The 57,671-nt window shown below is 33.5% G+C and carries 57 protein-coding genes and 4 pseudogenes (2 of these 61 cut by a window edge); 12 read left to right on the top strand and 49 right to left on the bottom strand.

What is annotated here, in order from left to right:
* Positions 1–155 carry the final stretch of a Crp/Fnr family transcriptional regulator gene (locus EL082_RS00540; protein ID WP_002466992.1) on the top strand. It extends 559 nt beyond the left edge of the window, so the window shows 155 of its 714 coding nt (coding positions 560–714); the start codon falls outside the window, past its left edge; it ends in the stop codon at positions 153–155.
* A gap of 288 nt (positions 156–443) precedes the next feature.
* On the opposite strand, the gene EL082_RS00535 is transcribed toward EL082_RS00540, so the two are convergent.
* Together EL082_RS00535 and EL082_RS00530 are read right to left on the bottom strand one after the other, a co-directional pair.
* A complete protein-coding gene (locus tag EL082_RS00535) occupies positions 444–2,258 on the bottom strand; it encodes a 3-hydroxyacyl-CoA dehydrogenase (protein ID WP_103286062.1) in 1,815 nt (604 codons plus the stop codon).
* A gap of 690 nt (positions 2,259–2,948) precedes the next feature.
* Complete coding sequence (locus EL082_RS00530; RefSeq protein WP_103286061.1) at positions 2,949–3,479, bottom strand: hypothetical protein; 531 nt, start codon at positions 3,477–3,479, stop codon at positions 2,949–2,951.
* Between the two features lie 287 nt (positions 3,480–3,766).
* On the opposite strand from EL082_RS00530, the gene EL082_RS12095 reads away from it, so the two are divergent.
* On the top strand, positions 3,767–3,895 hold the full coding sequence (locus EL082_RS12095) for a hypothetical protein (RefSeq protein ID WP_257470090.1): 129 nt from the start codon (positions 3,767–3,769) through the stop codon (positions 3,893–3,895).
* A 269-nt stretch (positions 3,896–4,164) separates the two neighbouring features.
* Positions 4,165–4,731 (top strand): LPXTG cell wall anchor domain-containing protein, encoded by a 567-nt coding sequence (locus EL082_RS00525; protein WP_049415469.1) that lies wholly within the window; start codon positions 4,165–4,167, stop codon positions 4,729–4,731.
* 54 nt (positions 4,732–4,785) lie between these two features.
* Here the strand turns inward: EL082_RS00525 and EL082_RS00520 are convergent, their stop codons facing one another.
* From EL082_RS00520 to EL082_RS00405, 25 genes and pseudogenes are all read right to left on the bottom strand, one after another.
* The gene (locus EL082_RS00520) at positions 4,786–5,433 is read right to left on the bottom strand and encodes a hypothetical protein (RefSeq protein WP_126474879.1); all 648 of its coding nucleotides are present in this window, start codon (positions 5,431–5,433) and stop codon (positions 4,786–4,788) included.
* 208 nt (positions 5,434–5,641) lie between these two features.
* Positions 5,642–5,857, bottom strand: coding sequence for a hypothetical protein (locus EL082_RS00515; RefSeq protein WP_103286059.1), 216 nt, complete (start codon positions 5,855–5,857; stop codon positions 5,642–5,644).
* 379 nt (positions 5,858–6,236) lie between these two features.
* Entirely contained in the window at positions 6,237–6,569 is a 333-nt protein-coding gene (locus EL082_RS00510) for an SdpI family protein (protein WP_015364602.1), read from the bottom strand.
* A 46-nt stretch (positions 6,570–6,615) separates the two neighbouring features.
* The gene (locus EL082_RS00505) at positions 6,616–7,224 is read right to left on the bottom strand and encodes a stage II sporulation protein M (protein WP_103286058.1); all 609 of its coding nucleotides are present in this window, start codon (positions 7,222–7,224) and stop codon (positions 6,616–6,618) included.
* Between the two features lie 834 nt (positions 7,225–8,058).
* Positions 8,059–8,895, bottom strand: a complete 837-nt coding sequence (gene yidC / locus EL082_RS00500) for a membrane protein insertase YidC (RefSeq protein WP_049415466.1) — start codon at positions 8,893–8,895, stop codon at positions 8,059–8,061.
* A 252-nt stretch (positions 8,896–9,147) separates the two neighbouring features.
* Positions 9,148–10,083, bottom strand: coding sequence for a mannose-6-phosphate isomerase, class I (manA, locus tag EL082_RS00495; RefSeq protein ID WP_103286057.1), 936 nt, complete (start codon positions 10,081–10,083; stop codon positions 9,148–9,150).
* Between the two features lie 14 nt (positions 10,084–10,097).
* Positions 10,098–12,053, bottom strand: coding sequence for a fructose-specific PTS transporter subunit EIIC (locus tag EL082_RS00490; protein WP_103286056.1), 1,956 nt, complete (start codon positions 12,051–12,053; stop codon positions 10,098–10,100).
* A 79-nt stretch (positions 12,054–12,132) separates the two neighbouring features.
* Positions 12,133–13,137: a BglG family transcription antiterminator gene (locus tag EL082_RS12150; RefSeq protein WP_257470091.1), complete on the bottom strand. Its 1,005-nt coding sequence runs from the start codon at positions 13,135–13,137 to the stop codon at positions 12,133–12,135.
* Positions 13,138–13,344: 207 nt separating this feature from the next.
* The gene (locus tag EL082_RS12145; protein ID WP_232012195.1) at positions 13,345–13,992 is read right to left on the bottom strand and encodes an HTH domain-containing protein; all 648 of its coding nucleotides are present in this window, start codon (positions 13,990–13,992) and stop codon (positions 13,345–13,347) included.
* 118 nt (positions 13,993–14,110) lie between these two features.
* Entirely contained in the window at positions 14,111–14,449 is a 339-nt protein-coding gene (locus tag EL082_RS00480) for a nucleotide pyrophosphohydrolase (RefSeq protein WP_049415534.1), read from the bottom strand.
* Positions 14,450–14,454: 5 nt separating this feature from the next.
* A complete protein-coding gene (locus EL082_RS00475; RefSeq protein WP_103286055.1) occupies positions 14,455–16,188 on the bottom strand; it encodes a DNA/RNA helicase domain-containing protein in 1,734 nt (577 codons plus the stop codon).
* Between the two features lie 204 nt (positions 16,189–16,392).
* Complete coding sequence (locus EL082_RS00470; RefSeq protein WP_103286054.1) at positions 16,393–17,331, bottom strand: VOC family protein; 939 nt, start codon at positions 17,329–17,331, stop codon at positions 16,393–16,395.
* A 370-nt stretch (positions 17,332–17,701) separates the two neighbouring features.
* Entirely contained in the window at positions 17,702–17,809 is a 108-nt protein-coding gene (locus tag EL082_RS00465) for a type I toxin-antitoxin system Fst family toxin (RefSeq protein ID WP_115265189.1), read from the bottom strand.
* 232 nt (positions 17,810–18,041) lie between these two features.
* On the bottom strand, positions 18,042–18,131 hold the full coding sequence (locus tag EL082_RS00460; protein WP_373364738.1) for a type I toxin-antitoxin system Fst family toxin: 90 nt from the start codon (positions 18,129–18,131) through the stop codon (positions 18,042–18,044).
* 52 nt (positions 18,132–18,183) lie between these two features.
* Positions 18,184–18,255 (bottom strand): annotated as a pseudogene (locus EL082_RS00455) (type I toxin-antitoxin system Fst family toxin); the annotation flags it as partial.
* Between the two features lie 136 nt (positions 18,256–18,391).
* The gene (gene cntE, locus EL082_RS00450) at positions 18,392–19,570 is read right to left on the bottom strand and encodes a staphylopine family metallophore export MFS transporter CntE (RefSeq protein WP_103286053.1); all 1,179 of its coding nucleotides are present in this window, start codon (positions 19,568–19,570) and stop codon (positions 18,392–18,394) included.
* An 11-nt stretch (positions 19,571–19,581) separates the two neighbouring features.
* Positions 19,582–20,331 (bottom strand): annotated as a pseudogene (locus EL082_RS00445) (ABC transporter ATP-binding protein).
* The gene (cntD, locus tag EL082_RS00440; RefSeq protein ID WP_103286052.1) at positions 20,324–21,139 is read right to left on the bottom strand and encodes a staphylopine uptake ABC transporter ATP-binding protein CntD; all 816 of its coding nucleotides are present in this window, start codon (positions 21,137–21,139) and stop codon (positions 20,324–20,326) included. Before cntD ends, EL082_RS00445 begins: the two are co-directional and overlap by 8 nt.
* Entirely contained in the window at positions 21,136–22,005 is an 870-nt protein-coding gene (gene cntC / locus EL082_RS00435; RefSeq protein WP_103286051.1) for a staphylopine uptake ABC transporter permease subunit CntC, read from the bottom strand. The genes cntD and cntC overlap by 4 nt, the downstream gene beginning before the upstream one ends.
* Positions 22,002–22,937, bottom strand: a complete 936-nt coding sequence (gene opp1B, locus EL082_RS00430) for a nickel/cobalt ABC transporter permease (RefSeq protein WP_103286050.1) — start codon at positions 22,935–22,937, stop codon at positions 22,002–22,004. The genes cntC and opp1B overlap by 4 nt, the downstream gene beginning before the upstream one ends.
* 12 nt (positions 22,938–22,949) lie before the next feature.
* Positions 22,950–24,548, bottom strand: a complete 1,599-nt coding sequence (cntA, locus tag EL082_RS00425) for a staphylopine-dependent metal ABC transporter substrate-binding lipoprotein CntA (RefSeq protein ID WP_103286049.1) — start codon at positions 24,546–24,548, stop codon at positions 22,950–22,952.
* A gap of 61 nt (positions 24,549–24,609) precedes the next feature.
* Positions 24,610–25,908: a staphylopine biosynthesis dehydrogenase gene (gene cntM, locus EL082_RS00420; protein ID WP_103286048.1), complete on the bottom strand. Its 1,299-nt coding sequence runs from the start codon at positions 25,906–25,908 to the stop codon at positions 24,610–24,612.
* Entirely contained in the window at positions 25,901–26,716 is an 816-nt protein-coding gene (cntL, locus tag EL082_RS00415) for a staphylopine biosynthesis enzyme CntL (protein ID WP_103286047.1), read from the bottom strand. Before cntL ends, cntM begins: the two co-directional genes overlap by 8 nt.
* Complete coding sequence (gene cntK / locus EL082_RS00410) at positions 26,716–27,555, bottom strand: histidine racemase CntK (RefSeq protein ID WP_103286046.1); 840 nt, start codon at positions 27,553–27,555, stop codon at positions 26,716–26,718. Before cntK ends, cntL begins: the two co-directional genes overlap by 1 nt.
* Positions 27,556–27,859: 304 nt before the next feature.
* Positions 27,860–28,420, bottom strand: coding sequence for a TetR/AcrR family transcriptional regulator (locus tag EL082_RS00405; protein ID WP_103286045.1), 561 nt, complete (start codon positions 28,418–28,420; stop codon positions 27,860–27,862).
* Positions 28,421–28,560: 140 nt separating this feature from the next.
* Between EL082_RS00405 and EL082_RS00400 the strand changes: the two genes are divergently transcribed.
* A complete protein-coding gene (locus EL082_RS00400; RefSeq protein ID WP_103286044.1) occupies positions 28,561–29,286 on the top strand; it encodes an ABC transporter ATP-binding protein in 726 nt (241 codons plus the stop codon).
* Complete coding sequence (locus EL082_RS00395; RefSeq protein ID WP_103286043.1) at positions 29,286–30,371, top strand: ABC transporter permease; 1,086 nt, start codon at positions 29,286–29,288, stop codon at positions 30,369–30,371. The genes EL082_RS00400 and EL082_RS00395 overlap by 1 nt, the downstream gene beginning before the upstream one ends.
* A 111-nt stretch (positions 30,372–30,482) precedes the next feature.
* Here EL082_RS00395 and EL082_RS00390 read toward each other — a convergent pair whose 3' ends face one another.
* Together EL082_RS00390 and EL082_RS00385 are read right to left on the bottom strand one after the other, a co-directional pair.
* The gene (locus tag EL082_RS00390) at positions 30,483–31,055 is read right to left on the bottom strand and encodes a TetR/AcrR family transcriptional regulator (protein ID WP_180991085.1); all 573 of its coding nucleotides are present in this window, start codon (positions 31,053–31,055) and stop codon (positions 30,483–30,485) included.
* Positions 31,056–31,085: 30 nt separating this feature from the next.
* Positions 31,086–31,871 (bottom strand): arylamine N-acetyltransferase, encoded by a 786-nt coding sequence (locus EL082_RS00385; protein ID WP_103286041.1) that lies wholly within the window; start codon positions 31,869–31,871, stop codon positions 31,086–31,088.
* A 136-nt stretch (positions 31,872–32,007) separates the two neighbouring features.
* Here EL082_RS00385 and EL082_RS00380 point away from each other — a divergent pair, with 136 nt between their 5' ends.
* The 3 genes from EL082_RS00380 to EL082_RS00370 all read left to right on the top strand — a co-directional run bounded on the left by EL082_RS00380 (position 32,008) and on the right by EL082_RS00370 (position 34,856).
* Complete coding sequence (locus tag EL082_RS00380; RefSeq protein WP_103286040.1) at positions 32,008–33,417, top strand: DHA2 family efflux MFS transporter permease subunit; 1,410 nt, start codon at positions 32,008–32,010, stop codon at positions 33,415–33,417.
* A 32-nt stretch (positions 33,418–33,449) separates the two neighbouring features.
* Positions 33,450–33,821 carry a DoxX family protein gene (locus tag EL082_RS00375; protein WP_103286039.1) on the top strand — a complete coding sequence of 124 codons (372 nt, stop codon included), beginning with the start codon at positions 33,450–33,452 and terminating at the stop codon, positions 33,819–33,821.
* Between the two features lie 66 nt (positions 33,822–33,887).
* Entirely contained in the window at positions 33,888–34,856 is a 969-nt protein-coding gene (locus tag EL082_RS00370; protein WP_049415412.1) for an amidohydrolase family protein, read from the top strand.
* A 181-nt stretch (positions 34,857–35,037) separates the two neighbouring features.
* Here EL082_RS00370 and rbsK read toward each other — a convergent pair whose 3' ends face one another.
* From rbsK to rbsR, 4 genes are all read right to left on the bottom strand, one after another.
* The gene (gene rbsK / locus EL082_RS00365; RefSeq protein WP_103286038.1) at positions 35,038–35,949 is read right to left on the bottom strand and encodes a ribokinase; all 912 of its coding nucleotides are present in this window, start codon (positions 35,947–35,949) and stop codon (positions 35,038–35,040) included.
* A 23-nt stretch (positions 35,950–35,972) separates the two neighbouring features.
* Entirely contained in the window at positions 35,973–36,377 is a 405-nt protein-coding gene (gene rbsD, locus EL082_RS00360) for a D-ribose pyranase (protein WP_103286037.1), read from the bottom strand.
* Positions 36,378–36,395: 18 nt separating this feature from the next.
* Positions 36,396–37,277: a ribose/proton symporter RbsU gene (rbsU, locus tag EL082_RS00355; protein WP_103286036.1), complete on the bottom strand. Its 882-nt coding sequence runs from the start codon at positions 37,275–37,277 to the stop codon at positions 36,396–36,398.
* Positions 37,278–37,456: 179 nt separating this feature from the next.
* Positions 37,457–38,449 (bottom strand): ribose utilization transcriptional repressor RbsR, encoded by a 993-nt coding sequence (gene rbsR / locus EL082_RS00350; protein ID WP_103286035.1) that lies wholly within the window; start codon positions 38,447–38,449, stop codon positions 37,457–37,459.
* Positions 38,450–38,769: 320 nt separating this feature from the next.
* On the opposite strand from rbsR, the pseudogene EL082_RS00345 reads away from it, so the two are divergent.
* Positions 38,770–39,925, top strand: a pseudogene (locus EL082_RS00345) (FAD-dependent oxidoreductase).
* Positions 39,926–39,972: 47 nt separating this feature from the next.
* Here the strand turns inward: EL082_RS00345 and EL082_RS00340 are convergent.
* From EL082_RS00340 to EL082_RS00320, 5 genes are all read right to left on the bottom strand, one after another.
* Complete coding sequence (locus tag EL082_RS00340; protein WP_103286074.1) at positions 39,973–40,908, bottom strand: amidohydrolase family protein; 936 nt, start codon at positions 40,906–40,908, stop codon at positions 39,973–39,975.
* Between the two features lie 16 nt (positions 40,909–40,924).
* Positions 40,925–41,548, bottom strand: coding sequence for a nuclear transport factor 2 family protein (locus EL082_RS00335; protein WP_103286034.1), 624 nt, complete (start codon positions 41,546–41,548; stop codon positions 40,925–40,927).
* Positions 41,549–41,765: 217 nt separating this feature from the next.
* Positions 41,766–42,029, bottom strand: a complete 264-nt coding sequence (locus EL082_RS11985) for a hypothetical protein (protein ID WP_232012192.1) — start codon at positions 42,027–42,029, stop codon at positions 41,766–41,768.
* Between the two features lie 69 nt (positions 42,030–42,098).
* Entirely contained in the window at positions 42,099–42,329 is a 231-nt protein-coding gene (locus EL082_RS11980; protein ID WP_232012191.1) for a TMEM175 family protein, read from the bottom strand.
* 689 nt (positions 42,330–43,018) lie between these two features.
* Positions 43,019–44,515, bottom strand: a complete 1,497-nt coding sequence (locus tag EL082_RS00320) for an efflux MFS transporter permease (RefSeq protein WP_049416208.1) — start codon at positions 44,513–44,515, stop codon at positions 43,019–43,021.
* A gap of 193 nt (positions 44,516–44,708) precedes the next feature.
* Here EL082_RS00320 and EL082_RS00315 point away from each other — a divergent pair, with 193 nt between their 5' ends.
* Positions 44,709–44,816, top strand: coding sequence for a saccharopine dehydrogenase (locus EL082_RS00315; RefSeq protein ID WP_015364573.1), 108 nt, complete (start codon positions 44,709–44,711; stop codon positions 44,814–44,816).
* A 74-nt stretch (positions 44,817–44,890) separates the two neighbouring features.
* Here EL082_RS00315 and EL082_RS00310 read toward each other — a convergent pair whose 3' ends face one another.
* The 7 genes and pseudogenes from EL082_RS00310 to EL082_RS00280 form a co-directional block, all read right to left on the bottom strand.
* A complete protein-coding gene (locus EL082_RS00310; protein ID WP_015364572.1) occupies positions 44,891–45,157 on the bottom strand; it encodes an FmdB family zinc ribbon protein in 267 nt (88 codons plus the stop codon).
* Positions 45,157–46,350 carry a formamidase gene (fmdA, locus tag EL082_RS00305; protein WP_103286138.1) on the bottom strand — a complete coding sequence of 398 codons (1,194 nt, stop codon included), beginning with the start codon at positions 46,348–46,350 and terminating at the stop codon, positions 45,157–45,159. Before fmdA ends, EL082_RS00310 begins: the two co-directional genes overlap by 1 nt.
* A 339-nt stretch (positions 46,351–46,689) precedes the next feature.
* Positions 46,690–48,060: pseudogene (locus tag EL082_RS00300) on the bottom strand (MFS transporter).
* Positions 48,061–48,206: 146 nt separating this feature from the next.
* Complete coding sequence (gene brnQ / locus EL082_RS00295) at positions 48,207–49,568, bottom strand: branched-chain amino acid transport system II carrier protein (RefSeq protein WP_103286140.1); 1,362 nt, start codon at positions 49,566–49,568, stop codon at positions 48,207–48,209.
* Between the two features lie 241 nt (positions 49,569–49,809).
* Complete coding sequence (locus tag EL082_RS00290; RefSeq protein WP_103286141.1) at positions 49,810–50,367, bottom strand: sugar O-acetyltransferase; 558 nt, start codon at positions 50,365–50,367, stop codon at positions 49,810–49,812.
* Positions 50,368–50,421: 54 nt separating this feature from the next.
* Entirely contained in the window at positions 50,422–51,027 is a 606-nt protein-coding gene (locus tag EL082_RS00285) for an FMN-binding negative transcriptional regulator (protein ID WP_103286142.1), read from the bottom strand.
* A 123-nt stretch (positions 51,028–51,150) separates the two neighbouring features.
* A complete protein-coding gene (locus EL082_RS00280; protein ID WP_002450216.1) occupies positions 51,151–51,372 on the bottom strand; it encodes a hypothetical protein in 222 nt (73 codons plus the stop codon).
* Between the two features lie 304 nt (positions 51,373–51,676).
* Between EL082_RS00280 and EL082_RS00275 the strand changes: the two genes are divergently transcribed.
* Positions 51,677–52,714: a PTS sugar transporter subunit IIC gene (locus EL082_RS00275; RefSeq protein ID WP_002450215.1), complete on the top strand. Its 1,038-nt coding sequence runs from the start codon at positions 51,677–51,679 to the stop codon at positions 52,712–52,714.
* A 126-nt stretch (positions 52,715–52,840) separates the two neighbouring features.
* Here EL082_RS00275 and EL082_RS00270 read toward each other — a convergent pair whose 3' ends face one another.
* A complete protein-coding gene (locus EL082_RS00270; RefSeq protein ID WP_232012190.1) occupies positions 52,841–53,734 on the bottom strand; it encodes a hypothetical protein in 894 nt (297 codons plus the stop codon).
* A gap of 326 nt (positions 53,735–54,060) precedes the next feature.
* Between EL082_RS00270 and isaB the strand changes: the two genes are divergently transcribed.
* The gene (isaB, locus tag EL082_RS00265; protein ID WP_015364569.1) at positions 54,061–54,570 is read left to right on the top strand and encodes an immunodominant staphylococcal antigen IsaB family protein; all 510 of its coding nucleotides are present in this window, start codon (positions 54,061–54,063) and stop codon (positions 54,568–54,570) included.
* Between the two features lie 127 nt (positions 54,571–54,697).
* On the opposite strand, the gene EL082_RS00260 is transcribed toward isaB, so the two are convergent.
* The 3 genes from EL082_RS00260 to EL082_RS00250 all read right to left on the bottom strand — a co-directional run.
* A complete protein-coding gene (locus EL082_RS00260; RefSeq protein ID WP_002466867.1) occupies positions 54,698–55,519 on the bottom strand; it encodes a phosphoenolpyruvate hydrolase family protein in 822 nt (273 codons plus the stop codon).
* Between the two features lie 13 nt (positions 55,520–55,532).
* Positions 55,533–56,738, bottom strand: coding sequence for a Tm-1-like ATP-binding domain-containing protein (locus tag EL082_RS00255; RefSeq protein ID WP_103286143.1), 1,206 nt, complete (start codon positions 56,736–56,738; stop codon positions 55,533–55,535).
* Between the two features lie 82 nt (positions 56,739–56,820).
* Positions 56,821–57,671 carry the 3' portion of a phosphoenolpyruvate hydrolase family protein gene (locus tag EL082_RS00250; protein ID WP_103286144.1) on the bottom strand. 331 nt of this gene lie beyond the right edge of the window, so only the last 851 of its 1,182 coding nucleotides appear in the window; the start codon falls outside the window, past its right edge — the gene reads right to left on this strand; its stop codon occupies positions 56,821–56,823.

Here is a 57,671-nt window from a genome sequence, read left to right as displayed (position 1 = left end):
ATGAAATCAAATCATTTTTAACAATTCAAATGATTAGTGATCTTGCAAGTATTTCACGTGAAACAACTGGCCATATTATTCAAGAATTGAAAGAGCAAAATATTTTGCTTAAACACCATAAAAACTGGATTATCAGTAAACAAATTTTAGCGTAATCATTTTATCCCATAAACCCATATTCACCTCATCCCATGGTTAATCAGCATATGAAGACCTCCTTTTATTAAACTAGCATGGTGATTAACCGACTAAAGCTCGACAAAGATCAATGTAGCGATCGCTGTCGAGCTTTTTTGATACGCTTAATCAATAGCAACCCCCCCTTTACTACGGCGGATAGTAAAGGGGTCTGGGGAAATTATTTATATGTCATCTATTGAATGATTTTAATTGTTAAAGGGAACTGTCACTAATGAATCTTTACATCTACTAATGCAGAATGCTTATTTTAAGAAATCTGGTTCTAAATATGGTGCACCGTTTGAATAGTCATAGAAACCTTTACCTACGCCACGGCCTAATTCACCTTTATCGATTTTACTTTGTAATAAATCAACAACTTTACCATCGATTTCATCGTTAGATTCTTGGTAAATAGCATTTAAAATGTGATACATCGTATTTAATCCAATGATATCTACAATAGCTAATGGACCATGAACCGCATGGAATCCAATCATCCATGTTTTATCAATTGTTTCAACATTTGCAATGTCTTTAACTAATAATTTAAGTCCAGCATGAAGTAATGGAATTAATAACGTATTTAAGATATATCCTGGTTGTTCTTTGTGAATTGGAATCACTACTAAGTGAATATCACGTGCAAATGCTAAGATTTTATTAAATGTGTCTTCTGTTGTTTTGCTTGCAACCATGACTTCACCAGTGTTTTTAAGCCATACACCATTTGAGAAGTGTAATGCCGCGAATTTTTCTGGACGACCAGTTAAGTCTTCAAAGTCACTTGGTCTTAATGTAGAAGAGTTTGTAACGATATACGCATCTTCATTTAAAACTTCGCTTAATTGTTTATAGAAATCCTTTTTAATATCAGTGTTTTCTGGTACAACTTCAATAACTAAATCTGCATCTTTTGTTGCTTCAGCTAAATCAGTATAGTAGCTAATATTTGATTCAAATTTGTCTACAGTTGCGTCATCCACATTCATATCTGATTTGTAATCTTGTTTGATTTGTTTTACACGGCCTTTAGCAGCTTCAATCGCATCATCACTAATATCATAAAGTGACACGTTAAAGTCACCAGACGCAGTTTGGAATGCGATTTGACTACCTAAGACACCGCCACCTGCTACAGTAATATTTTTGAATCCATGTGTTAAATATTTAATTTCTTTTGGATTATCAAAGAAGTTGTCACTCTTGAATTCAGGGTTTGGATAATTGTAGAAACCTTTACCTACAGATTTACCAAGACGACCTTCTTCTACCATACCTTCTAAGAATTTAAGATAGTTTTTAGCCCATTCTGGTGAATTTTCATCCATTTTTGATTTTCTGATATTTAAATGTGTCGCGATACCAACGATATCATTCATACCAAATGGTCCATGTTCATCGTTTGTCGCTTTCATCCATGTTTTATCGATCATTTTATAATCTGCAACTTCGTTACCTAGTAAGTAACCTGCTTGTGTTACTAAAGGTACAAGTAATGAATTTAAAATATAACCTGGTTGTTCTTTTTGGATTGGAAGTGGTACCATGCCGATTGCTTTCGCAAAGTCTAATACTTCATTAAAGATTTCATCTGAAGTATCTTCCGTACGCATCACTTCACCTGTATTACGTAACCAAATTTCATTAGCAAAGTGTAATGCTAAGAATTTTTCTGGTCTACCTGTAACATCTTTAAATTGACTTGGCGCAAATGTTGAAGAATTTGTTGCGAAAATTGTTTTTTCAGGTGCACTTTCACCTAATTGTTTATAGAAATCTGTTTTAATTGAAACAACTTCTGGAATTGCTTCAATAACAATGTCAGCATCTTTCGCTGCATCAGGAATACTAGTACTAAATTGGATTGATTGATACGCTTGTTCTACTTTCTCTTCAGTCGTATCTAAATCATCTAAATAACGTCCTTTTAAGATATTCAAACGTTCTTTAACTTTTTCTAAAGCCTCATCATTAATATCATATAACGTTACATTAAATCCGTGGAATGCACTTTGGAAAGCGATTTGACTTCCTAGTACACCGCCACCTGCGACTACTACGTTTTTAAAATTCATCTCTTATGCCCCCATAATTCTAATTGCTTACAATTCAAGTATACGCTTAAAATTTATTTATTTGAACTGAATGCCTTTGGATAATATATAAATAATTGGATGGAATATGCAAAGTTATATAAGTGTATGTATATGGATGAAGAATTAGGATGAGAATGAATCATTGAGGAGTTATCAGAAGATAGATATGGATAGGTACAATTTGAAGATATGTATCACCTTTTCCGTAGTTGAATATATAAAAGAGCTCCCTTCAACATAGAGATGATTGCGAGTACGTTGAAGAGAGCGTTGTGGGACGAAATATTTGTTCAATATGATTAGCTATAAAAAATGCGACCGATTGTGACTACGATTAAATCATTGTTTTACGTCAGACGTAAGTATAATAACTATCACTTTTTAGTTTTAACGGTAACTCCTATAATTATTAATAAGTAATTAATAAAAAAGATCATATAAATCAACCTATTTCCAATGTTACTTGCTATGACCTGATCAGTCGATATTAATATTACATTTATAATAATTAATACAATGATGATTGACATGTATACTTTATTTTTAATAAGGATAGGATCAAACCTCCCTGTAATCTATTATGAAGTTAAAACTTATAATACACATCTCTTTTCGCTTTTTTACCAAGTTGCTTCATTCATTTTAATGTGAAAAATATAAAATTATATTTTAAGATTGATGTTTATCAATCATTTGTTCAAAATGAAATTTAATTTTTTGTACAGTTTGTTGTTGTTCCATTTTCACTGCAGCAATTCTATAAGTCCCATCAAATGTTTTAATTTTTGTTACTGCATCTGGCATAAATATGGTTGCTTTACCTGGGTAGCTTACATAGATAGCTTTTTTTACGTCTTTGTAATAGCCAATATATTTCTGCTTACCTACATGTAATTCATATTGATCCCAACCTAATTGAATTAAGGTAATCTCCCTCATAAAGATCTGATTATGGAGATACTTAAAAAGTATGGCAGGTACAAAAAATCCCACAATACAACCTAAAATATTTATAAAAACTAGATCCACTAGAAATGCTAGATTAATAATAATCACCATCACTACCATTGCTAGGCAAATAAAAATAATACCAACTATCACCGGTAATATTAAAAATTTGTTATATTTCAAACGTTCATGATCAACAACCACTTGCTTACCACTTATAGTCCCTTGATAAATAGCATTCTTTATTTGCATATAAGTCCCCCATTTTAAACAGCTACATATAATTTGAATATCTATGTAATAATACATTTAAATCCGAAATGTCTTCATTAAAATTATACAATTATTTCGTTTTTATATAAATGATATATTTAAATATCTTAGATGCGATTTCTATATAAAATCAAAACCAACAAGTACAAAACAATCAGCCATTACAACAAAATCCTCAACAAGCACAAACAAATACAAATCCAACTCAAGATAAGTAACTGCAAGATATAGAAAATTATGAAGCTTATTTAAGAAGTAAAGAGAATATGACCGAATCTGACTTTAAGAAATATAATGAGCTAGTTGGAGATAGACAACTACCTGGTGATGTAGCACAACGCACTGGTCATAATGGGGTCTTATCTGATGATTTAGCAACAGAAAATGACGAATAAAATACATTATAGAAAATCTGAATTTAGCTTTTGTCTTTAAATTTTAATTTAAGGTTTGTTTCCTATAGATAAGGCGACAAACTTTTTTATTTTGTTTTAATATAATGATCAAAACCAAAAAATCAAATAAATATATAATCAAATTAAACTCAATATTTTTATATAGCTTAGACATTTACAAAATATTTAAAATTATCCTTTTTTTATTTAGTGGTCTGTGTTAGAATTTAGTTGTAATTTTCAAAATATTTATAGATGGGGGATTTTTTATGAAAACAACTAAAATTTTAGGGGCAACAACATTAGCAGGTGCATTATTATTTACAGGAGTAAGTTCACATAATGCAAGTGCTGCTGAATCATCAGTAAATGCAAATAACGCTCAATCAGTAGCTACTCAAGTTTGGAAAGAAGATGGTTATAAGCCTGAACGTGTTAATTTCCAAAAAGCCGAAGATAAAGGGGACTATTATTTACTAGGTTATAATAATAAGTCAGGTGTAGGCGACGGTGCTGTTAGAGTATATAAAGATGGCACTGTAGAAACAGGAGAAGGTGTTTTAGCAACAGCTGATGACGGTAAATTTTATAAGAATGGTAAATATCAATTTGATAATTCAAACAATAATGAACAAGGTCAACAACAAGCAACTGATAACACAGTAACTACTCAAAATAATAACCAACAACAAGCAGTTCAAAATAATGCCACACAAGCACAAGAACTACCAGCTACTGGTGAAACAACAAACAATGGTCTAGTAGCATCAATTGCTACGGTATTATTAGCTATTGGTTCATTACTTACTTTCAAACGTTTTTCAAAAGAAAAATAGTTCTAATAATATGCAAAAAGAGTACAATTTTGTACTCTTTTTGTATATATTGATTTAATATTTACTTCTAGGATTATGAGGATTCATATCAGCTAATTCATCATGTATAGCTTTTTGATTTCTTTGTACTTTTTCATAACCTCTGTTGATATCATTAGTCAACTTCTCGATGTTATTGTTTGACTGTTGTATCCCTACATTAAGTTCATTTAATAACCTTTGTTGTTGCTGACCTTGATGATTGATTGCTTGAATAGTTGCTTTTTGATTGTTACTCATACTATTTAATGTATTTTGAATATCATTGATATGAGATTTCAATTCATTCATATTTTTTTGATCTCTATATACATTGATGATTTCTTTCCAACTGTCACCAAATCCAGCATTTAAAATTGCAAATAATGTAGATAAAATATCTAGACTTCTAAACTCAGATGGAAGATATGTTTCTAATTTTTGCGCTTCATTCTCAAAATGGGTATAAATCGATTGATAATCATTCCTTATTTTACTATCAAACCTTTTATGTTCAGATAAAATATATTGCTTGTCACTTTCAAACTGTGCCTCACACCTAGCAATCTCTCTATTAAAGTAATCTTGATCTAGCGCTCTTGCTACAGTCCATTCTCTATATTTAGCTTTGTATATTCTTCTTTCAATAAATCCACCAACAAAACTTAATATCAAATCTACCATTTTATAAGTAACAAAACATAAAATAGTAGCCAGGATTTTTGAAATAAAAAAGAGATTAAGAAATACTATTACTGCAATGATTACTGATACCACCTTACAAATGATATTGATAGGTTTTACAATCGAATCCCTACGCTGCTTATATTTAGCATCAATTTTATCAGTCTCAGGCGTATAATATTTTAATGTTTCTTGCCTTTCATTGTATTCACTGGTAATAGTCTCTATTTTTCTTATCATTATTATTTTTCAATAATTTATTATATTGTGCTTGTCCTTGATTAATAGTATTTCTTATATTATATAACATTAAAAAGTATGATTCTAATTCATCACTATTCATATTTCGCAAGACTTTATTATCGGGTACGCTTTTGTATTTACTTTTGAAACTATCTACACTTTGGATACTCAAATTTTTCATTAAACCCCCACTTTTTTACTATTTAAAGTGCAACTTATACAAATATGATGAGTTAAGTCGCTTAAACTAAATATTAAATTTTTAACCTTCTCTATATATTTATGCATTTTAACTAGACATTAAGATGTATTATATACATCTTAATGGACACCATACGTCCGTCATTTAAAATAATTTTTAAGTATTCTACCTTTAAATCTCATAGTTACTATTTTAAAGTCCCATGTCCTCATTTTTTCGTCTATTTCACATATAATGATTATTCATAGAAAAAGGACAAACACTGATACCACAGTGCTTGTCCTCTTTCATGCTTATATTAATATTACATTTATGTATACTTAAAATCTCATCATCTAACTTCATAATATTTTTCAATTTAGAGTTTTCTATTTACAATCCAATGGAGTGCACCTAATAATATTAAAATAATTCCTGTCTGTATTAATATAGACCCCATTAATTGGTCTTCTAATTTCAATATAATCAATGCTATATCACATATTACGAAAACGACTGAAAACATGGCACTATATTTAAATATACTCTTGTTATACTGAATAAATAAAAATTGTGCTTTAAGCCATATTTCATCATTTTTCATTGATTTTTTTGATCTAAAACCATACCATCGATTTCTTTCTTTTGGATAGGTTTTACTATATGAAATACCTACCACAATCATAAAAAGGCTCATAGGAAAGAGTAACAAGTATATCTCCTCTATTCGTAAAAATTTCAAATAAACATCATTTAGTTTATATCAATATACTATATATCCATTCAGTGAAGTAAGTTTCTAAAAATGCTGCAATAATATATAAAGGTAGCGCAATTAAGATATATGTTTTAATTAATTGAATTAACGCTTGTTTAAATGAAACATTTTGCCTTTTCTCTTTTCTAAATAGATTGCTTATTTTTCTAACAATCGCTTGATTTAATTTATATAAACTACTTACAACAAAACACATCGCAAGTATTTCAATAATGATATGTGGAATTGAGGATACAATTATTATCAAACCTTTATGAAAGTCAAAATTGATTACGAATCCGAACATAATTCCTGTAATTGTGCTTGTAGAAATTAAATTTACGCAATATAAAAATGGAATAGGAATTAAAGAGAGTATTAGCATTTGTAAAGGGACTCTAAAACCATTATTTATGATGAATTCCCATACTTTATTTAAACCAGTAGCTTTATCTAAGCTAGATGGTATTTGGTCTCCCATATTTTTAAAAGTATCGAGAGATGGACTAAATATACTAGATAAAATAAAGCTTATAATCAAAATAATCATCGCAAATACAAACCATTTCCTAGTCCTTTGAAAATAATGTTTATCGCTTATATTTAACATAGTCTTCTCCTTTAACTATTGATGAAAATTCATGAAAAATACAAAGAAATTTGCCAAATCTACTATGATTAATTTCAGTCTAACATTAGAATATCAATAAATACAAAAACACTTTTATTCAAAAATTAATGACTATATAAGTAAATTTAAAATAAGAAAGGAGAAATAATAAATGAAAAAGTCTTAGTTACTTTGTATTAGTATATTATCAATTTTACCTTTGGAATATTTAGGAATTCTAATAGATTATCAATTCCAAAATATATTAGGTTATATACCATTAGTAATCGTTTCTATATTATTAGTATTAAACATTAAAAATTATGTTCTAGTATTTTTATTCAGAACATTAGGAATAGTAATTTCTCTATTTTATACGAATATCTTTATGAATTTAGAACAATCAGCATCCTATTTTAAACCTTTTTATGCATAGTGATAAGTTGCCTAGATTTTATTGAATTCAATTTCAGCACCTTTTCTCTTATTCTCTAATTTCAATTGTTCTACTTCTGATAGTTCTTCCAATCTCTTACTATAATCATATAGTTTACCGTCTTGTTGGTTAAACCTATGCCTTTCACTCTTCTCAATATCATTGACATCAAGTTTTCACTTGTTTTCTATTCCTAATATTTAATGCTTTCATAATTCTTTTGTCATATAAACAACTACTTTCATTTCAATCACTTTATTTTTAGTTGCTAATGAATAAACTACTCTTTTCATAGAAAAAACACCTTCGCATGATTCATTTTAATATGAATTCAACGAAAGTGTTTTTAAGTTATTTCCCAAATTTTGGGTCATTGCAGAGTCCCTTTTTATTATTGATTATTTCTTCTTTTTAATTGTTTTTGCTTTCTGTGACTTTTTATCATTTTGTTTTTCAAATGATTTTACATACTCGTCTGCAATTTTTGAATAATATTGATTTGAAAAATACATTTGAATGATAAGAAATAATGCATTGATGGACCAATATAGTCCTAAAGCAGATGCTGATGTGAATGAAATATAAATAATAAATATAGGTGAAATTACCATCATCATATAGCCCATTTGTCTTTGTTCTTGGGGCATGTTACCTAAACTTACTAGAGATTGGATAAAATATAAAATACCCGCAATGAGTGTTATATAAATATCTGGATTGGATAAATCAAACCATAAAAAGTGAGGATATTGTGATAAATGATTATGTACTGGCCATTTTAGTGATGCATATAGACCAAATAATATTGGCATTTGAATAAGCATAGGAAGACAACCTAACATGCTTTTCATTGGATTAATATGGTATTTTTTATATACATCCATCATCTCTTTATTAGCATCCATTTTTTCTTCTTGTGTGCGCGCACGTCGCACTTTTTCTTGAATAGGATCTAACTCTGGTTTAGCGATTTTCATTAGTTTTCTCATAAACTGGCCATTTTTAGTTTGTGATAACATAAATGGCAACATTATTAATCTAATCGCTAATACGATAATAATAATAGCTAGACCATAATTATGATTAAGATGTTCTCCCATCCAATTTAAAAATAAATCCATTGGTTTAGCAAAAGTATTATAGAAAAAGCCATTTCGATTCTCTGGTTTAGAATAGTTACAAGCTGATAAAAATACAGGTGCTAATAATACTAAAATCACATATTTTAGTTTCATTTTTATGTATCCTTTCAACAAAATAATTAAAAAAGCAACCATATAGGTTGCCTGTGAATATTACAATAAAGTGTAAAAAAATTACTAAAGTCATCTTACTAAAAAAAGAATTTAAATTAAAGTGAAAATATATAATTCATACAAATTGACTTTACATAATTATTAATTAGTTTAATCATATTTAAATGGAGAACACTGACATCACAGTGCTTGTCCCTCTTTCACTAGCTTCACTTAAACTCTTACCTAAATTTATGAGTAACTTATAATTATTTCTAATTTACCATCAAATAGGATATTTTGGTCTTCATTTGTAATGATAAAATGTCTACCCTTTTGTATATCGTGTCTTTCATCATCTATAATCACACTACCTGTCCCATCGATGACTGAAACTAAGCAATAAGCATATGGTTTTTTGTAATTTAATTTCCCATTAATTCCCCATTTTTCTACTGTAAAAAATTCGTTTGATACAAATTGAGTTACTGTCTGTCCTTGAACTTCACTTTGTTGAGGTACCACATTAGGGTTCTCTTGATTAATATTGATGACTGCTTTACTTTGTTCTAAGTGTAAATCTCTTAAATGCCCATGTTTATCTTTACGATCATAATCATATATACGGTAAGTTGTATCAGAAGACTGCTGAGTTTCTAATATCAATATACCTGAACCAATAGCATGAACTGTCCCCGCAGGCACATAATAGAAGTCACCTGGTTTAACTTTCACCTTTTTAAATAACCGATCAAACTCTCGATTATTAATACACTCAACCAAATCTTCTTTATTATCAACATTAATGCCGTAGATGATTTCTGCATCTTCTTTGGCATCTAAGATATACCAACATTCAGTTTTACCGTATTCACCTTCATACTTTTGAGCATAATCGTCATCGGGATGAACTTGTACCGATAATTTATCATTAGCATCTAAGATTTTAGTTAATAATGGAAATTTATCTCTTTTATCATTTCCAAATAATGAACGATCAATTGACCATACTTCATCTAACGTTTTACCTTTATAATGACCATTTTCTATCACATTGGGACCATTGGGATGTGCTGAAATGGCCCAACATTCTCCAACATTATTGCTAGGTAAATGATAATTAAATGATTCTAATGCAGTGCCACCCCAAATTTTTTCCTGAAATACTGGTTTTAAAAATAATGCCATGTTTTATTTCACCTCTATATCTCTTTTAAAATGTCGTAAATATCGTCTTTTGATGGTGCATTAATAAGTGCTTCTCTTGTTTTGTCATCCATCAGACTTCTAGACAGTCTTTGTAGTAATTTCAAATGTGTATTATTACTGTCATTTGGTACGACAATCATAAAGAGTATTTTCGGAAGTGACTCATCTAAACTAATCCAATCTACGCCTTCTTTATTTTGTAAAACGGCTACAGTAGGTTGGTTAACTGCATCAGATTTAGCATGAGGAATTGCCACATTCATACCAATGGCTGTAGTTGATTCCGCTTCTCTATCTAAAATAGCTTGTTTAACAACATCTTCATTGTCGATAAAGCGATGTTCTTTTAAATTTTTCACCATATAATCAATAGCTTCTTCTTTAGTTTTCACATTAGTGTTGATATTGATAACATCTTTTTGAAATACGTTATCGTCATGTTTAACACTTTCATCCACTTTAGACTCTGAATATTTGCTTCCTTGACTACTATTTGTACTTCTTTCTAAATGCGTATCTTCTTGATCCTCTTCTACATCAGTCACAGGTGTATTTCTTTTTAAAATTAAAATTGTAATCATTGTTACCAAGCTACCGATAATGACTGCGATAAAGAACCAAATAATATGATCGATACCACCTAAAACAGCAACAATAGGACCACCATGCGCAACTCTATCTCCAACGCCACCCATAGCAGCAATGACTGCAGCAACCATTGCACCAATCATATTAGAAGGTATGATACGCAATGGATCTTGTGCAGCAAATGGTATAGCACCTTCAGTAATACCAAATAATCCCATAGTAAATGAGGCTTTCCCCATTTCTTGTTCAGCATGATTGAATTTATGTTTTTGAACAAATGTTGCTAACCCTAATCCAATTGGCGGTGTACAAACGGCAACTGCTACCATTCCCATCACAGCATAATTTCCTTCTGCAATAAGAGCAGATCCGAATAAGAAAGCTACTTTATTCACAGGACCTCCCATATCAAATGCAATCATTGCACCTATAATAAGGGCTAATATAATAATGTTAGCGCCCTGCATACCCTTCAACCATCCAGTTAAAGCTGTAAATATACCTGAAATAGGCGCTCCTATAAGGAATATAAAGATAAGTCCTACTATTAAAGATGCAAGTATTGGAATAATGATAATTGGCATAATAGGTGCCATTGCTTTAGGTACTCTAATATTTTTAATCCATTTAGCAACATATCCTGCTATGAAACCTGCCACAATACCACCTAAGAAACCTGCGCCAGCTTCACTACCGTATAAGCTTCCATCAGCTGCAATAGCACCACCAATCATACCTGGGACTAAACCTGGTTTATCAGCAATACTATATGCGATATAACCTGCTAATATTGGAACCATAAAACCAAATGATAATTTACCTATATTCTCAATTGATTTCCAAAATGAATCATCAGGAATTTTGAGACCTTCAGATGTAGGGTGTTCTCCTAAAGTTAAAGCGATTGCTATCAGTAAACCACCCACTACGATAAACGGAACCATGAATGATACACCATTCATTAAATGTTGATACACCATCTGAATACCGCTTTTTCGATCTTCTTCGTCATCCGAATCATTAGATTGTGTTGTTGCATTTTTATCATGATAAATTTTGGCATCTTGATCTATAATTCTTTGTATTAAGGTTTCTGGATGATGGATGCCTTCTCTTACATTTTCATTTATCAATCTCTTACCATTAAATCTTGATAAATCCACTTGTCTATCAGCTGCAATAATAATGCCATCAGCTTCTCTAATTTCCTTTGCAGTTAAAACGTTCTCTGCACCTACGCCACCTTGTGTCTCAACTTTAATATCTACTCCCATTTTCTTGGCTGCTTGTTCTAACTTCTCTTGAGCCATATAAGTATGAGCGATACCGTTTGGACAAGATGTTATTGCTAATATTTTCATCGTCTTCACGCTCCTTTAATTATAGTGTAAGCGTTGTCATGCGGCTATAAAAAAAGATAATTACCGTTACTAGTGGTAATTATCCTTTGATTAGTTTTAATATTTTATTTTGAAATGTTGTTTCTTCAAGATGTGCTAATTGATGAATATCTTCTTCATCTAATAATGACAAATTTTGCATCATTTGTTTCATCAAATGGATATCTGGTTTAGCAATTGCTAAGAAAAACACTAATTTTATCTTATGCTCTTTCCAATAAAATCCATTATTACTCTTAAATATAATAATATTTGAGCTTAATACCTTTGTAGGATCACCATGGGGCATTGTCATGCTATTACCGATATATGTTGAGGAGGCTTTTTCTCTATTTAATGCTGTTTCTATATATCCACTACTAATCGCTTTATAGTTATTCAAAATTTGATGCGCCGTTTCAAACACACCTGGTATGGTTTGTATAAAATCATTGTTAACGATCGTAACAGGTATCTCATTTAATTCATTATTTTTAGCTATCGGGTTTAATTTACCTTTAACGATTCGATTCAATTTAAATTGATCATCTTCTGAAAATAGTGGAGAAACTTTAATTACATCTAAAACTTGTGGTAATTGCATATGAATATCATGCGTTGTAATAAGTATATCTATATTTTCAAATGCATCATTTTCAATATCTTCAAATCTTAGTATATCTGTAACCTTAACATGCTGGTTAACTTTCGATATTTTGGTTTCTAATAATTGAGAAATACCTAATCCATAGTAACAACAAATAGCTATATTAACCTGTGATACTTCATTTCTGTCTATAGATGCTTGAAAATGAATCGTCAAAAATGCAATTTCATCTTCACTTAAATTGATTCCAGTATCTTTAGCAAGTTCATGGATAATATCATATAATACGTTAAATACATATGGATAAAGTATTTTTATTTCACCTGTTAATGGGTTATTTAAGTAAACTTCTTTCATAATTCTTAAATATGTACGGCTAAAATGTGCAAGTAAATTGTCCTTTAAAACATTATCCGAACCAAATTTAAGATGCATCTTTTGTTCCATTTTTGTAATCAACTGTTGTATGTAACTTTCAATGAAAACTTTCTCAAAACCTAAATCAAATTTATTAAAATGATAGCTAATAAAAAATGAGAATAACTGTACCGTTTGCGTATTTAAATGATATCCTAAGCGCTGATTGATGTCTTTTATAATTTCATTTGAAATAACTAGTGATTCATCATTAATATTCCATGATTCTTCTGATATGGATTGCCTTTTTTAAATTAATATTAGGTGTATGACAAGTTGTTCTATTTGAAGATGTGAAGTACGAATATCATGAACGCTTAAGTTGTCTTCAATTATTTGTTTAATCATTTGTATATGAGCCTTGGGCAATTCATTTAATATCAAATCTTCAACTCGGTGGTGTTGCTTTGATAATTGATTCAAATGTAAAATCGCATTATTAATATCTTTTTCATTACCTGTTACCGTAATACCTGTCTTTCTCTTGATAATGATATTAACTTCATATTTCTCACACCACATTTGAATTCTACTCATATAATCCAAAATCTCTTTCTTAGACAATTGAAATTGTTCCATTAATTCACTTATTAATACTGATTTACTATACATGAGTAATTGATATGCTATTTTAATCAATAACTTACCATCTTGATTTAAATAATTGTTTAGTTGATGATCAATGTCTTCAAGTGAATAACGTGTCGTATTTAAGAAATACCCTTTAGATTTAATATTCCCAATCACTTCTGGCATAAATTGATTATTAATGATTTTGATATCGGTTCTAGCTGTCCTATTTGAAATATTTAAATAGGCCGCTATATCATCAGATTTTAGATAATCACTCCGATTATTACGTAATAATTCTATAAGCTTAATTTGTCTTTCAATCATTAAAAACCCCCCTTTCATCTAAAATTCATTTGAAATAACGCTTTCAAACCATATTTTAGAATTAAAAGGAGGTTTCGGCAATTAAATGTACTATTGAGTAATTTAATGAAATGAGTAATTATAATTCATTGTATTTTGAATTATTATCTTTACTTTTATCTACAGGATACTTTTCTGCGTTTTTAACAAGTTTTTGCTCTATAATTTCATTGATATCGAAATCTAGATTATCGGCAAACATATAACTATATATTAAAATATCAGCCAATTCTTCTGCTAATCGTTCTCTTTTACTTTCGACAACATCTTCTGATGATTTCCATTGAAATAATTCTAGTAACTCCGAAGCTTCTAGTGTTATAGACAACGCCAAGTCCTTTTCATTATGAAATTGTCTCCAATTACGTTCATCTCTAAATTGATTAATTTTTTCCATAACACTGTTTTCAGTTCTCATTTCTATCATCCTTTCGAAGCTTCTTTAAGTGCATTTCTTAGTTCATCATCAACCGCATAAATATATAAACCATTGACTCCTCTAGTAAGCAGAACGTGCAATTCATTTCTTAATAATTCTTCGCCAAAATTTTTCATAGTATCATCAGAAAGTTTTCGGTTTTGTGTTACCTGTATATTTTTACTTTCACTTTTATCATAAATAATCTTACCATTTCGAAACTTCACTGATGGTCCAATAATTACACCAGCATAATTTAAATCAAATCCTTGAATTGTAAATGTTGATCCTATTTCATTAATCGTTTGACTCTGTTCTGGCCATGCTAAATTTTTCTCACCTCTAGGACATTTTAATTGTAAGTTCCATGGTCTAGACCATTGTCCTATTTTAACTTCCCAAAATAATCCATCATTCGGTGATTTTCCATTTTTAAATTCCCAATCAAATGTCGCAAGCATTCTAGACAAACCTGATTCAATATTTTTAGATTTTCTTAAAATCGCTTTTTCTAATTCTGCTGGTGTATCAAAAATTTTAATATCGTATCCTTTGCTATCATGGGGGATTGGGTCAATTTTATGATCATCTATTAAATGTCTTAACCAATTCATTGTTTCAATGCTACTATTGATTCTTAGTTGGTTCTTAAGTAGTAAATGATTATTTTGATCTTTAGAATACTGTATTAATTTATCTAGTGTATCAAATTCCCATATTTGTTGTTTACTTAATATCTGTTTTTTATCAAAGACTGCAACAACGACTTTAGCTCTTTTTTGAATATCTTTTAGATGTCCTTCTCCTCGATAAGACATTTTACCTTGCGTAAGCAGTAAATGTGCTTCATCAATAATAACAACATCCGCTTTATCTTCAACATCTCTATTCAAAATAAAACTAGTGGGTTTATTGATTATATTCTGATTTTTTCCTTCTAAACCAAGTTTATTAGCAATTTGCTTATATACCTTTAATTGTTGATCGTGGTTAACCAATAGATGAATATCTAAATTCTTCATCTCATCTAAATCCATCATTTGTTTTAGCTCAAAAAACAATGTGCTCATTAATACAGTTTTACCAGAACCAGCTTCTCCTTCTACTAAAATCAATTGATTTTCTTCACTTTCACTTAAAATAGCATGTTCTATTTTATTTAAAATTTCATCTTTAACTGATTGTTGCTCATTCGTTAATTTATGAAATGGAGATGCTTTAAAAATCGCTGAGTCTTTAATTACACTTTCAATAGGAAAAAGTTTGCTATTCTCTTTATGTAATTGTTGCCAAATATTTGTGAATATTTCATCTAATTTTTCAGAAGTATAATATTCATTTTGCTGATTTGTTCTACTATTAAATATTGAAGTCACAGCATCTACACTAGACAAATACTGCATAAACTTGTTCTCTATATCTAAAGTTAAAGACTTATTAAAGAACGGATGTCCGATGACATACATTGAAGACGTATCAGAACTGTAAAATGATTTCCAATAGTCTTTAAGCTTCACATCATTTTTCAAATGTTGAATAGTTCTATTTTTGATATCCGTTGTTTCACCAACATACAAATTAAAGTGATCAGACTTATTTTTATCATTTATAATATAGACAGTGGGATATCTGAGTAAAAATTTGGAATCATCACTCTGTTGCCACTCGCCTAATGAATTAACTAGCTCTTCATTAGAATAACTAATATTTTTTATAATCGGCTTCCTCATGCTACTCATAAATATCCTCCAATCTACTTCATACCTAAAATTACAGAGTACTAAAACCTCTAGCATATAAAACTTTACTACTAAAAATTTTAATAATCCATTTTTCGTATTATCTACTTGATAATCTAAATATATATCTTAAACAAATAAAAATCTACTTTTATAACCACAAATAAGCACTCGCCGTACTAGCGAGTGCTTTTATATTGTATTTTATATTTCTCTCAATTGGCTTTCAATCTCGTCTCTTTTGCCCTCTAGGAAATCGGGGAGGTTGAGTTGTTGACCTAGTTTATCGACGGGTGTATCAACGGTAAACCCTGGCTCTGCTGTCGCAAATTCAAATAGGATTTGGTTATGTCGATAGTATAATGATTTGAAGAAGTATCGATCGATAATGCCGGAGTTAGGGTTGGGTTGTCGTGCTATTTTCTCATAAATGTCATTTAAGTCTGTATCTGTAGGTAGATTGACTGCTACATGATGTACATAGCCTTGCCCTGGTCGAACACGATGACCTTGTTGATTAACAATGACGAAGTCTGTATATAACCCTTGTTCGTCCAATGTCATGATGGTTGTGTTATCGTCTACTTCTAAATCATTACGTTGATGATAACCTAAGATATATTCAAGAAATTCAGTTAATGCTTCTGGCTTTCTACTACGTAATTCAACTGGTCCCATTCCCAGTATTTGAACATCTTTAGGTATGTCTGTATCATCATTGGCTGACCATTGTTTTGGCGTTTGATAATGATCGTTGACTAATAAAATGATTTCAAGTTCATCCGGATCTTTTAGCAACACCGCAGACTGACCTACATAGGTGAGTGACGTCCATTCCACATTGTTTTGGTCTAATCGTTGTTTAAAATAGTCCAATGCCGTTTCTGATGGTACGAGTAATGTTAACCGATGAATCGAATCTGTTCCAGGTCTATGTTTACCAACATTTTCAATTTCAAAAAATGTCAATAATGTACCAGGATGACCTGCATTATCACCATAAAATAAATGATACATTTTTGTATTATCTTGATTAACTGTTTTCTCTACTAATCTTAATCCAAGTAACTCAGTATAAAACGCCTTATTTTTGACCGCATCTTTGGTGTACATCGAAATATGATGGTGCCCTACTATTGTCATAACAACCACTCCTCTAACTCTATCTTTTCATCTATTAAATAGTGTTTGTATGTATTTAGCAACTTATCTGTTTTAAAATCAAATCCTATAATCAAGCTTATTCAATTCTGGTATCATTTACATCGATTTAAACCTAATAGTAGGACGAGAAAAACAACATATTAAATGCCATTCAAGCACAACTTAATCCTTTGTTGTAAACTAAAGGGTAAATTGCATTTCTATACATCAGAATTTTATAAATGATTTAATTAATTCATAAACGTTGTATTATGATACCTAACGTGATATAATAACAATGTAATTACATCGCTTAAAACGCACCAAAGCCCCTTACTACTGCAATAGTAAGGGGCTTTATTAGTGTTGGCTACCTGTCATCCTTTTTATTATTGCGATGACGTAGCCAATTCGTAAATATCGCAACAATACAACCACTAATGATTGTGGTTGTTAAATGTATTATCACATCGCTCATTAAGCAACGCACCTCCTCTCTACGTCTTTTTGACGTCTGAGAGATAGACGACTCTTATATTATACCACTCTAAAATAAAATTATATACATTAATTTTATTATCTATCATTTTAAAAATATAAATAATTGTTATTAAGAATTTTGCGATATATAATATACATAACAATAAGTTTCATTGTTAAATGCTCACTGTCCCTACTATTAAGGTTATTTTGTGCTGACTACTTATCGTCTATTTTTTCTTATTGTTTCTAGTATGTAGCCAGTATGTAAATACTGAAACAATGCAGCCACTTATTATAGTGACAATGGTACTTACAATAAATGTTATTGTTGCAACACTAAAGCCTTGGCTATTGAATCTTTAGTGTTGACTACTTGTCATCCTTTTTATCATTGCGATGACGTAGCCAATGCGTAAATATCGCAACAATACAACCACTGATGTCTGCGAGTATATACATCGCAATATACAAGTCCCCCTTACTCGAATAAAGTAAGGGGGATGCTAATGCTTCGCTTTACATTCACTTATTTTTCTAACTTACAAATTACTTTCCATAACCTCAACACTGTCGACAATTATTTTTGTCGTATACCTTTGAATGCGCTCATTAACATCATAACTACAACAAGCATACCGCAAATGGTATACATCCAGCTGAATCCTACTAAATCGGATATAGGTCCCATCAAACTACCGCCTAATGAGACGCCTAAATCTGCACAGGCTATAAATAATCCTAGTAGCATATTTCGACCTGCTTTGGGTAAGACGAAGCTCAAATATGACGTAAGTGTTGGATATACTAAAGCTTGTGTGGCACCAATCAATATTGCACTACTGTAGAATATAAGTACGTGTATATGTGGCCCTATGACTACAAGCATCGATGCAATGACAAGTAACATCAAAACACTGACCATATAAACCGGATGCCATATACCATCTGAAGGAATGTATTTACGTAAATAAATACGTGCTAACACGACAGCTATAGCTTGAATGGTTAGGAAGATTCCGGCATCTGCAAACCCAAATTTGACTGTGTATAACGGCACAAAGGTACTCACTGCACCAAAGACAATTGATACTACAATCATAATGAGTCCGCTATTAAATAATTCTTTATTTTTAAAGAATTGTGCAAAGACTGTAACTGCATTAAATGGCAATGGTTCAACCTTTTTACGCGTGTCAGGTTCTTCACTAGCAAAGGTGACACGGTAACCGAAGAATGTCGTTGTTAAGGCAATCGCAATCATCACTATAGCAAATATTGATATGCGATCTAAATGCCAAATGCCTACTGCAATAAGTGGCCCAACCAAATTAGGTATTGTAGAAAATAATGAATATAGTGACACACCTTCTGATCGATGTTCTTCAGGTAAAGCATCTATAATACCTAATTGTAGCGACATTGAGAAGAATGCCGTACACACACCTTGCATCACTCTAGCTATGAAATATCCTTCTAATCCAGTCAGTCCATATAGTATTAACGCACAAGCATTAATCAATAAAATAATACGTAATACTTTGATAGGTCCGACACGGGCAATAATTTGGCCTGCCCAGGGACGAAAGACCATTGCTGTTAGCATGTAAGCACCCATCACAATACCAATGGTTGTATTGGTTGCCCCTAAATCATGTCCTCTTAATGGAATGAATACATTTAATATGGCATTCGCACTAAAAAACATGAGTGTGAGTATATATAATCTTAGAAATAGCCAAGCCATGGCACCTTTCATTGTCTCACTCCTTAGAATGATAGTTGTTTGTCTATCAATGCTTGGGTATAAGCATTGGTTGTTGTATGTAAATCACGTGTTGCAATTTGTTATTCAATTTGACCGTCTTTAAAAATAACTAAACGATTACACAGATATGTAGCGGCTTGAATATCGTGTGTAATAAAGATATAGCTTAAATGATGTGTATGCTTTAACCGCTTCAACACATCTAATATTTGTGTTTGTATCGACATATCTAGCGCACTGATTGCTTCATCGAACAAGATATAAGTTGGATTAATACATATCGCTCTGGCAATAGCAACGCGTTGTGCTTCGCCACCTGATAACATATTGGGATATTTATCTAGAAAATCTTCTGATAATCCCACTTCTTCTAATAGTGTCTTAGCTGCTACTTCCATCTCATCAGTGCTTTGTTTATTACATTGACACATCACTTCAAATAGAATATCTCGCACAGTTTGAAATGGATGTAGTGAGGAGGTGTAATCTTGGAATACGGCGCCAATTTGATGTCGTCTGACCTTTGTCTTGTACATCGGTTGGTCATTTAATGTCACTGTACCTTTATCTGGCCTTTCAATCCCTAATATCATGCGACTCAATGTCGATTTACCACTACCACTTTCACCGATAATGGCTATCGCTTCGTCTACAGGGCAGTCTAAACTGATATCTTTAATAATCGGTTTAGGTTTAGGTCCTCACAAACTACGCTTGCCGTAATGTTTTTCAACATGATTGATTTTAATCATGGCTATCACCTCGCATGACACGTTGAAAATGGTCATTTACTTTTTGTTTCGTCGATAATAAATATTGCGTATACCTGTGATGTGGATGATGTAAAACCGCTTCTGTTGTTCCTTCTTCGACTAATTGCCCTTCTTTCATAACAATGACACGATCAGCCACTTTATGAATAACGGTTAAATCATGTGAAATGAATACCATCGCGCAATCAAAATGTTGTTTAATATCTTCGAATGCTTCTAACACATCAAACTGATTAATCGTATCTAAGGCTGTGGTAGGTTCATCTGCAATAATCAATTTAGGCTTTAATGCCAATGCTAATGCAATCATCAATCGTTGCAACATCCCACCTGATAACATATATGGATAAGACGCCAAAATGTTTTTCGGGTCTGTTAAATTCATATAGGTCATATAGTCCATCAATGTTTGTTCAATCTCTTGTGTCGATAATGACGTATGTACCTGCATGGTTTCTATCATTTGTTTTCCGACTTTGTTAGATGGGTCAAAGGCACGTGCACCTTGCTGCATGACCATCGCAATCGCTTGTCCTCTGTATTGGCGTAATTGCCTTTCTGATAATGCTAACAAGTTATGCCCGTCAAAATGGACTTTCCCTGTAACCTTGAGGCGACTTGGATTAAGCCCTACTAATGCCTTACATGTAATCGACTTACCACTACCACTTTCACCAATAATGCCTAATGTCTCACCACGCTTAACTTGGAAGTTAATATCATCGACAAGTGTTGTATCTGTCCATTCATCGCGAATCGTTAACTGTTGAACTGTTAATAAGGTCATTCATGCATCACGCCTTTCTTTACTGCACGCATTTTCTCTTTAGAAGAGATACGTGGATCCATCGCTACTTGTAATGCATCTGATAAGAAGTTAAAGGCCATAACGATAATGACTATGACGATACCTGTCGTGACCATCATTTCAGGATGAGTGAACATCACTTTACGTGCTTCATTCAACATCATGCCCCATTCTGCAGTCGGTGCCTTTACACCTAAACCTAAAAATGAGAACCCTGATATTTGCAATATCATCGAACACATAGCACTACTAGAAATAATTGCGATATCTCCTAAAGTTAACGGTAAAATATGTTTGCGAATGATTGTAAAATCACTCATGCCAATCGTTTTAGCAAATTTAACATGATCAGCTGACGTGTACTGCATCACACTCGTACGTATGACACGACAGAACCATGCCCAACGTGTGAGTATAAAAGCTAAAATGATATTTTCCACACCCATACCAAATAATGTAATTAACGCCAAAGTCACTACATAACTTGGAAATGCAAGCATCACATCACAACATCGCATAATCAGTGCATCAATATAACCCCGGAAATATCCGGAAATAAATCCCAGTATGGCACCTATCGCAACTGATATGACTAATGCGATTGAGACATAGAGTAAACTTGGTCGAATGGCATAAATCAATCGCGTCAATACATCGCGACCCAAATGATCGGTACCCAACCAATGTGTCGCACTTATACCTGCAAATTTATGTGCCGTGTCGATATGATTCGGCTCATGAAAGGTAATCACTGGTGCTAGGCATCCGAGCAAGAAATAAGTCGCAATAATCACTAACGCAACGACTGCCCCTCTATCTTGTAATAATCGTTTTACAATCATCATCGTGATGCCTCCCTTAATCTAGGATTTAAAAGCGCATTGATGATATCGGCTAATGCATTAAAGATGATGAATAACACCGCCACGATTAACACATACGTTTGTACTACCGGAAAGTCATGCTCAACTATCGCTTTAATACTCAACTGTCCTAATCCCGGCCACGCAAATACATTTTCAATAACGACAAGGCCGCCCATAATCATTGGTATCGACATACAGAAGATAGACACTGCCACTTGTAATGCATTTCGTAAGACATGTCGCAATAAGGTCATGGTCTTTACACCACTTGCTTTTAAATAGAGGACATAGTCTTCATTAAGTTGTTCAATCATGGCGCGTCTTACATTTCTAAAGTAAATACCTGCATAGGTCATCGTGATTACAACGACTGGTAATACGTAACTTTCTGGGCCTGTTAATCCAGATGTTGGCAATAGATTTAACTTAACTGATACATAAATAATGAGCATGGATGCGACCCAATACGAAGGTAACGCCGTTAAAAAGAATGCGACAGAACGAATCACACGATCTGTACGTTGTCCTCGTGTTAACGCACTTACTACACCGAGACATATGGAGGTCACCATGACTGATACACTTGAAATCAATGTTAATTTCAATGTATTCATAAATGCAGGTCCGATACGTTCTGATACTGGATCGCCTGTAATATAACTCGTCCCAAATTTAAATTGAACAGCTTGTTGCAGCCAATCCTTATATTGAACAAGAATCGGTGCATCGAGCCCATACTTTTCTTTTGTCTCAGCTATTAATTGAGGTGTCACATTCGGTGTACCTTGCGCATGTAAAATGGTTATCGCTGGATCTTCATTTGTTAGATACGTCATCATAAATGTCATAAAACTCACTACAATCAATAACGGAAACATGAGTGCAATACGTTTTATTATTAATTTGAACATTGAGACGCTCCTTTATTTATATTGCATTTCGTTAAATGGTAGTTCGTATTGTGATTGAGTAAATGACACATTTTTCAGATCTTTAGGTGCAACGACAGTCATACTGCCATGTGAAATAGGTATGAATACACCTTCATCATCCACTTGTTTTAAGATTTGTTGATAAGCTTTAGAACGTTCTTTTTCATCTTTCATCTTGAATGCCTCATCGATATCGTTATATAACTTTTTCTTATCTTTAATACCTGAGGTAGCACTTTCATAGCCTGTTTTGGATTTAAAGGCTGCAATGGTACTTTGTGGATCGTATAATAATCCCCATGTCTGATTGAACATTAAGTCATAATCGCCAGAGGTACGACGTTCTGCAATCTTATCTGACGTTTCTCCATTGATATTTAATTTGACGCCAACTTTTTTAAATTCAGCTTCTAAAAATTCAGCTTGTTCTTTCTGACTTGTAGAACCTTTGTCATAGTACATCGTCATCGTTAAATCTTTACCATCTTTTTGACGAATTTGTTTGTCTTGCTTCATTTTCCAACCGGCTTGATCTAATAGCTTTTCAGCTTTCTTCGTATCGAATTGACGTGTTGGCATATTGAAATTAATATCTGTGACATTCTTCGCAAAGAGCTGCGTTGCTGGCTTCTCTTGACCATCTAAAATGTCTTTCGCGATTTTGTCTCTATCAACCATATGTCCAATGGCTTGTCTAACTGACTTATCACTGACAGCACTATCTTTGTTACCGGCATTGGCAACAATCATTTTCGTATTCATAGGTTGGCTACGTTTAACGTTATAATCGCCTGTCTCTTTAAGTTGTTTTAAACTGTCTTTATCTAAGCTATCCGTACCACGATCGTCCGTAAAAGCAAAGTTGGTTTCACCTTTCTTCATTGATAAGAATGCTGTTTCGCCAGCTGGTTTCACTTTGGCTTCTACTTTATTTAATTTAGCCCTTTCACCCCAATAGTGTTGGTTCTTATTAAATGTGGCCGACTCATCTTTCTTATGTTCGCCCATTTTAAACGGACCTGTACCATCAAATGCTTTGACACCATCTTTCGTTGTACCGTGCTTGAAGTCTTTAGGAGATACAAAGACATAAGGACGAGGCATTGCTAATTCAGCTAATGCTGGTTGATAGGCTTCTTTTAAGTGAATCTGTACAGTATAGTCATCTTTCACTTTGACATCATCGATTAATGTGGAGATCTTTAACCATGAATGTAACTTTTTATTTTGTTGCACAGCATCGATATTTTTCTTCACTGCCTCTGCGTTAAATTTTGTACCGTCATGGAATTTGACGTCATCTCTTAGATGGAAAGTATAGGTCTTACCGTCTTTTGAGATATCCCACTTCTTAGCTAATAACGGTTTGATACCATCTTTCGTATTGCGTACTAACGGTTCATAGATCATACTTTCCGCTGACATAGATCCTCCATAGACATGCGGATTCATATCTCCAATATCCTTAACCGTGGTATAGGATAAGGTCTTCTGTTCTTTCTTATCTTCTAATCCCTTGTTGCCACCGCATCCTGTTAATATGATTCCTGAAGCTAGTAAAACTGCACTCATTTTTGTTAGTTTATTCATTATTTTTCCTCTTTCTATATGGATTGAAAAATGTGTTGCCATGTCTCAAACGACATACGAATTACTTATTTGAACTGTTTGCTAAATACGTTGTAACTAGTGATATATCTTCTTCAAAATCATCAAGGTTGAATTGTGACGATACAGATTGTTGTGGGTGCTCGATTTGATAACGTTCGCAATAGCCGACGTATCGATGTAATAACGTATCGATCATTGGTGTCGACACACCTAATGCTTTCCCAATCGCTTGTATGACCGTCGTACGATAATAATCTTCACTTGGCATCCTTGGTATATGAACGACACCTTGTTCATTTTGATAAAGTGACTTGAATGGTACCGCCGAAAAGTCAAAATAACGTCCATCTTTATCTGGCTTAGAAAATGGATCAATTAAAATTGCCGTATACCTGACGTAAAGTAGGTATTCTTGATGTATAGCAGGTAACTCTTCGAATTGATGGATATCCGACTCACTTATCGTTTCTGAACGTACGGGATAGTTTTCCTTAACCATAAACTTCAAAAGATTGACGGAGGGCACACTTAATTTCTGTAATATCGTCATCATTTCCTGCCACATTTGGCGCATTTCTCGAATTAAAGTCATTGTTATAGGACCTTCTGGAAATAATTTGTAGACATATACCGGTACGTCAGTGCCTACGAAAATCGCCTTTAATGCAAAGTCATTCATAAATAATGGTGGGTGAACGTATAACGAACTATTATGTATCTCGGCATGTAAGGGTGTGTCCATCACGGCAAGTTGAATGTGTAATGATTCAAACCAAGTTTGTAATTGTGGAATCAACTGGGACGATGGCTTGTTAGATCCAACGAATAATTTCGATTTCACAGCCGTTGTTAACACACGATGTGGTTGAGACATGTCAACCACTCGCGTATCTCCTAAATATGTTGAAAATGAAATGACTTCAACATCAGTATTGATGTCTGCCAATAATTGCTCAATCATCATATGTGAACCAAATGTTGGTGATACTAATATAATGTGTTTCACATGTTGTAATATCGTAAGTGCCAACTGCTGTAGCATCGGTCGATAAGCATCTGCAGTACACGCCAAAATGATGGTGTCATAGCTTTCGTCAATCTGTTGAATATCTTGATAAAAATGACGTATTTGAAACTGACCAGCAAATTGATGATGTGTATCATTCTGTGTTGTAACTGTAAATGTACCTGCTTGTTGGTAACTTTGATAAACATCCAGTGATTTCTTTGAGGTCGACGCTCTGCCAACCATGTCGATATGATTTTTCGATACACGGTTACATAATTGAGCAAGTTGAATAGCGACAGGCCCGCTTCCAATAATCAAGATATTAGACATAAGTGATCCCTGCCTGTGATAACGCTTTTTGATAGAGTGCCACATCAAATATTTGGTTGGGTTGGACGAGGTGATGTACACATTGCCATTGATCTGACGCCGTATGTTGAGAAGGATAATTAAAGATAGCTTTCATCCCATCTCCATAACGCATAGCGACTACTACACGATCATTGGTTAACTCAAATAATTGCGCTAAAATCTCATACTTAACTGGAATCGTAGAACTAAATATAATATGCGTTACCTCTTTAATATCTGATAACTGATCTACAGTTTGATTAGAAATATGGATATCTTCATTAGGTGCTAACACATTGACCACGCGTTGACCTAAATCAACTGCCTGTGAATCAATATCAATACCAATGACTGAAGCACCAGTTTCTTTAGCTACTTGAATTAATGTCATTGGATACGCGCCCGATCCAACGAGTAATAACTTGTCCTCTTTACCAATATGACACTGTCCAAATTCCTCATCGATACAGTGTTCTATGTTGTCAAAGTAACCTGACGTAGACGTCTTACCGTCTAATAATCGTCTTGCTCTAATCATCTCAACTTGTTTCACACATTGCGCAGTGATATCTTGCAGTTGTTGTGTGATTAGTTGTTTACGTGGTTCGTCTTGCCATAAATCATATTGTTGTTGATATGTTGGATTTAATATCAACTGACTATAGTCATCAACTAATGTTTCTAATGCGTCAATCGAATTTGGGTCACTTAAAACCTGTTGATATCGTGCTTCGAATCGCTCTAAATATTGTTGTAAAAGTGTTTCTATGTTTGTATTTGAATGCATCAATGGGTCATCGTCTCCTCTTCTATATAAGCTTGTCCTCTAGCAACAGTTGATACACGACCTTTAATAGAAGTGCGATATCCGTTTTCAGAACAATATGTAGATGTCACTGAAATACTGCCACCTGGTTGATAAACGATGTAATCTTCGCATGACTGTTGACTTTGATAATTGTGAAATACACCAATCGAAGCTGCACCAGAACCACAACTATTTTCCCAAATCAGACTCTTTACTTCTGGTATGTATATTAACGGGTGTAAATATTGAACTTGAACATTAAATAACATGATACCAATGGTTTTATACTGTTCGTCCCATTGTTGTTCACGCACAAATTGTGCCACTTGTTGTTTGAATGTTGCTGTGATCTCTTCGATTGGAATCACATAATGTACGTATGATTCGTATGTAATCTTGATCGCTTGCCACATATGCTGTGCAATATGTAAATATTCAGTTGTGACGTGTTGTGCTTGTGGCATGCCTACCTCGTACTGCTGGTGACCATGGATAGTACAAGGCACTACATCATCACAACCAGATACATTCAAATGACATTGTTGTGCCGTTAATCGTTGATGCTCTTGTAAATAATGCATGTATGACATAGTCGCATTACCACAAAATTCATTTCCGCTCATTACTAATCGACAATCATCCCCATGATTTAGATTGTTAAATTCAATAAATCCTACTTGCTCACAACATACATGTGTCGACGCCATTAATCGATTCGCAATCTTGGCGTAGTCGCTTGGATGATGTTGTGAATGAACAAGTATGGTCATATTCCCTGATGGATTATACTTGGAAAATTCAATCACTTGTCGATTCATACGACGCTCCTTAATGTTGTATATTCTTTTGAATTTCGATGGATATGTTGGTTTTCAAATCAACCTATCCTAATTCTCAAAACAATTGCACAAAACAAATCGTAACGGTTACGATTTAAAGAAGATAATATACGAGTAGAATCATATTGTCAATATAAATGATAATAATTTTCATTTAATAAATCATGAATGGGGATAAGATGATATAAAAGTGGGATTATAAATAATTTTAAAAAATTAAAAATCGATAATGTTTCATATACAATGAAACACTACCGATTCACTAAAATAATGTAAAAATGTGTTAAACAAACACCGTATTAAAAACCTTATCTATCATGAGTGATATTTCTTTTGGCGATTCCTGTCTCCCTCTTTGCACCCAATCTTGTAACACACCAAAGACCGCATTACTCATAAATATAATTAAAAAATATTTTTCTTTATTTGTAAGTGCTTGAGTATTCATAATAGGCACCAAACGGACGTCAATGTTTTGTTGTAAATTCTTTTTTATGGCTTGGTGGACAATATAAGCGCCATTATCCCTTAACAATAAAAGTAATAATTCTCCTTCATTAATCCAAAAGTTTAACGCGTGTTCAAAGAATTGACGTCGTTCCTCAAATTGAATTTGTGTCAATCGACGTTTCCCTTTTTTCATCATGGCTTTTTGATATTGAAATAAAAAGTCATCTTTATCTCTATAGTGTTGATAAAACGTTCCCCTACTAATGCCACTTTCATCACAAATATCTTTAATACTGATGTCATCATAAGATTTAACGTTTAGTAGTGTAACCATACTTTTTTCAATTTTGGTTAATGTTTTATACACACGTTTATCCATGGTTTCTTCGTTCATTTGTGTCGCCTCCATAACATTATTGAACATTTATATCTCATGTGTCTGATTATTCCAAATTGACACGTGCAATTGTCGAAAATTGATTTATATTGAATATACAGTAATTAAACACAGTGTCAAATAAGGAGGTACACAGTATGGCGCATACGATTGCATCACTCACAGACGCAGTAAAATCCTATGATAAACATAAAGTTTTAGACCAAATCAGTCTAGACATTAACAAAGGAGAACTTTTGGGACTAATAGGGCCTAGTGGTTCAGGTAAAACGACGACCATTAAATGTCTGCTCGGTATGGAAACATTAAATGCAGGTAGTACGGAAGTCTTCAACCATAGTATGCCTAATCGAGGCGTATTAAGTCATATTGGTTACATGGGACAAACTGATGCTCTATATGAAAATTTAACTGCTAAACAAAATCTTACATTTTTTGGTCATTTAAGTGGTTTAAAAGGCCAACAATTAGCACAAAGTATTGATCAAAATATGAAATTAGTCAATTTAGAAGGTACACTCAATAAAACCATTAATGCATTTTCTGGTGGAATGAAACGCAGATTGTCGTTAGCAATTACTTTGTTATCTAATCCAGATTTAATTATATTAGATGAGCCAACTGTCGGTATTGACCCTAAACTAAGACAACAAATATGGTCACAATTAAAATCATTAACGCAACAAGGGAAAAGTGTCATCGTCACAACACACGTTATGGACGAAGCTGAACGTTGCGACAAAATTGGGCTAATTGTAGAAGGGCGGCTTTTCGCATTAGGCACACCTGATGAGTTAAAACAACAATTCAATGTTAACACAATTGAAGAGGTCTTTATTAAAGCAGAGGAGGTTAAACATTAATGAAACTTTTAGCAATGATTCAACGTGTCATTATAGAATTACTTAGAGACAAACGTACACTAGCGCTTATGTTTTTAGCACCTTTATTAGTACTAACTTTAATGTACTTTATCTTTAATTCTGATGAAGACACTACTTTAAATATTGGCATCGCCAACTCTGTATCCACTAAAATAACTGACCATATGAAAAATGATGATGTGTCATTCAAGCACTTTGATTCTAATCAAAATGTTAAAGCTAAAATAGAAGACAATCACTTAGATGCTTTTATATATCAAGATCATCAGACTTTACATGTCACTTATACCAATGAAGATCCAAGTAAATCTGGTTCAGTTAAACAGTTAGTACATCAATCTATTCAAAAAGATAAAATGAATGATATTAAAAAAGTAATGAATTCAATGCCACAAGCAGCCAAAAATAAAGATACTAATGATATCCAACTAGATCATAGTTATTTATATGGGGATAAGGATAGTAACTATTTCGATAAAATGTTCCCTATTTTGATGGGATTCTTTGTCTTTTTATTCGTCTTTCTTATTTCAGGCATCGCCTTATTACGCGAGCGCACAACCGGAACGTTAGAACGCGTGCTTGCTACGCCAATTAGACGAAGTGAAATTGTTTTTGGTTATTTACTTGGTTACGGTATCTTTGCTATTATTCAAACATTGATTATCGTTCTGTTCTCAATCTATTTATTAAATATCAACCTAGCGGGTAGTCTTTGGTATGTCTTACTCATTAATATTTTATTAGCCATTACGGCATTAGTGATGGGCATTTTCATCTCAACATTTGCTAATTCAGAGTTTCAAATGGTTCAATTTATACCTATTGTTGCCATTCCACAAGTGTTCTTTTCTGGTATTTTCCCTCTAGAAAATATGACACCTTGGTTAGCTAACATTGGTTATTTATTCCCATTACGATACGCAGGAGATGCGTTAACAAACATTATGATTAAAGGACAAGGTTGGTCTGATATTTGGTTTGATGTTCTAATTCTTCTCATTTTCATTATAATATTTATCATTTTAAATATCCTCGGACTTAAACGTTATCGCAAAGTTTAACAATCTATCATACGACTTATAAAAATTGTAGCCTGGGACATAAATTAATGTCTCAGGCTACAATTAAATTTAAGGGCTATCTATATTTCTGTTTCACTCAGAAGCTTTTGTCTATCCTATAAATATATCTAATAAACGGCTTAAAAATTGGTCTTTAGTCAGTTGTTGATCATGTTTGGCAAAGTAATAGAAATCTGATGAAAATGAGTTTAGCATCAAATTAATCTTAAACTCTAAATCTTGGGTCTGTTGCTGACTAGTGAACTGGTCTTTAATCAATTCTTTCAGTTGTTCATAAAACAGAATATTAATCATTGACTGATGTTGAGAATTTGATTTCTCAATAAAATTTAGGACATTAAAGTTTGCCTCTTTTAAATCTAAATAAATAGATAAAATACCATATATTTTATCCCTCACAGACGCATCTTGATGCTGATGAAGGAACGTATCCATTTCATCAAACATATCATGAACCTTTTCATCCATCATCGCTTGGCATAGTAACGATTTACTTTCAAAGTGACGATATAAAGTGCCTACACCCACGCCAGCTTTCTTCGCGATTTCCGACATATTCATCTCACTAATATCTTCACCCTGTGCTAATAATTGGGTCGTTGTCTGTAAGATGATTGCTTTGTTATGCGTTGCATCACTACGTTTTTTCCGTTGATTGGTCATCTTATCCCCTTCCAAATGATGTGCTCCCTTTTATGGTTCTAATCTATTAATTTTAACATCTAAATTGAATTCTTCTTTTAAAAATTGACGATAATTTTCACTTGTCACATCATATTTTTCTTTATCTCTTTGTTTCGTTAACGTTAAATTATTTTGAGACATTGTCGCACGACCATATGATTTAGACATTGTAACGAGCAAACGTTTAACGAATGTAGAATTAGGATTAGTTTGATTGTATTCGATATTGTAATCAAAATAATGAATGTCTCTAGGTTCTAACTCAGCTTCGTATTCTGTATCCCACTCATTGTCTTTCCATTTTTGAATGTAGAATAAGTTATCATTTACATAAATGGCACGATATTCTCCGTTAATATCCTCAATGATTGCATCACTATCTTGATTATTAATTGGCATAGCACTTATTGGCAAGTCACCATAACCGACATCAGCGACATAATTGACACCATCAATCGGCACGATTAATGACATATGAGAGCCTTTAAGACTACGTCCGCCCCCTGGTGTATGAATAGTTGCAGATACCATATTTGCTGTGAAGCCTTTTGCTTCTAAGTACGCTTTGAAGAAGTGATTCATTTCATAACAGAAACCACCACGTTGGTGATTAACGATTTTTTCATAGATATCATCTACTTCTACTGATATTCTCACACCATTTTGAACATCTATATTTTCAAAAGGCACTGTTAACATATATCGTTTTAAATAATAATTTAATGCTTCTAAGCTTGGTTCATTATATTTATTTGGATCTATATTTAAATATTTTTCAAGACCTTCAATATTCATTACTAAGCATCTCCTTTTTACTTTTTTCGTTTTTTAACACTATCTATATTATATTGAATTCATAAATTTGACAAACGGAACGCATTCCGAATAAAATAAGTGATAGTTGATTCCATTTAAGAAAAGAGGTGAAATTATGACTCAGACACAACCATCACATTTAAATATAAAACAACGTAATTTAATGATTGCGGTCATGATGATTGGTGCTTTTATTGGTGTCTTAAACCAAACGTTACTTACAACGATATTGCCAGAGGTCATGAAGGACTTTGCGATATCAAGTAGTACGGCACAGTGGTTAACGACCATCTTTATGTTAGTGAACGGTATTATGATTCCTGTCACAGCCTACTTAATTGAGAGATTTTCATTACGTACACTATTCTTTACGGCTGCGACCTGTTTAATACTTGGTTCTTTAATCTGTATGTTGGGTGTTAATTTCCCATTATTATTAGTGGGTCGTAGTATTCAAGCGTTAGGTGCAGGTATTTTAATGCCATTATCTCAAACACTATTATTCATTATTTTTCCTGTTGAAAAACGTGGTATGGCAATGGGTATCTTCGGTCTTGTCATAGGCTTTGCACCTGCGATTGGTCCTACAGCAGCAGGTTGGTTCATCCACCTATTCGATTGGCGCTATCTATTTTTAGTCGTGCTCTTAATTAGTGTGGTTGACGCTATTTTCGGCTTTTTATATTTGAAAAATATTACCGAGACACAACAACCTTCGTTAGACATCTTGTCAGTCATCATGTCTACACTAGGATTTGGTGGTTTACTTTACGGCTTTAGTTCAGCCGGTAACCTTGGTTGTTCACATCCATCCGTTTACGTGACGATCATCATTTCCATCATTATACTTGCGCTATTTATACGTCGTCAGTTGAAACTACCTTCACCGTTACTCGAATTTAGAGTATTTAAATACCGTAGTTTCACCATTTCGATGACTTTAATTGTATTAATGTTTGTACTCTTTATCGGTAATTTGACTATTTTACCTATATACATGCAAACCATGATGCATTGGTCACCTTTAGAATCTGGTCTCATCTTATTACCTGGTGGACTCGTCATGGGCTTGTTGTCGCCTGTTACTGGTAAATTATACGACCGTGTTGGCGGCCGAAGTTTAAGTATCACTGGCATGTTATTGATTATGATAGGTGCCTTATTCATGGCACAGTTCAATCCACAGACATCAGCATTGTATGTCATTGTGACATTCTCCATCTTGATGTTAGGTAATTCTATGATTATGACACCAATGACTACACAAGCATTAAACGCTTTACCTGTATCCTTGATTGCGCATGGAACGGCAATGAATAATACAATTCGCCAAATTTCAGCAGCTATCGGTACAGGTATACTTGTAACACTCATGACTGGTTTCGGTCACCTTTCACCATTACACGGTGCAGCCGGTCTTATCCATGGCCTAGATATAACATTTTATATCGTTGCCTTTGTAGCACTGATAGGTGCATTCATTGCACTTTTCTCAGAAAAAAGACAATCAAATACAACACACTAATCTTTAATATTATTTAATAGGAGGTGTTAAGCATGTTACTAAGACATGTTATTAACGCATATGTAGGAAAAGAAATTTTTAAAAGTAGTTTACCAAAAGTAAAAAATGACGATGCTATGGCACAACAATTTAAAGAAGGATTCGGATTATCACGTCGTTCAATGCGATTAGCAGGATTATTCGAATTTGTAGGTTCTATCTTTTTATTTAGCTCAATTTTAGGCAAACTTGGCCAAAAATTAGTCGTTATGGGTACTTTAATGATTAACATCGTGATGGGTACAGCAATCTACAATCACTATAAAGCAGGACATGGTCACCAAGGTGCCAAAGCCGCTTCTAAATTCTTCATGTTAAATGTCCTTAGCTTAATCGAAGTTTTAAGTTTAAATCGTCGTCAATAAAAGATTATATTTTTTAAAACTGGATAAATATTTAATATAGTCATTTAATTAAAGGAGGACAATCATATGTCAAATGCAAAAGCGATTGATACACATGCACATTTATGGAGTGAAGACTATTTAGAGAAATTAGGCAAATTAGGTAGTCAAGGAACAGAAGTTGCTAAAGGGATTAATCAATCTGCCTCTAAAGAAGATCTAGACAAGCGCTTTAAAATGATGGACGATGCTGGCGTTGATATGCAAATCATTTCTGCCACACCACAATCACCACAATGGGGTACAAAAGAAGAAGCACATCAAAGTGCACAAGAGATTAACGATTTATATGAATCATTGGTTCAACAATACCCAGACCGTTTCTTAGCATATGGTGCAGTGTCACTTCCATATGTCGATCAAGCTATTAAAGAAGCACAAGAACTACTTAAAAAAGATGCCTTTGTAGGTATTGCGATTCCAACTATTGTGAAAGATAAAGTGTCAGTTGCCGATAAACAATTCGAACCTTTCTTCGAAGCTATGAACGAATTAAATGCAACACTTTATATTCATCCAACTGGTTGCGGTGCCCAAAGTCCACTCGTGAACGACTATCAATTAGAATGGGTGATTGGTGCACCATTAGAATCTACATTCATTACGTTACAATTAATTAAAAATGAGATTCCACAAAAGTATCCAAATATCAAATTCCATATTTCACACTTAGGTGGCGCTTTACCATTCTTCATGACTCGTATTAAAGACAATTACGAAGACTGGAATGCCTTTAATATTGATCCATATGAAGTATTAAATCGCCAATTTTGGTATGATACTGCTAATTTCCATGAACCTTCTTTAATCAATACCATTGATACATTCGGTAAGGATAAGCTCATGATGGGGTCAGACTTCCCTTACTTCCAAGACGAGAAATATACACGTGGTGTAGACTATATTAAAAACAGTGATATTGATCCAGACACAATTGACGGTATTTTAAGAGGTAATGCTATTGAGTTTTATCAGTTAAACCATCACCACTCTTAATACAATTACTTTAGTGATTGACTAGCGATACATTTTGCGATTAAATTCAAATATAAATGAAACAATCCCTTTTGATAGATGGTCGATTCGATACGACGATGCTACCAAAAGGGATTATTTATGCTTTTGCACTAAAGAATCCCATTCTAACTGAAACCAGCTGGAATGGGATTTATCATATCTATAATTGAACTTCTTCTGCTAATGGTATAGAGGCTTGTGCCCCTGACTTTTGAACTGTTAGTGATGCGGCTTTATTGGCAAAGTCGATAGCCTCAACTAAATTACGTTCTTTCATATTAAAGCGACTGACAAAGGCACCGATAAACGTATCGCCTGCTGCTGTTGTATCAATAGCTTTTACTTTTTGCGCTGGTACTAGGCCGGAATCATTTTCAACCGCATAGTATGTGCCTTGTTCACCTAATGTAATAATCACGACTTTGGCACCTAAGCTTAAGAAGTAATCTGCATTTTGTGCCATTGATTTTTCATCTGTGACTGGTACACCTGATAATATTTCAGCTTCAAATTCATTTGGTACAATCACATCGATTAATTCTAATAACTCTTGAGGAATCTCTTTGGCTGGTGCGGGGTTTAAGACGGTCGTCACACCTGCCGCTCTCGCAACTTTAAATGCTTCTATAATTGCCGGAACTGGTACTTCTAATTGTGCCACAATGAAATCTGCATCGACAATTGCTGCTTTCGCACTTTTCACGTCATCTGGTGTCATCGCCATATTTGCACCACCATAGACATAAATCGTATTTTGGCCTTGTGCATCCACTGTAATATAGGCTTGGCCAGTCTTTTCTGTTTCGGATTCTAAAATATAGTCAATATTCATACCTGCTGCTTTAAAATCTTCAAACATAAACTGTGCTAATCCATCATTGCCCACTTTGGAAATGAATGTCGTATCAGCTTTCATACGTGCCGTTGCAATGGCTTGGTTTGCTCCTTTACCGCCACCATATGATTTTTGTGCCTCTTCTACATGTAATGTTTCCCCTGGTTTAGCGTAGCGCTCAACTGTTAAAAATTGATCCACATTGGTAGATCCTAGAATAACGACTTTATTTGTCATAACAATGTCCCCATTTCTATATGTTAAAATGTCACGTTTGATTCCAAAATAATGTTAGAAAATGGCGTAATTTCACCTGTACGAATGTTACCTTTATTTAATGGATGACTTAAATATGCTTTCATTTCACTGTGTGGAATAAATTCAATTTCAACATCATCGTCAATTAATGCTTTGATCTGTTTTAACTGAGTTGCATTATTGGTTTTAATTTCTTCAGCTAAATAGATTTTTTGGATTTTCATTTCTGAGAGTACTATTTCTAATACATCAATAAATTTAGGTAATTCTTTCGTTACTGCTAAATCAATTCTTCTATCGTCATTAGGAATAGGCATGCCTGCATCATTGACAGTTAATAAGTCATAGTGTCCGATTGTCGCAATGGCTTTAGATACATGACTATTGAGTAATGCTGTTTTCTTCATTTATATCACTCCAGTTGATTATTTAATAAATACTGTAACTGTCGCAGCTACTAAGATGAGAACTAATCCAATCACTGTGACTAACATTTCTTTAGATGTTTTACGTTGATTTAAGAAGTAAATACCAGTTAATGTCGCAAGTACTACAGATGTTTGTGATAATACGAAACCAGTCGCTAAACCGTTCATATTAGGTTGTGCAGAAATGAGATAAGTCAATGCTGCAAAGGCAAAGAAGAAACCAGAAATAATTTGTAACCATGTCACTTTATTAGTAAATGGATTGCCATTTTTCATTTTCATTAGTCCGTAGATAACTGCAACAATCACCATACCAATCGCTTGTGGTAAGAAGGCTGCTTTACCACCGATGTCTGTAGCTTGTGGTGCTGCTGAATATAACCAATAACCAATTTCACCAATGATTAAAATCACTACCGCTTTACGTAATAAGTTTTTATTTGTAGCTTCAGGGTGTTCACTCCAAACTGTCATCCAAGCACCAATCAAGATAACTACTAACGCTAAAAAGCCGATGATTTTATTTGTAACACCAGGCCAGTTACCTAATGCAAAGACACCCCAAAGTGATGCCCCTAATAATTGGAAGGCCGTTGTAACTGGCATGGCACGTGATGACCCTACATATTCAAATGCTTTAAATGTCATAATTTGACCGAAACTCCAACCAGCTCCTGATAATAATGCAAAAAACAAATCCATGCCTGTTGGGAAGCCGTGTCCTGTGGAGATAAAGAAGACAAAGGCAAAGATTAACGTACCGACTGTAGCACCTATAATTTGGTTAACCGGCTTACCACCAAATTTGGATGTAATCGTTGGAAATAGACCCCAACCGATTAATGGCCCTAAACCAATTAACAATGCAACTAAATTCATGATTCAACACCTCTATTGATATATTTTTTATCTGTTGCGTTTAGTAAAACGTTTTACTAAATTATAGCACTTCTATTTGTAAATGTATACGCTTTCTCAAACACACTGTAAAAAAGCCATACCTATCAATAACTGATTGTATGGCTTATTTATAAACGTCAGTATTTATTTGGGGGCAATCAAGATAATTGTCGGGTCGTTTCACGTTGCATCAATTGCGTCGGAAGTTCTACTCTTTTATTTTCATGCGGTCTGCCATTGATTTTATCGGTAATTAATTGCAGTGAGATATGAGCAATATCGTCGACCGATTGGGCAATGGTTGTGAGTGCCGGTGTCATGTAACCTGCCATATCTATATCATCATAGCCAACAACCGACAAATCATCCGGCACTGATTTACCACATTCTGTTAAACCACGTATACAACCAATCGCTAATTCATCATTAATGGCAAAGACACCCGTAACGTGATGCTCAACCAGTTTTGTAGCAATATCACGTCCTCCAGCTTTAGACAATTCAGTACAAATTCTGACAGGGGCCGGCAACTGATGACTTTGACACATTTGCTCAAATCCCCTCACTCGATCTTTCATATTAGCCATCAACTCATGAGGTTGAATAATCGCTAACTGTTGATGTCCCAATTCGATAAGATGTTGTGCGGCAGTCTGACCACCCTCTATTTCATTCGTTCTAATTATATCGGTATAACCATGGTCTTCACTTTGATCTAGTAAGACATATGGTACATGATGTTTACTAAGATAATCATTTAAGTGATGTGGGTCATTCACATATCGTCCGATAACGAGACCATCTATGCCACGTTCTACAAGATGCTGAATATTATCTTTAAAGTCTGTACTTGATGTTGCTATAAAACATAAATCAACGTCATCTGCTTTACAATCATCCATCCTTTGCATCATCGCCGAGAAGAATGGATTGGTTAAGTTAGGCAAGACAACACCTATTAACTTTCTTGTTTGGCCTCTGAGTTGTTGGGCATTTTTATTGGGAATATAGCCTAAACGGTCTTTCGCTAATAATACCTTTTGAATGGTTTCTTTAGAGAACCTTGTTTCATTTTGATTTAAAATGTGCGACACCGTCGTTACTGATACGCCCGCTTCTTTCGCCACATCTTTAATTGATACTCGTTTCATACGTTCTTACCCCTTACTGACACGTCCTATATCACAATATATTGCTTACATCTTATCACTAAACAGAGTAGCTGAATAGACTTATATCCTCTTGACTCTACTCTAATAAACGATACATATATCATTGCATAATGACCACCGCTTTATTAAATAACCAAAAATCATTGTTCTACATTTTCAAACAATATGTTGATTTTCCTACAATGACATTTAACTTGTTTGTTGTATCTATAACATCAGTCTCTTTATAATGTACAAGAAATTTTATATATTTTGATTTTTCTTTTGAAAACAAAATCATTTTTAAAGAGAGGTAAATTATGACGAATTTTAATAAACAAGAACCAGTCATAATTATCGGTGCGGGGCTTGGTGGCCTTACACTTGCTCGCGTACTGCAATTAAATTCTATCCCAGTGACTATTTATGAAAAGGAACCGTCAGCTGAATCACGAACGCAAGGTGGGCAGTTAGGACATCCATGAACGTGACGGTCAAATCGCCTTGCAAAGAGCTGGGCTTTTCGACCAATTCAAATCAATTATCCATGATGGTGGTGCAGCTGCTAAAGTACTTGATAAAGACGGTAATACTATTGTAGATATCCCAGATGATGGTAATCATGGACGCCCTGAAGTACTTCGCGGTGACTTACGACAAATACTACTCCAATCTCTTAAACCGAATACCATCCAATGGGATAAAAAGTTAACAGACATTCAAAGTTTAGCGCAAGGTCAACACCGACTTTCCTTTGCTGATGGAACAACGGTAACAACCCAAATCCTTGTAGGCGCAGATGGTACTTTCTCTAAGGTACGTCCTTTAGTCTCTGATGCTAAACCTCAATACGTGGGTACATCATTAATTGAAACGTATTTATATGATGTAGATAACCAACATCCTTCCGCAGCCAATATAGTAGGTCAAGGTGCTATGTATGCTCTTGCACCTGGTAAAGGCATCCAAGCACATCGTGAACCAGGAAATGTCATTCACACTTATATTGCTTTAAGACAAACAGAGGAAGCATTAGATCAAATCGATTTTAATAATTCTAACGTTGCACTTAAACAATTAACTTATCAATTTGACCAATGGCACAATGACTTATTAGCACTGATCAATGAAAGTGAAAAAGGTCCAATTTTACGTAAAATACATGCCTTACCTGTAGGTCATCAATGGGAGCGTGTGCCTGGAGTTACGATTTTAGGTGATGCAGCACATGTCATGACACCAGCTGGTGAAGGTGCTAATTTAGCGATGTTTGACGGATCCGAATTAGCACAAGCAATTATTGAACATCCTAATGATATTGAAACAGCCTTCGCACAATACGAACAAGCTTTATTCCCACGTAGTGAAAAAGCTGCTGCAAGAGCCGACCAAATGTTAGACAAACATTTAAGTGATCGTTCACCGTATGACTTTGCGGAGGTTCTTTCTAATAAGGAATTAGATGGCACCAATTAATATAAAAAGGAGCGTTCCAATTGGAACGCTCCTTTTTTAGCTTTATTTTAAAATCCTAATAATTGACTCGCATTGCGATGTAAGAATTTTTCTTTTTGCTCTTCTGTTAGTAAATCTGTAGATTCAATATCTTTAACTAAGTGCTTAATGACTTGATCTGTTGTATAAGGCGCATCTGCACCATATACGATTTTATTTTCATCTACCATTTTTAATAAGGTGGGAAGTTGATGTGGTAAAACCATACCTGCTAAATCAAAGTATAAACTTTGCATCACTTGTTCAATATCATCTGGACCATTTTCAACGTTAAACATTTTATAACCAATATTAACACGTTGCGCAATGACAGGTAATAATACACCACTATGCGGTACAATCCATTTAATATTAGGATACTTACTAAACACATTGTTTTGACTCATAAAAATGATTGTACGTGTAGTATCGAAAAAGAATTCCATTAATGGTGATAAAATTTGTGCTTTAATGGATTCATTCACTGGTTTAGGCTCATTAGGATGAATTGCTACGGTCGCTTGTCGTTCATTCAATTTCGCTAACACTGGGTCTAAACGGTCATCTCCTAAATAAATACCACGTGCATTCGTTGGCAATGTAAACCCAAGAGCGTGTTGTTCATCTAATACATGGTCGATCATGCGAATACTTTCATCAACTAATGGTAGTGGTAATGAAGCAAAGTAACCTAATTGATCACTATGTGCATGATGTAAATCTTCAGCATAGGCATTAACTTCTTCTGTGAGTTCAAGCATCACTTCATCTGGTGCAGCACTCAAATGGGGGCTTGAAATAGAAAGCACACTATAATCAATGTCTTCTTCTGCCATTAATTTCAAATAGTCATCGACAGAGAATGCTGGCGTTGGTACACCGTCTCCTTTACCATCAAAATAATCATCTAAAAATTTCACAAACCCAGGTGATAGGTAATGTGAATGTAAATCTATTTTCTTCATCATTAATATACTCCTTTTATATAGACTCTGCTTGATACGTCAACCATTGATCCAATCGATTGTAAAAGTCATTCAATTGTTCTGGTCGATCAATGCCTTGTAATTCATGATTAACACTGTAACCAATGTAATTAAGACAGAAACTTAAACATGCGTAGCTAGTTCGATATTGATTCAACGCATTAGCTGGTAACGAAATTGTAGATGGGACAACAGGTGCCAAGCTATCCTTTTCATATACGCATTCCATAGTATTGATATACCAAGTATCGTCTTGTTTAACCAATCCATAAACAATTTTCGCATCAGAATTAAGTTGCATCTGAACCTCGTTAATCGGTAATCTTGTTTGAATCGTGGCTTGCATAATCGCCACTGCTCTATCTTGATTTATCCATATTTGCGAATTGTAAATTTGATGTGGTGCATAGCGATTCATTTCTCTAGAAGCATCCACAAATGCCTTACCTGAACCTTTAAACCATGAAATGTTTATCATTGAGTCTTCAGCAAAGCATTCATACATACTGTCCCAAAGACTATTGTCGCGACAAAATCTCTCAAACTGAATGAGCTCTAAAATATCTTCCTTATCTAGCAATGTATCCTGTGTGTAAGGGCGATTTCTTTCAAATAACATATTAAATCTCCTTTAATATAACTTGCTCATATGTCCTTAACAATATTATTCGGACACCTATCCGTTTATTATGAAAAAATTTTTCTAAATTACAAAAGATTTGATTTCTAAAGTAAAAATAAACAAGCCCATTTGAATGACTGTTTTAGCACAAAAAATACCTATTCTAATTAGGAGCAATATCCGTATTAGAACAGGCATATTTTCGACTTAGCATTTATGAATGTTGTTTATGAAAAGGGATTACCCATATTAAGATATTAAGTAACAATCCAATGAGTGCATACGGTGGGAAGAAAAATGAAATGATCAATGTGATAACATTGTTAGCAAATGAAATCATTTCTTTGACTCTCGTTTCACTCAAATGATGATTTTGCGTTTTAGGTGATAATTTAATTACTTGGTTTCTTAGTAACATGAATGACAAGTTAAACGCGATAATATCTATGTTATACAATAACGCTGCTTGCCATGACATAATATCATGACCAAACCATGCAGTGATGGTTGGTAGTAGTGATAACCAAAATAGGAAATTAATGTTCGCTCATAATATTTTATTGTTGATTTCACTAATTTGGTTTAATAAATGATGATGACTAATCCAAATTGTTGCAATGGCTATAAAGCTAACTGCATACGCTATAAAGTTATATTTCAATTCTAAAATAGCTTCTAAACTATGGTGATGTTCTGGTAATTTAAGTTCTAATACTAATATCGTAATAATAATGGCTATAACGCCATCACTAAACGCTTCAACTCTACTTTTAGACATTCATTTCCAACTCATTTCTCATCTTTATGTAAGAATCAAAAGTTACCTTATTCTATAAAAATAGTCAATATATATTTGTATTTTATATACGATTTACCAGCTTACAACGTCTCATTTCAAACTAAATTTTCACCTACTGTGTTTTCCACCGTATATCGAGCATAATTTGATATTTTCTCTAAATATTGGTCTAATTCATTATTGTCGAAATGGGCTAATACGATAAAACAAGCTTCTCCACTCACTTTATAAAATTGTTCAATATGATCAAAATCCATCGTTATTTGTTTTATTTGATCAAAGCATTATCTAACTTTGCAGTAGTTACTACTACAACTGAATTTTTATCAAACTTAAAATAATCTCGCTTTATTCTCATAAGTTAAGGGAGTGGGACAGAAATAATAAAGAACCACTAATCATTGATTATGTAGTGGTTCTTACGCATTAGCCACAGCTAATGTGTACTTTAAAATAGGAATACATGAGTGAAACTCATGCATAAGAAATACTAATTTCTAAAGAAAAAGTATTTCTTTATCGTTGTCCATCCCCAACTTGCATTGTCTTTAGATTTTCTTTTCGAAATTCTCTATGTTTGGGGCCCGTCCCCAAGCAAGGTTGACTAGAAATGACTATAACTTGAAATATATTTATGTCCCAGCCTGTTTTGGATTACATCATTAATTTTATTCAGGTTTAACATGGATACGTCGACCTTTACCTAAGAACATTTGAATTATAGAAGCGATTAATAGAATGATGTTAAAAACAATCATCATCATAAACACGTTATCATCAGCATCAATTGTGATATCTTGCATTTTTTTCGATAAGATTAATTGGTTCTGTACTGGGTTGTCTATATGAGTCGTGAAACTACCATATAATAATTGAACACCTTGTTGAATATGATCTTTCATTGTATAAGCAATGATAGGTACCAGTAGTGCCGCAAAGAAATTACGCATCGAATGCATTGTCGTTGAACGATTAGAAGCAAATTTAATTTCTCCATCTAATAAAGTGGCCATCGCACCACTTAGTAATGCCATAGATGCGCCAAATCCTAAGCAAGCCGCTTGCAAGTATAATAACGGCAAATTAATCACATTACCCATCGCTATCCAGTGCACACTGACATATAATAATGCTACCGAACCAAGGGAACCTAATATACCTGCCCCAATCGCACTATAAAAAAACATTTTAATAAAACCAGCTATGACGACACCTATGAAGAAGCATACATAAAATCTTGCTATATCTTCAAAAGGTAGCTTTAATATCTTAGTAAGAAAAACATTAATACCTGCTATCCCAGTCAACAATGTTAAATGTGATGATATCGCCATCACTGCACCTACACTAGGCTTTTTAGCAAATAATGTTTTAAAATACACTAACGGTGAAGATGAATGCATGTTTCTGTATATAAAGTTCACTAGGAAGAACATCGCTAGTAGTAGAAATGGCCATACCCATAATGAGCTATATCCTTTTTGCGTTAACATAGCCATTGGTATCACAAAACATAATATAGTTAAAAACAATAAAATAATAAGCACATAATCAATAGAATTCGAAGACACATGTTTGTGCTCTTCTTTATTTAAAAATACTGTCCCAAATATTAAACAAACGATAGCTGAAACGATATTAAGTACAAATACCCAATGCCAACTATCAAGCTCTAATGAAACACTACCAGATAATCCGCCTAACGCGTTGGCACCAAACAAGCCTACGATGACAAATAATAAAAATACATTGCGGAATCTTCGTGGAAAGTTACGAAATAATTGTGGTAATAAAGTAAAAAATAGAACACCTGTACTAACGCTTTGTATAATTTTAGCAATACTTAATACTATTAAATCCTGTGATATGAGACCGATTATTGAACCGATTAAAAAGAAAGAAACAAAAAGTAGATAATTTTTCTTGAAACCTAAACGATGTGTGAATACATGTCCTAATGGAATACCAAATGCAAACGCAAAGTTCGCTATAACTGACGGTATGATTAAGTACTGTGAACCAGTACCAAAAGAAGTTTGAAGTATACCTTGATTTAAACTATAAGCTAAATTGGAAAAATATTGCGACCCAATGCCAAATATTGTAATGACTGTGAGCACAAAAATTTCTAACATTCGTGCGCGACGCGACCATAAAAAACCCATATTATCCTTCTTTCTATTTAAATTCCGAATTATAACAATATATCATTTTACCACTTTTCAAAATAAAAACATATAAAACTTTCTCGAACAACAACAAAAATTGTACACTATCCATTTTAAACTACCAATATAACTCATATTTAAACGTTTGATAAACGAACCTTTTACTGGTGCTCAGGTTACAAGACAAGCTGTGGCACAACTAGTAACTGACATAGTAAACCAACCTGAGCTTTATTCTAGAGAAAGTATTGGTGTTAACGAACCAAATACTAATTTCGATAAACCAAGTTTTTATTAATGGTATATTGACGTCTTTCAATGCAAACAACCTCCACGACTTATCTAGGTCGTAGAGGTTGTTTTGAATCAAATTTAATGATCTGCCATCCATGGTCTGCTTTGTTTGGTTGGCCTTGGTGTCATTTTCGGTAATTGATCTTTGGACATGATGCGAGGTGTTTGTCCTCGTTCAATTCTTTGTTTCAGTTTGCCATCCATTTTATAGGTTTGGAATGTCGAGAATACGCGCTTTGCATCATGATGACATTGTGGACATTCTGCCATATCATGTTGTTCCTTCATAGATTGGCGTAAGGTAAATTCGCCACATTCTTTACATTCATAAGTATATTGAGGCATTATTGATCAGGCTCCAAATTCGGTACGATGTCATCTTTGAAAATTTCTCTTGGAATCGCAATCGTAAAACATGCATTAGGCACGTCCACTATACCTGCGACTGTACCTTGTACCGGTGCAGTACCTAATAACATATAAGCTTGTTCACCTGTAAATCCACGTGTTTTTAGGAATTCAATCGCATTTAATACCGCATTTCGATACGCTGTATTGGCATCTAGATATGTTTGTTTACCACTAAATTCATTTACAGAAATACCTTCAAACACAATATAATCTGTATAATTCGGCATTACTGGTCCTGGTTTAAAGGCAGGATTCTTTTTAATATGATATTTTTCCATACCATTTTTAATAACGTTGACTCTTAAATCAATCCATCCTGGCATTTCAATACCACCACAGAAGGTAATTTCTCCATCCCCTTGAGAGAAATGTAAATCTCCAACTGAAAGTTTTGCACCTTCAACAAATACTGGGAAATAGATACGAGAACCTTTTGATAGGTTTTTAATATCACAGTTTCCACCATTTTCACGAGGTGGCACAGTACGCGCACCTTCTCTCGCTACTCTATCAAAGTCTTTACCAGTTAAGGTACCAGCCACCACTGCATCCGTATCAGGTAAGTTAGCTAAGACTGGTTCACGATTTGGATCCGTATCCACTAATTCTTTCTCGCGACGATTCCATTCATCTAGCATCTCTTGAGTAGGTGCCACACCAATCAATCCTGGATGAATCTGCCCTACAAATTCAACTCCTGGAACATGTCTACTCGTTGCATAAATACCATTAAAGTCCCAAATTGATTTCTGTGCATTTGGATAATGATCAACTAAGAAGCTACCACCATTAGTTTTATCGAAAATACCATTGAACCCCCATTGATGTTCATCAAAAACACCAATATCTAAGATATCTACTACAAGTAAATCACCTGGTTGTACGTTGTTTACGTGTACTGGACCGCTTAAAACATGTACACGATTTAAGTTCACGTGTTTAATATCATTCGGATCATCATTATTGGCAACTTGTCCATCTGTCCAATCTAAGCATTCCATTCTAAAGGATTCCCCTGGGTCTACTGAAAATGCTGCTGGAATATCTGGATGCCATCGATTGTGTCCTGGATGTGCTTGTTGATCCATCTTCTTGTTTAAATCAATACTAAATAACTTTTTAGGCATATGCCCTTCCCCCTTACATATGAAAGTTAATTATGACTGATTATTAAGTTATCTAAATATTAACACAATTAAAGTTACAAAATATATTAAAATGTGTATATTTTTATTAATTGGAATTATTACGATAAACAAACGATATAAGCGGAATGTTTGAATATTCAAGTGGAAATAGGGGAGGGGAGTTACGCAGGAACATTCTAAAAATAAGACGTCCGTTTGTCTTACTTCAGACAAACGGAACACTTACCTTCAGTTGCATAAACCTGTCATAGCAAACTTTATAGCGGGTTGATACAATTATGTCATTATTATAGATTCACTTTCCACCCTATATTTATATTATTCATTTTCAACATTTTTACCGACCGGTTCCCATTTCAATACAAATGTAATGACAAGACCAATCAGTGGTACGATACCAATCCATAACATCGTTTGGTTTAATCCAACTGCCGCTAAGATAATCGGGAATACGAACGTTCCAATAATACTACCAGTTCGACTCACTGACTCTACAATACCTGTCGCTTGTGAACGTAAATGTGTTGGGAATGATAATGCACCAATCGTCTTACCTTGCGTTCCTGGTCCACCTGAATGACCGAATAAGAACAATGCAATTAAACATGTATTCATTACCATTGGTAAATTATTGTAAAATAGTCCTGTTACAACCATAACAAACAAGACAATGCCGAAACCTATCATTGTAAGTTTTCTCGTACCCAATCGATATGTATACTGTGCACCTAAGTACGCACCGATGATACCTGCAATATTGACAATTGCTGTACCAAATAAGACCCTAGCTTATCCTCACTTATCATGTACTTCGCTATAATTGGAATATATAATCCCACTGCGTAGTACTGCATACCTTGCAATGTTGATATCGCTGTTGCTAAAGTTAACCTTTTTAAATATGGCTTTTTAAGCAGTGCTTTGTAAGATTGTTGATTGGCTTTTGATTGATATTCTTCTTGTCTTTCTTCTAGCTTCAACTGGACATCGTAATGTTTCTGAATATAGTTTGTTGCCTTTTCGAGTGAAAAATGATTAATAATCCAAGTTGGACTTTCTTGTAAATACTTTAATCGCATGATGTATAACACTAAAGCAATACAAGCCCCAAATCCAACGGCCATACGCCACAATGTTTCTCCTGCTCCCATTAAGAAAAATGCAATGACCACTAACGACGATGTCACAATCGCTATGTACCATACGACTTGCCAGTAGTTAACATTACGACCTCGTTGCACTTTATTACTAATTTCTGCAATAAACGTAAATGCAACCGGACTATCCATACCTATCGCAATCCCCATCAGAAATCTACATATCAATAGAATCATTATATTAGGCGAAAGTGCTGCACCTAAAGACGTTACAATTAATATTAATAATGACATTGAAAGGATACGCTTTCTGCCAAATCGATGCGCCAGCGATCCTCCAAAAATCGCACCAATCAATGCCCCTACAGGTAGTGATGTCATCACGAATGACAACATGGTTGGCGATAAATTGAATTCTTTCGTGATTTGGTCTGTCATTGTTCCTAAAATGGTAATATCATATGCATCTAAAAATATCGTTCCTAATATCATCAATAACAACATATTAGATGTATGTTGCTTGTCCGCATCATCAATGATTCGATACAAATCTTGCTTTGACTTCACAATTTCCATATTAATCATCCCTTATTTTATTTTAGATTAAGCGTAATTAATGATTATTAACTCATTGTTAAGTGCAAATAAATATTTATTTAAGTCATATGCTTTCAGCTCCGTCATAGTTTTAAAAAAATAGCGTCTATCTCAAATGTAAGATAGACGCTATATAGTTAATTATTCTGTCGTCGTTGACTTGTTTGAACGGATTTTATAAACAATTAATCCAATGATAAATCCAATTAATGCCGGTAGAATCCAACCCATACCAATATCAAAGAATGGTAGGTATTTTTCACCTAATGAAATGATAAATTTAGCGAATGATGTTTTCAAAAATGGCTCTGGACTAGCCTTAATACCATCGATAAATGACGCGATCATTGTGAAGAAAATCGTAAATCGATATACAATTTTCGAATGATTGAATAATGGACTTACTAAAGTTAATAAAATAATTGTAATGGCCAATGGATAAATGAACATCAATACTGGCGTTGAATACATAATGATTTTAGTTAAACCAACATTAGCAAAAATACATGCTAAGATACTGACCACTGTCGCAAACATTAAGTAACTACGTTTCGGGAATAACTCTGTAAATGTTTCAGAGAACGCAGTGATTAAACCAATCGCTGTTTTTAAACATGCGACAATTACGATCAGAGATAATACGATAATTCCGTAATCCCCAAGATAGTGTCTCGCAATTTGAGCTAATGCAATACCACCATTTTCACTCACTTTAAATTTACCGATACTCATCGTACCCATAAACGCAAGTAAACTATAGATAATCCCCATTAAAACAATACTGATTGTTCCAGATTTAAATGTTTCTTTGGCGATACTGTTAGGATTTGTGATACCTAACTTTTTAATCGTAGATACAATTATAATACCAAAGGCTAATGATGCCAACGCATCTAACGTGTTATAACCATCAATGAATCCTTTAAGTAATGGACTCTTATCATAATCAGCACTCACAGGCGCATTCGTTAACCCACCTAATGGATGAATGAACGCTAAGACTACGACAATACCTAATAAAACTAAAAAGACTGGATTTAAAAATTTACCTATGTAATCTAAAATTTTAGACGGCTTTCTCGCAAAGAACCACGCTAATAAGAAGAAGATAATACTAAAGATGGGTAAGTAAATCTTCGCAACATCAGGTGAAATGAATGGTGAAAATGCAATTTCAAAAGATGTTGTCGCTAACCTAGGTAACGCAAAGAATGGTCCAATGACTAGATATAATCCAATCGTAAATATGTATGCATACGTTTTACTGACTCTTGATGTAATTTCAAAAATACCGTTTGTTTTAGACATACCGATAGCAATAATACCTAAAAACGGTAATCCAATAGCAGTAATTAAAAAGCCTAAATTAGCAATAAATACGTTTGACCCTGCTGTTTGTCCAAGATGAATTGGGAAGATGATATTCCCAGCACCAAAGAATAAACCAAATAGCATTGATCCGATAAAAATGTTCTCTTTTAAAGTCAATTTGTTTTTCATCATGTCTGTTTATTCTCCTAGTTATTTTTTATTCATTATACATGATATTTTGTAAAGGAAAAATGTAAATAACAAGAAAATTTTAAAAAATTAGACAATAATACATCATTATCACTTTATAAATTGTAAAATAACACATTAAATTATATTTAAAAAAAGTACTATACACCATCTGCATAGCACTTTAGTATTTTTTAATAAAAATTTACACTCATCTTTGTGTAATTAATCAGTTATCAAACTATTATTCTTCTAATTCTTTAATAACTTTAGCCGGTACACCTGCTGCAAGGGTATTATCTGGTATATTCTTTGTGACTACGGCACCTGAAGCGATCACTACATTATTTCCAATAGACACTCCAGGAGTAATCGTGACTTTGCCACCTATCCAAACATCGTCGCCTATATTTACAGGACTTGCTTGAGCTAAATATTCTCGTCTTCCTTTTGCGCTTAATGGATGGTTAACTGTATATATATCAACATTAGGACCTATCATCACATGATTTCCAATGTTCACTGGTGCTATATCTAGAATGGTAAGGTTATAGTTTGTTAATACGTCATGTCCGACATGTATTTTTTTCCCGTTATCACAATTGAATGTCGCTTGGAATGAAATGTTTTCACCAGCAGAACCTAATATTTGGCGGATTTTACTTTCTTGTTGTGCCGGTTCTGTAGCAGGAATGGCATTAAATTCTTGGCATAATTGCGCTGCTCTAGCTTTACGTTCCGCCACTTCTTTATCATCAAAATGATATGGCATACCTTTATCTAATTTTTCTATTTCTCTCATTGCTATCTAATCCTCTCAAGTTCATATTATTCATGGTTTTTATAAAATAACGGCTTAATACTTCTCTATTTCTTTAGCAATTTTACTTTCCTTTTGATTGACCGACGCCTTTAATTGCTTAACAATATTCACTTTTTCCTGCTTACTTTTATTTTGACTAAGTTTGTATGCGGCTTCTATATCATTTACTTTAACTTGAAATCCGACAATCCCTTTGATTTGTTTCTTAGTATCATCTGACAAATGATTCCATGTTGCACCATCATCTTTGTGACCTTCATAGTGATTCAATAATTGCTTCAAATCAGATACTAGTTCATCATGATTCAATAATCGCCCTTCACCATATACATGTATACTTTGATAATCCCATGTCGGTACGTCTTCTGTTTCATACCATGTAGAGGAAATATAGGCGTCTGGTCCTTGGAAAATCACTAATACCTGTGCGTTATGTTCTATCGTTTGTACCAATTCATTTTGTTTTGCTAAATGTCCTGTAATCACTAATTGATCATCTTGTTCTGAAATCATCACTGGAATATGTGACGCGATGGGTTTTACGTCGTTACTCGTTACAATTGTCGCAAAATTATTATGCTGTATAAATTGTTTAATTTCTTCATAATCATTGATTTGTGAATGCTTTCCAATATACATGATGTCACACACCCTTTTAATGAATTCGTCTTATTCAACATCGAATCTTTTTTATATTCAAAAAGCTGTAGATGAATGATCCACAGCTCCCCGTTTTAATGCCTCATTTGTCGTATTACAACATTATAAATATTGATCTGCATGCTCTAATCTATAATGTTCTGTCACTTCTTTTTCATGTTCGAATTCTTTTTCAGTTAATTTCTTAATATTTTCTACCGCATACCCTAATTTCTTTGCGAATGCTTCTACTTCATCTTTGTCTTTCGCAAGAACAAACATTGTTAACACATTATCATCAACAATATCTTTATGATGTTGATAATCTAATTTAAAAAATTTCATGACAATCTCCCCCTCTTTACGTGTTTATTATATACCCCAAATCATCATTTTATTCATGTAAATTGCCATCTTTTTTGTCTATATTGTTAAAAATATTATTTTGAATATTGAAGTATATTGCTTCATTTATATTCTCTCAATACAACTCTAAAGGAAGGTAACAACCATTTCATTTGAATTTTCAAAAAATTAAATATTGATTAACAATGTTTTGTGGGCGATTTAATTTTTTGAACATTATATTACAATTGTCAAATGATTTTTTATAGAACAATTCTTATTTCTACTAAAGGGGTTTAATGACATGAATATTATATTAGGCGTCGGAACACTCGTTATTGTGTTGGTCATTATGACATTGTTCCTTAAATTCGCACCATACGGTAAGGAAGGATTACAAGCTTTATCTGGTGCTGCTTGTGCCACATTCTTACCCCAAGCATTCTTAAGTTATGCAATCGGTGGTATCTTACATATTAAATTCTTACAAGACATCGGGGACCTTGCAGGTAGTCTAGGTGGTATTGCGGTAGGTATACTCGCATGCATCAATTTAGGTGTATCACCTGTCTTCGCTATTATCGTCGGTCTTGTATTAAAGGATTTCAGTTTATTACCAGCATTTATCGCTTCATATATAGTTGCATTTATTATTAAATTGATTCAGAAGAAAGTGCCTGAAGGTTTAGATTTAATCGCAGTGATACTCATTGCACCGGCATTAGTATATGGACTTGCATCACTGATTAATCCAGGTGTTACAGCCGTATTAAATCAAATTGCAGGTGCCGTGAACTCAGTTGGCGACAGTAGTCCATATGCTCTAGCGATCATCTTAGGCTTAATTATTCCAGTTACAAGTATGACGCCATTAAGTTCAATGGTTCTCGCAAGTATCTTAGGCCTTACAGGACTCCCAATGGCCATTGGTGCTATTACTTGTACAGGTGCGTCATTTGTAAACTTCACATTATTCAACATTTTGAAAATTGGCGAGAAACCAAATCGATTTGCAGTCTTTATCGAGCCTTTAACACAAATTGATTTAATCGTTAGATATGCGCCCGTTTTATATGGTACGAATGCTCTTATCGGTATGGTCAATGCTTGTATTATTGCATTTAGTGGACTTAAAATTGGTGTCACTGGTATGGCAACACCTATCGCGGGTGCGATTGTCTTATTTGGCTTTAACAATCCAGTTTCATCAGCGATTACAATCATCGCCGTAGCTATCACAAGTCTAGTACTCGCCTTTATTATTGGTACACTTATTAAAAAATTCGATTTAATGCACTTACACATACCAATGCCTTGGCAGAAACATACTAAACACTCATAACACATAAATAACTCCCAACCATGCGATTATTATCGCGATTGGGAGTTATTTTTTATATCTAGTTAACAATCAAGACATACATATAGTTTTACATATTTAGCGGACTTTTCTAATTTAATTCAAGTCCTAATATCCTGAACCGATTTTGTCCCCGTTTTCGTCATATTTAGTTACATAACCATCATCTGTATCAACAGTATATGAGCCGGCTAAATTACCGTCTTTATCATCATATGAGAATCCCCATTTACCGTCACTTGTTTTTTCAGGTTCTTTAAATGTATACGTATCTGTATCTAACTTTTCACCTTCGTAAGATTCTACTTTGTCGATGACATTATCACGTGTCACTTCTTCAGAATCTGAACTACTATCAGATGAACTATTGTCGTCTGAACTTGAATCATCATCACTTTCGTCGTCAGAGAATGTTGGCATTTTATCATAAATATTAATCTTATTGGCTATTTGCTTAAATTCATTAGAATCTTTGTATTTATCATAGACTTCTTTCGTATCGTGCTCTTCTCCATTTTGTAAAGCATCTTTATAGGAACGAAGTTCACCTTGCGTCCCTCCTAAATAAATTTTGTCATTACTTACACCAATAACAGATGCGAATTGGTCGATTGAAGGTGAAACAACATAAAATTTCATACCTTCTGGTGCATTGGGAATAGGTTTCATATCTCGAGTTATAGCAAAATGTTTTAATTCTTTCGTCTTTTTACCATCCGACATTTGTGTCGTGTATCTTCCTGTTAAAATATCATTTTTAGTTATGGCATACTCACCAGATTCATTTGCTAAAAATACTAACGCCAACTTTTCCTTTTCAGATAGATTCGAAATATCATTCGCAGATGATTGTTTAGAATTACTTGAGTGGTTTGAACTTTCTTTACTTGATGATGACTTAGAATCGTTCCCTTTTTTACCGTCTTCACTCTTTTGTGTATCTTCTACTTTCGATGCTCCTTTTGAATCACTAGATGAATCGCCATTGTTACACGCTGACAAAAGTAATAATGCTGTTCCACTTTAAAATAAAAATTTCTTCAATGATAAATCCCCTTTGTTTAATGTTTTTTAAAATTCTAAAATATATATTATTATTACTTCTTTATACGAGGCAATTATACTATATTTTTATAAAAATATGGCCAACAAAGAGAAATTATTTATATTTATACCGTATATGCAAAAATGTATTTTTTAAATTAATAATTCCTACGCTAAAATCGACAATCATTTTATACTTTAAATTTGAATCTTTTATAAATTTGTTGTACTTTAAAGTTGGTAGCGTTTTCACTACCAAAAAAATTATACAGGAGTGATGCTTTATGAAGAAATTAACTAAAACTTTTGTTGCGGGAAGCATTGTATTAGGCACAGCACTAGGAGTAAGCGTTTCTACAGATAATGTATCATCTCACCAAGCACACGCAGCGTCATCACAGTATTGGTATAAATATAACGGTTACACTGCTTCAGGAGGTAACTTTTTATTAAGCCAATCATTCTATAATGGTTTAAAAGCGGATAATTTAGAGTTCAATGGTGTTAAAGTTAGCGGTAAATATCAAGCACCTACTAACTCTAAAGTCATTTATGATCAAACATTCCAACAGTATAAAAATCACAAAGCAAGCAATGTAGATATTAAAGTAAAACCAAACTCAATTAGCTTAAAACAAGTGAAACAAAAATATGGTAATAACTATGATTATCAAAATCCATTAACAGGACCTGCTAAAAAGAAAGGCGATGGCATTTATAGTTATCAAGTAGGCAAAGGTCATATTGCGTTTGCAATTGAAAACGGATATGTCACTAAAGCCAACGTATCATAAACGTCTTTGAGCTAGTTTAATATTATACCTTCCATATATAAAAGAGAAGCTAGGACAATATCAAGTTGTCCTAGCTTCTTTATAACTGTTAATACACATTTATAGCACTTCTAAAATTACATTCAATTTATTTAACAATCTTTTTAAATGCTTCTGTTTGTTTTTTAATTCCATTTTCTGCTGCAAATCTCTCAATACTTGAAGCACCAAAGAATCCTACAATTCCATCTACTTTAGAAATAATATATTCAGCGTCATCTGGTTCTGCAATTGGTCCGCCATGACAAATAACTAATACATTTTCATTTACTGATTTTCCGGCTTCAACAATTTTTTGTATGCGTTCTACACAATCATCTAGTGTCAATGCTGTTTTAGCACCAATACTACCTTTAGTAGTTAATCCCATATGTGCTACTAACATATCCGCACCTGCATTAGCCATATCTTTAGCTTGCTCTTCATCAAAAACATATGGTGCTGTAAACATATCTAATTCGTGTGCTTTACGTATCATTTCTACTTCTGTATCATATCCCATACCTGTTTCTTCTAAATTTTGTCTAAAAGTACCATCAATCAGACCAACAGTTGGGAAATTTTGTACGCCTGCAAAACCTTGTGCTTTTAAATCTTTAAGAAAAACATCCATAACTCTGAAAGGATCACTGCCATTCACTCCTGCAAGAACAGGTGTGTGATTAACTACTGGTAATACTTCATTACCCATTTCTTGTACAATTTGGTTAGCGTCTCCATAAGCTAATAACCCTGCTAATGAACCACGACCTGCCATTCTGTATCGTCCTGAATTATATATAATTAATAAATCAGCTCCACCCGCTTCACTGCTCTTAGCAGTAATACCAGTACCTGCACCTACACCTAAGATAATATTATTATCTTTAATTTTTTGATTAAAATTTTCTTTAATATGTTTTCTATTCATACGTATCTCCCTCTCATTTCTCAATCGCATTGATTAATATTCTAGAAACCTCATTTGAAAATGTCTTATCATTAATGTGATAATCTAGTTCATGAATTGTAATATTAGAGTTCAGATTTTCTTTAATAGTATTGATTAATGCTTGAGTCGCTTTCTCATCATAAAATATTTCACCCTCTTTATCTATAGCAGAAATACCCTTAACTGGTATTACTAAAGCAGTATTTGTATCTGCCCTGTTCAATTTTTCAGCTATTTTGTGTCCTATTTTTATATTTTCTTCTACCGTTGTTCTCATTAGTGTCACTGAAGGGTTATGTTGATATAACAATCTATTTTTATATTGTTCGGGAACTGTTTCTTTAGGACCAAAATTCACCATATCTAACGCCCCTAATGAAACTACTTGAGGTATATTATTTTCTATAGCAGCATCTAAGCGTGATTCACCTGCAGATAATACACCACCACATAACTGGTCTGCCCATTCTGTTGTTGTTAAATCTAACACTCCTTCAAAGTAACCACTTCGAATCAAATCCTCCATAGCTTTGCCACCTGTACCTGTTGCATGAAATATAACAACTTCATAACCGTGCTGTTCTAGTATTTCCGTTGCCTGAGTCACAACAGGTGTAGTTACACCAAACATACTTGCTGCAATCAATGGTTTGTCTTCGTTGAAATCAAGTTCATAATCAGACAACATCCCTCCCAGAGCATTGATAGCATTCATGAAAATTTGTTTTGAAATTTTATTTAAACCTGCTATGTCTACTATGGACGGTATCATAAATATATCTGAAGTACCTACGTATTGGGAGATGTCGCCAGAAGTCATAGTAGATACCATTACTTTAGGTATTCCTATAGGTAATTCTTTCATACCAGCAGTTGCTATAGCAGTTCCACTAGATCCTCCCAATGATATTACACCATCAAACTTCTGTGCTTCGAATAATTTTAATAATAGTGATTGCATACCTTTTGCTAACATATCCGTAGCATACGCTCTATCTGACTTTCTGATTAATTCCGTTATGTGTACATCTACTTCATCTAAAACCTGTTGATTTGTAATATCTACTGAAATTAACGAATCATACACGCCTGTATGAATCATTAGTGTGTTAAAACCGAGTCTTTCAATTTCATCCTTAACATAGCTAAATTCTTTTGCTTTTGTATCAAATGTACCAATAATTGCGACTGTTTTCATTTATACTACAACCCCCTTTTAAATGAACTATCAAGGATATTGTAGCGCTTTCATTAATTGATAAACATGTGTTTAAGTATTCTCAATTTGTTGTTTTGTAATGAGTAGGTGACAATCCATATTTTTGCTTAAATAGTTTACTAAAATGTGCATAATCATTGTAACCAACCGAATCTGCAATTTCTTTAACCGACTGATTTGTATTAAGCAACATATGTTCAGCTCTGGCTAAGCGGTACATCACTAAATATTCTTTAAATGATTTACCTATGACTTGTTTAAATAATTTACTCAAATAAGGGCGTGATATATATAAAATGTCAGCAAGTTCATTTAAAGAAATATATTCATAATAATGTTGATGAATGTATGCTTGCACAAAATCAATATACTCTTCAGGACTTTTATCCTTCTTATTCATAAACGAAATCATATGTTCGTCACTTGAATATTTAAAGTTATCAATTGCTACTTTTAAGCCTTCTTCAGTAGGAATACGTTCAAATAATGAACCTCCAATATAACCATTAATAAATTCATTCTGATCACATAAATATTGAAAATCTTGCTGAGTTTTAATAGGTCCGCCATATAGCATAATCATTTTTTCTTGGAGAATACCTTCATTAAATGAATGAAATATTTGTTGAATCAAATGATTTGTATATTGAAGTGATTTAATTTGTTTTGTTCCCAAATCACCTCCAACTGACAACCCAAGATGTAAACATATGATATCAGCTCCCGCATCAAGCATTTTTTTAGTTTGAATTTCATTAAAAACAAATGCAGTAGTAAACATTCCCTTTTGTTTGGCTATCCCAATTGCCCTAACTTCTTGATCGTAACCTAAATTATTTTCTTCTAAATAATTTCTAAATTGACCATCAATCAAACCAACCGTTGGATAATTATTAATACCAAATATACCTC

It is taken from the genome of Staphylococcus warneri (assembly GCF_900636385.1).
In the GTDB taxonomy this organism is placed as follows: domain Bacteria; phylum Bacillota; class Bacilli; order Staphylococcales; family Staphylococcaceae; genus Staphylococcus; species Staphylococcus warneri.
Note: the sequence above shows the minus strand (reverse complement) of the source record. Positions and strands in the feature narration are given on the sequence as shown.

Excerpts from the sequence above, each read along its gene's own strand:
- EL082_RS00535 (WP_103286062.1), bottom strand. The coding sequence starts at position 2,258 with ATGAATTTTAAAAACGTAGTAGTCGCAGGTGGCGGTGTACTAGGAAGT.
- EL082_RS00530 (WP_103286061.1), bottom strand. The coding sequence starts at position 3,479 with ATGCAAATAAAGAATGCTATTTATCAAGGGACTATAAGTGGTAAGCAA.
- EL082_RS12095 (WP_257470090.1), top strand. The coding sequence starts at position 3,767 with ATGACCGAATCTGACTTTAAGAAATATAATGAGCTAGTTGGAGATAGA.
- EL082_RS00525 (WP_049415469.1), top strand. The coding sequence starts at position 4,165 with ATGAAAACAACTAAAATTTTAGGGGCAACAACATTAGCAGGTGCATTA.
- EL082_RS00520 (WP_126474879.1), bottom strand. The coding sequence starts at position 5,433 with ATGGTAGATTTGATATTAAGTTTTGTTGGTGGATTTATTGAAAGAAGA.
- EL082_RS00515 (WP_103286059.1), bottom strand. The coding sequence starts at position 5,857 with ATGAAAAATTTGAGTATCCAAAGTGTAGATAGTTTCAAAAGTAAATAC.
- EL082_RS00505 (WP_103286058.1), bottom strand. The coding sequence starts at position 7,224 with ATGTTAAATATAAGCGATAAACATTATTTTCAAAGGACTAGGAAATGG.
- yidC (WP_049415466.1), bottom strand. The coding sequence starts at position 8,895 with ATGAAACTAAAATATGTGATTTTAGTATTATTAGCACCTGTATTTTTA.
- manA (WP_103286057.1), bottom strand. The coding sequence starts at position 10,083 with ATGGCATTATTTTTAAAACCAGTATTTCAGGAAAAAATTTGGGGTGGC.
- EL082_RS00490 (WP_103286056.1), bottom strand. The coding sequence starts at position 12,053 with ATGAAAATATTAGCAATAACATCTTGTCCAAACGGTATCGCTCATACT.
- EL082_RS12145 (WP_232012195.1), bottom strand. The coding sequence starts at position 13,992 with ATGATTGAAAGACAAATTAAGCTTATAGAATTATTACGTAATAATCGG.
- EL082_RS00480 (WP_049415534.1), bottom strand. The coding sequence starts at position 14,449 with ATGAGAACTGAAAACAGTGTTATGGAAAAAATTAATCAATTTAGAGAT.
- EL082_RS00475 (WP_103286055.1), bottom strand. The coding sequence starts at position 16,188 with ATGAGTAGCATGAGGAAGCCGATTATAAAAAATATTAGTTATTCTAAT.
- EL082_RS00470 (WP_103286054.1), bottom strand. The coding sequence starts at position 17,331 with ATGACAATAGTAGGGCACCATCATATTTCGATGTACACCAAAGATGCG.
- EL082_RS00465 (WP_115265189.1), bottom strand. The coding sequence starts at position 17,809 with ATGAGCGATGTGATAATACATTTAACAACCACAATCATTAGTGGTTGT.
- cntE (WP_103286053.1), bottom strand. The coding sequence starts at position 19,570 with ATGAAAGGTGCCATGGCTTGGCTATTTCTAAGATTATATATACTCACA.
- cntD (WP_103286052.1), bottom strand. The coding sequence starts at position 21,139 with ATGACCTTATTAACAGTTCAACAGTTAACGATTCGCGATGAATGGACA.
- cntC (WP_103286051.1), bottom strand. The coding sequence starts at position 22,005 with ATGATGATTGTAAAACGATTATTACAAGATAGAGGGGCAGTCGTTGCG.
- opp1B (WP_103286050.1), bottom strand. The coding sequence starts at position 22,937 with ATGTTCAAATTAATAATAAAACGTATTGCACTCATGTTTCCGTTATTG.
- cntA (WP_103286049.1), bottom strand. The coding sequence starts at position 24,548 with ATGAATAAACTAACAAAAATGAGTGCAGTTTTACTAGCTTCAGGAATC.
- cntM (WP_103286048.1), bottom strand. The coding sequence starts at position 25,908 with ATGTCTAATATCTTGATTATTGGAAGCGGGCCTGTCGCTATTCAACTT.
- cntL (WP_103286047.1), bottom strand. The coding sequence starts at position 26,716 with ATGCATTCAAATACAAACATAGAAACACTTTTACAACAATATTTAGAG.
- cntK (WP_103286046.1), bottom strand. The coding sequence starts at position 27,555 with ATGAATCGACAAGTGATTGAATTTTCCAAGTATAATCCATCAGGGAAT.
- EL082_RS00405 (WP_103286045.1), bottom strand. The coding sequence starts at position 28,420 with ATGAACGAAGAAACCATGGATAAACGTGTGTATAAAACATTAACCAAA.
- EL082_RS00400 (WP_103286044.1), top strand. The coding sequence starts at position 28,561 with ATGGCGCATACGATTGCATCACTCACAGACGCAGTAAAATCCTATGAT.
- EL082_RS00395 (WP_103286043.1), top strand. The coding sequence starts at position 29,286 with ATGAAACTTTTAGCAATGATTCAACGTGTCATTATAGAATTACTTAGA.
- EL082_RS00390 (WP_180991085.1), bottom strand. The coding sequence starts at position 31,055 with ATGACCAATCAACGGAAAAAACGTAGTGATGCAACGCATAACAAAGCA.
- EL082_RS00385 (WP_103286041.1), bottom strand. The coding sequence starts at position 31,871 with ATGAATATTGAAGGTCTTGAAAAATATTTAAATATAGATCCAAATAAA.
- EL082_RS00380 (WP_103286040.1), top strand. The coding sequence starts at position 32,008 with ATGACTCAGACACAACCATCACATTTAAATATAAAACAACGTAATTTA.
- EL082_RS00375 (WP_103286039.1), top strand. The coding sequence starts at position 33,450 with ATGTTACTAAGACATGTTATTAACGCATATGTAGGAAAAGAAATTTTT.
- EL082_RS00370 (WP_049415412.1), top strand. The coding sequence starts at position 33,888 with ATGTCAAATGCAAAAGCGATTGATACACATGCACATTTATGGAGTGAA.
- rbsK (WP_103286038.1), bottom strand. The coding sequence starts at position 35,949 with ATGACAAATAAAGTCGTTATTCTAGGATCTACCAATGTGGATCAATTT.
- rbsD (WP_103286037.1), bottom strand. The coding sequence starts at position 36,377 with ATGAAGAAAACAGCATTACTCAATAGTCATGTATCTAAAGCCATTGCG.
- rbsU (WP_103286036.1), bottom strand. The coding sequence starts at position 37,277 with ATGAATTTAGTTGCATTGTTAATTGGTTTAGGGCCATTAATCGGTTGG.
- rbsR (WP_103286035.1), bottom strand. The coding sequence starts at position 38,449 with ATGAAACGAGTATCAATTAAAGATGTGGCGAAAGAAGCGGGCGTATCA.
- EL082_RS00340 (WP_103286074.1), bottom strand. The coding sequence starts at position 40,908 with ATGAAGAAAATAGATTTACATTCACATTACCTATCACCTGGGTTTGTG.
- EL082_RS00335 (WP_103286034.1), bottom strand. The coding sequence starts at position 41,548 with ATGTTATTTGAAAGAAATCGCCCTTACACACAGGATACATTGCTAGAT.
- EL082_RS11985 (WP_232012192.1), bottom strand. The coding sequence starts at position 42,029 with ATGTCATGGCAAGCAGCGTTATTGTATAACATAGATATTATCGCGTTT.
- EL082_RS11980 (WP_232012191.1), bottom strand. The coding sequence starts at position 42,329 with ATGTCTAAAAGTAGAGTTGAAGCGTTTAGTGATGGCGTTATAGCCATT.
- EL082_RS00320 (WP_049416208.1), bottom strand. The coding sequence starts at position 44,515 with ATGGGTTTTTTATGGTCGCGTCGCGCACGAATGTTAGAAATTTTTGTG.
- EL082_RS00310 (WP_015364572.1), bottom strand. The coding sequence starts at position 45,157 with ATGCCTCAATATACTTATGAATGTAAAGAATGTGGCGAATTTACCTTA.
- fmdA (WP_103286138.1), bottom strand. The coding sequence starts at position 46,350 with ATGCCTAAAAAGTTATTTAGTATTGATTTAAACAAGAAGATGGATCAA.
- brnQ (WP_103286140.1), bottom strand. The coding sequence starts at position 49,568 with ATGATGAAAAACAAATTGACTTTAAAAGAGAACATTTTTATCGGATCA.
- EL082_RS00290 (WP_103286141.1), bottom strand. The coding sequence starts at position 50,367 with ATGAGAGAAATAGAAAAATTAGATAAAGGTATGCCATATCATTTTGAT.
- EL082_RS00285 (WP_103286142.1), bottom strand. The coding sequence starts at position 51,027 with ATGTATATTGGAAAGCATTCACAAATCAATGATTATGAAGAAATTAAA.
- EL082_RS00280 (WP_002450216.1), bottom strand. The coding sequence starts at position 51,372 with ATGAAATTTTTTAAATTAGATTATCAACATCATAAAGATATTGTTGAT.
- EL082_RS00275 (WP_002450215.1), top strand. The coding sequence starts at position 51,677 with ATGAATATTATATTAGGCGTCGGAACACTCGTTATTGTGTTGGTCATT.
- isaB (WP_015364569.1), top strand. The coding sequence starts at position 54,061 with ATGAAGAAATTAACTAAAACTTTTGTTGCGGGAAGCATTGTATTAGGC.
- EL082_RS00260 (WP_002466867.1), bottom strand. The coding sequence starts at position 55,519 with ATGAATAGAAAACATATTAAAGAAAATTTTAATCAAAAAATTAAAGAT.
- EL082_RS00255 (WP_103286143.1), bottom strand. The coding sequence starts at position 56,738 with ATGAAAACAGTCGCAATTATTGGTACATTTGATACAAAAGCAAAAGAA.